Below are 57,671 nucleotides of genomic sequence, written 5' to 3' on the forward strand. Positions count from 1 at the left end.
AAATAAAACATCTTATTTTTCGTAAATTTGCAAAAATACTTAAATATTAATGGATAATAAAAAAGCAACATTAGAACTAGGGACGAAGCCTATAGGAAAGCTTCTCCTCCAATATGCGTTGCCTGCTATTATTGCGATGATAGCTGCTTCTTTATATAACATCATAGATCGTGTTTTTATAGGTCAATATGTTGGGCCAATGGCAATATCTGGCTTAGCCATAACCTTTCCTTTCATGAATCTTGGAGCTGCCTTTGGCGCAGCAATTGGTGTAGGTGCCTCTACTACTATTAGTGTTAAGCTGGGGCAAAGAGATTATGATACCGCAGAAAATCTTTTAGGTAATACTATAATACTTAATCTTATCGTAGGTTTAAGTTTTGGCATTATTTCTTTAATATTCCTTAATCCTATCTTACATTTCTTCGGAGCCAGCCACACAACATTACCTTATGCTAAAAGCTTCATGCAAATAATATTAGCAGGAAATGTTGTTTCACACATGTATTTAGGTATGAATGCGGTACTACGCGCTTCATCTAAGCCTCGTCATGCTATGTTAGCTACCATTTTTACTGTAGTTATGAATATTATCTTAGATGCCATATTTATCTGTTGGTTAGGTTGGGGCATAGAGGGAGCAGCTATAGCTACTATTATATCTCAAGCTCTTGCTTTATGTTGGCAAATGTCTTTATTTGCAGATAAATCACAAATACTACATTTTAAGAAAGGCATTTATCGCTTAAAGAAGCAATTGGTAAATAATATTATTAGCGTAGGAATATCCCCTTTCTTTATAAACCTTTGTGCGTGTATTATTGTTATATTTATGAATAATCAGCTTGTGAGATATGGTGGTGATATGGCTGTAGGAGCTTATGGTATAGCAAACAGTATTGCTACTATCTTTATAATGTTCGTCATAGGGCTAAATCAGGGCATGCAACCTATTGCTGGGTACAACTATGGAGCTCAAAACATAAGCCGCTTGCTCCATGTCTTAAAACTTACTATCATTGCAGCAACTATAGTAATGACTATAGGGTGGCTATTAAGCATATTCGCACCTTATTATTGTGCTCGGCTCTTCACCACAGATGCTGAGCTTATTAAGCTTTCCATTAAGGCCATTCGTATAAATATGATGATGTATTTGTTCATTGGCTCACAAATGGTTACTACTTTTTTCTTTCTATGTGTAGGAAAAGTAAAAACAAGTATATTTCTATCGCTATCAAGACAACTATTAGTATTGCTTCCTGCGCTTTATATTTTACCACAATTTTTCCATGTTAATGGTGTTTGGTATTCACTTCCTGTAAGCGATTTTACCGCATGGGTTATAGCTATAAGCATACTTGTTTGGTATATAAAAAAGATAAAAACTAATCAGAATAATACAACAAACCAACTCTAAGAACTAATAAAAATCTTATGGACAACGAATTGATTATAAATGTAGGCAGACAATTAGGAAGTGGCGGAAGAGCTATTGCAGAAATGCTTGCTAAACGTTTCAATTGCCAATTCTATGACAAAGAGATCCTAAACATAGCTGCTAAAGAGAGCGGATTCTCAGAAAAATTCTTCGAACAAAACGATGAACAAAAAGGTTTCTTTAAATCTTTATATAATTTTCGCTTACCTATGATGAGCGAAGACCACTTCTATAATAATACTTTTTCTCAAGAAAGCTTATATCAGCTACAAAGTGAGGCTATTATGGAAGCAGCTAACAAATCTTCACGATGTGTCTTTGTGGGAAGAACTGCAGATTATATTCTTCGCGAAAAAAAGAATATTTTAAATATTTTTATTACTGCTCCTATAAATAAACGCATAGAAAACATTATACAGCGCACTGCTTGCACGAAAGAAAAAGCAAGAAACATCATAGAGAAAGGTGATGAAATTAGATCAAAATACTACAATTACTATACAGGTAAGGAATGGGGACATGCCACAAGTTATGATCTATGCATTGATGCTAGTGTTTTAGGTATAGAAGAATCTGCTAACATCATCGCTATTCTTATAAAAAAACGATTTCAGTTACAATAGCTTTTTTACATATACCACTACTATAAAATATATTCAACAATATAAAACTATAAAAATATGAAAACTTATTTAGTAACAGGAGCTGCAGGTTTTATAGGAGCTAACTTCGTAAAATACCTGCTTTACAAAAAATATAAAGACGAAAACATAAAACTTATAATTCTTGATGCACTGACATATGCAGGAAATTTAGGCACTATAAAAGATGATATTGATAACAAACGCTGCTTTTTTATAAAAGGAGATATTCGTGATAGGAAATTACTAAATAATATTTTTTCACAACACGATATCGATTATGTTGTCAATTTTGCTGCAGAAAGTCATGTCGACCGCTCTATTGAAGACCCTCAACTATTTCTCTCTGTAAACATTTTAGGAACACAGTGCTTAATGGACGCAGCTAAGCATGCATGGGTTACAGGAAAAGACGCACAAGGATACCCTACATGGAAAGAAGGAAAGCGTTATCATCAAGTATCAACAGATGAAGTATATGGCTCATTAGGAAATGAAGGATTTTTCACAGAAACATCTCCCCTATGCCCTCATAGCCCTTATTCTGCCTCTAAAACAAGTGCCGATCATATAGTAAAGGCTTATCATGATACTTATCATATGCCCGTAACCATTACACGATGCTCAAACAACTATGGTCCTTATCACTTCCCAGAGAAGTTAATACCACTTATTATCAATAATATTCTAAAAGGGAAATCTCTCCCTGTATATGGAAAAGGGCTTAACATACGCGACTGGCTTTTTGTAGAAGATCATTGTAAAGCTATTGACATGGTTATACGCAAAGGACGCAATGGCGAAGTTTACAACATTGGTGGACACAATGAAATGAAAAACATTGATATTGTTAAGCTAACTATTAAGTCTATTCATGATATGATGGAAAGCAACAAAAACTTACGCTCTATACTCAAAAAACAAGAGAAAGACGCAAATGGTAACATTTCCATTGACTGGATAAATGACGAACTCATAACATTTGTACCCGATCGTTTAGGGCATGATGCACGCTATGCAATAGATGCCACTAAAATAAAGAAAGAGCTTGGGTGGTATCCTGAAACCATGTTTGCTGAAGGTATTATAAAAACCATTAGATGGAATCTTGATAACCAACAATGGATAGAAGATGTTACCTCTGGAGATTACCAAAAATATTATGATATGATGTACACACAAAAAGGACGGTAATAAAAAGGATGTATCAATAAATATTACCTTTTATCTTTAGATATAAAAATAAAAAGAGAAATAGATTTTTTTACGCCATAATATAAATTTGTTTTTATAATGACAAAAATCTTATTACTTGGCTCTGGCGAGTTAGGAAAAGAACTAACTATAGCTGCTAAGCGTGCAGGAGAGTATGTTATAGCTTGCGATAATTATAACAATGCTCCTGCTATGCAAGTAGCTGATGAGAGTGAAATAATAAATATGTTAGATAGCCATGAGCTTCAATCTGTTGTTGATAAACACCAGCCAAACATCATCTTTTGTGAGATAGAAGCTATCAGAACAGAAAAGCTTTTCGACTTTGAGGCACAAGGCATAAAAGTAGTACCATCAGCTAAAGCAGTAAACTATACTATGAACCGCCGTGCCATAAGAGATCTTGCTTCGCAAAAATTAGGCTTACGCACTGCAAAATATTGTTACGCCAGCACTTACGAAGAGTTTATTTCAGCAGTAAAAGAGATTGGCATACCCTGTGTAGTAAAGCCTTTAATGAGCTCAAGTGGGCACGGTCAAAGCTATATACACGATAAAAAAGATATAGACAGTGCCTTCTCTACAGCCATGGAGGGTGCAAGGGGTGATGTTAAAGAAATAATTGTTGAAGAATTTATACACTTTGATAGCGAGTTTACGCTACTTACTGTAACACAACAAAATGGTAAAACTCTTTTTTGTCCTCCTATAGGTCATGTACAAAAGAATGGTGATTATCGTGAAAGTTGGCTACCTTTTACTCTTCCCAATACAGCTCTACAAGAAGCACAAAATATTGCTGATAAAATAACAAAGACTCTAACAGGGAATGGAGTTTGGGGAGTAGAGTTTTTTTATACTACAGATGGCGAAGTTATATTCTCAGAACTATCTCCTCGCCCTCATGATACAGGAATGGTAACACTTGCTCATACCACTAATATTAACGAATTTGAGCTGCATTTCCGTGCAGCTATGGGCTTTCCTATTCCTTCTATACATACAGAACATGCAGGTTGCTCTGCTGTAATTCTATCTCCTATAAATAGCAACATACCTTTAAAATACAATCTTGAGGAAGCCTATAAAGAAGATAAAACCTATATACGCATATTTGGTAAGCCTACAGCTACTATAGGTAGGCGTATGGGAGTAGCTCTATGTTATGATGATGTTAGTGCTGATATTAATAATTTAAGGAAACGTACTAAGGCAGTAGCAAAAAAGGTTCTTGGCACTGATCCTTATATGGATAAATAAAATACCGCAAAATGCTTAGGACAGTATAGTTCTAAGCATTTTGCTTTTATAAAATACTTTTTATATATATGTTTTTATAAGCACAACTTACTTAAAAAAAAGTACTAATTCTCTACCTGCTAAAAGTGCTAAAAAGCCTAAAACAAAGCTAAGACATACATACATAAAAGCAAAGCTATAATTGTTATCCTTTATAATAGAAGCGTTTTCATAAATAAAAGTAGAAAAAGTAGTAAAACCTCCACAAAGACCAGTTGTGAGAAGAAGCTTTGTAGAAGCATTAATACCATGCCCTTCTGGTAATGAGGAGAAAAGACCTATAAGAAAACAGCCTAAAACATTTACAAAAAAAGTACCTAAAGGAAAACTTCCTAATATGGAAAATTTTAAAAACTGCGAAAAAAGATAACGCAATCCTCCTCCTAAAAAACTACCTATTCCTACTATTATAAAACCTTTTATCATCTACCTTTTTGCTACTTTTGTTTATCCTCTAAAGCCACATTCCTTAATAATGTATATTTACATAATTCTATATAAACAGAATATCTTACTTTCATTTTACAAATATTAATATTACACATACAAAGATAGTAATAAATATTTATTTCTGGCAAATATGACTATATAAAAAAGTCATTATACTTGTCATTATTTTTAGGTATTGCCGCTTCCAAGCTATTTATATATCTTTGCAAAAGATTTTTAGCGTTCGTTAAATAATTTAAAGCTGAACGCTTCCTTTTAGTATTAACAAATATAATTTAACATGACAAAAAAGAATTATTTGCTTCTTGGTATGGCTGCATTAGCATACACTAACAGCTATGCTAATGATGTTACCAAGGTCGATTCTACACTTCTTTTAAAAGAAGTAGTTATCAGTACAACACGCATTCCTGAAATAAAGTCTAATGCTGCTACAACTGTTACTATTATAGATCAAAAACAAATAGCACAAATGAGCAAAGCAGAATCTGATATATCTCATTTATTAGGTTTGCTTACTCCGGGTATGGCTTTAGCAAGCAACACAACAAGCTCACGAACTCAGACTCTTAGAGGTAGAAGTGCCCTTGTTTTAATAGATGGAATACCACAATCTACCCCTTTAAGATCTACCGATAGAGACATTCGCTCTTTAGATGTTTCTGCCATTGACCATATAGAAATAATAAAGGGTGCTACCTCTTTATACGGTAATGGTGCTATAGGTGGTGTAATAAACATCATTACAAAAAAGAACACAACAAAGAAAACATTTGCAGGTCAGTCGTCTTTATCTGGTTCTACATATAATTTCTACCATGGTAGCGATGGTATGGGCTATCGTTTTAACCAGCAGTTTTATGGTTCTATCAATAAGCTTAGCTATTTAGTTAGTGGGACTCTTTCTAAAACAGGTAGCAGCATAGATGGAGATGGAGAATATATATCGCCACGTTATGGGCTTGGAGATACTTATACATCAAATGCTCTTGTGAAATTAGGTTATGCCTTTTCACCTAAAAACAGTATAGAGTTTATGTATAATTTTTATAGAAGTTTGCAACATACTTCTTTAATTCAGCAAGCAGGAGAATATCTCAAAACTCCTGCAATAGGTGTTTTTGGCGATAAAGATCCTCAAGCATCTGATGAAGGTACACGATATAACCATAATGCATATTTAAAGTTTACCTCTCGAAAACTGTTTGCAAACACCGACTTTGAGGCTTCTCTTTACGGCACAAGTCTATACACTATATTCGATTTTAGAAAGCATAACCCTAAAAAACCACGCTGGGAAGAAACAAGCGGTCAGGCTACTATAAAGGATCAAAAGCTTGGGTTCCGTTCTCAATTTAGCACCTTACTAGCCTTCTCTGACAACTCCTTTACACATCTTGTATATGGATTTGATTATCTTTTAGATAAGACTTCACAACCTCTTGTTGATGGGCGTTACTGGGTACCTAACCTTACAAGTAATAACGAAGCAATATTCTTGCAAACAAAAACTACTCTTTCTAAAGATCTTAACATCAAGGTAGGTGCTCGTTATGATATTATAGATGTTAATGTTCCTAACTACGACATATTACGCACAAAGAAAAGTGCTCCAGAGGTACATGTAAAAGGCGGAAATCTCAAATATAACAACTTATCATTTAATGCTGGTATATCTTACAATAAATATCGTGCGTTCCAACCTTTCATAGCTTATTCTCAAGGTTTCTCTATTTTCGATTTAGGTCGTACACTACGTGCTGCTAAAGAAGATGTTTTATCTAAAATATCAACAGAGCCTGTAAAGACCGATAACTATGAAATTGGAGCTTACTCTGATATCAATCGTTGGCTACAGCTAAATGGTGCATTCTTCTACACATACTCAAAATTAGGTAGCGACCTTAAGATTAATAAAGCAGGTTTTTGGGAAGTAAACCGCACTCCTCAAAAGGTATATGGTATAGAACTAAACGCAGATGCACAGCTTCTTAATAACCTAAAAGCTGGGGCTAACTTTACATGGTTTGAAGGTAAGATAAAAGATACTTATGGTCAATGGAGAAGTTATATGTCTAATATTTCTATACCTGCTGCTAAATTCGCAATGTATATAGATTATTCTCCTGTGAAAAATGCTTATTTACAGCTACATTATATCCACTCAGGAAACCGCGACCGCTTTCAACCTATTGATGACGGAAAATATAACGAAGGTGAAGGTAAGATCAGCAGCTTTAATCTGCTCAACTTTACAGCAGGGTACAAGCTAAACTCTTGGGATATTAATTTGGGTATCTCTAACTTACTTAACAATACTTACTATACTACAACCTCTATGCTTATGGCAAGAGATGCAGAATACGCACATGCTGATGGACGCAAAATATCATTAACAGTAACATTTAAGTATTAAAAAACTTTTCATTAAACATAAAACAATTAATTGATTCAGTAAAGGGCTGAACCCGTTTATATATGGGGTTCAGCCTTTTTTTTATTGCTCCTTACTTTTATTTATAATACATAAAAAATATATATGCTAAAAGATAAAAGCAAAATACTTCATTTATCACATTAGAAGGATAAACACTTTTGATACTAAAATCTTATCTTTAAAACATATAAAAACAACAGTGGGGAAAGAAAAATAAATTATTTTTATTTTATTTTTAATCTATTTTTAGTATAAAAATAGATTAATTTTCTAATATTTACATCTGCTTTTTCACTACCAAACATTAGCATTACTTACTTAAAAAGTAATGCTCTTTTGCTATGTAAAGATACTTTTTATATGCTTTTCATAGCTATTCTTTTTCATATAATCACTCCTTTATGCTACAATAATATAATTGCTACACTTCATAATGTGTTAATAGTATGAATAATAATAAATAAAATATACTAACATTCTCCTAACATAGCAACATCTTCTAAAGACATTAAATAGAATAATCTGTAATGTCTAATAATCCTGCCCTTAAAGCATAGCGTGTAGCTTCATGGGCTGTATTTACACTAAGCTTACGAAAAATGTTTTTACGATGTGTGTTTATAGTATGAAAAGAAGAGTAACGCTTATTTGCTATTTCCTTAGTAGTAAGCCCTTGTGCTATATCTATAAGTATTTCTGTTTCAGTCTTAGTTAATCTTTTTTGCTCAACACACATAGAAGACTCTTTTTCTATAAGCATCTCTTTAGCCTGTTTACAAACAAACAGACTACCTTTGACGGCTTTTTTTATACATTCTTGTATTTCACTTTTTGTAGAATCTTTAAAAAGTATGCTCACCTTAATACCTACATTAACAACTTTCCTTAAAAGCCTAAGGCTAAGCTCTTCGCTCCAAAGTATAAAAATCACGTCAGCAAAACGCAGCCCCATAACATATAAATCGTTAAAACTCGGAATATCAAAAAGCGTGTAATCTATAATAACAATACTTTTAGGGCTGTCTTTAAGCATATTAATAAGCTCTGTTTTGTTTTGCACAATAACATTTTTTGTATATCCCATTTTAGAAAGAATATACATCATTCCTGCCTGTGTTATGTCCTGATTGTCTGCTAATATAATATTTACCATAGCCCAAAGTTATAAATTAAAAATAGCATATATGGCAAAAAAAAGAAAAATATAATAAAAATAAGAAGAACTATATTACACAAAAAAAAATAAGAAGCACACTTTTATAGGTGTGCTTCTTATGAGAGCCTCTTGTCGGATTCGAACCAACGACCCCGAGATTACAAATCACGTGCTCTGGCCAACTGAGCTAAAGAGGCGGGTGAGCAAGCTATTCTTATCGCACCGCTACAACCTCCTACCCTTGCTATGTTCCCATCCTGGGGGATTTAAAGGGAGCTGGTCGTAAGAGACTTGCTCATTTTTACAAAAAGCGTTTTAGCTTTTGCGAGTGCAAAGTTAAACATTTTCTTTGAATTAGCAAGGCATATATTTATACTTTTTTTCATTTTAACAAAAATGCTCATTTTAAATGAAGCAATACCTTCCAAGTATGACAATTAAATTGTAAATTTGCACACATGAAATTAGAAGATTATAAGATTTTAAACACCTATGCTTTATATGATGGTATATACTTAGGTGTAATATGGACAGGTGCCTTTGTGTGCTTCTTAGGTGCGGCATATTTTTCTTTCCTCGCACAATTTAACACAATGCTAATATTGTGTACCCCTTTCTTTGTAGCTTATCGTATGCGTTTGATGCGTGATAAAAGTTTGGAAGGTCTCATTAGTTTTAAGCAAGGTATGCTATATTGTTTTAGAGTATATTTCACTGGAGCACTAATATTAGGAATAATACAATACCTATATTTTAAGTTTTTAGATAATGGCAGAATGCTACAGAGCATGATAGCTGTAATACAATCTAAAGAAGGTGGTGAAATTATAAAAAGCTATGGCTACAAAATAGAAGAAGCTATAAGCATATTGCCACAGGTTTTTACGCCTCAAAACATTGTTTTTGGAAGTTTTATATATGAAATGATATTAGGTTTTTTCCTAAGCATTATCACTTGCTTAATCTTAAAACGCTCTATACCTAAGAATAAAGTTTAGAAAATAAAAAGATAAAAATATGGATATTTCAGTTGTTATTCCACTATATAACGAAGCCGAGAGCCTCTCTGAGCTGCACGCATGGATTAGTAAGGTAATGAAAGAACACAATTACTCTTACGAGATAATCTTTATCAATGATGGTTCTACTGATAATAGTTGGGACATTATAGAAAGTCTACGCCTTAAAGACAGCCATGTTAAAGGTATAAAGTTTAGAAGAAACTACGGAAAGAGTCCCGCTCTTTTTTGTGGTTTCAAAGCTGCTCAAGGCGATGTTGTTATTACAATGGACGCCGACTTGCAAGACTCTCCCGACGAGATTCCAGCCTTATACGATATGATAGTAAAAGACGGCAATGACCTCGTTAGTGGATATAAACAAAAGCGTTATGACCCTATAACAAAAACAGTGCCTACCAAGCTGTTCAATGCCACTGCACGAAAGATTAGCGGAGTGCATAATCTACATGATTTTAATTGTGGTTTAAAAGCATATCGCCTTGATGTTGTGAAAAATATAGAGGTATATGGCGAGATGCATCGTTACATTCCTTACCTTGCCAAAGAAGCCGGATTTACAAAAATAAAAGAAAAGATAGTACACCATCAGGCTCGTAAGTATGGCGTATCTAAGTTTGGTATAAACCGTTTCTTTAATGGTTACCTCGATTTGCTTACACTTTGGTTTTTAACTAACTTTGGTAAGAAGCCCATGCATGTCTTTGGGCTTATGGGGTCCTTTGTTTTCCTTATAGGCTTTATAGCTTTTCTTTGTCTTATCTTAGACAAATGTTATATGCTTATAAATGGAGAGTATGGCGACTTGCTCGTTAATCATGCTTCCTTTTTCATAGCTTTAATAGCTATGGTTATAGGTACACAACTGTTTTTAGCAGGTTTCATAGGCGACTTAATTAGTCGTAGTAACCCTCATCGTAACGATTACCAGATAGAAAAAGAATTAGGTTTATAAAAAAAAACATGTGGAAAAAGAAATTTACATTAGCAACATCTTCCTTTTTGCTTTTATCTTATATCATCTTAACATCTTGCTCGGAAGCAGATTGCTCTATGCTTGATGGGGTTAGAAGTAAATATGTAGCTAAAGGTGAACCTACTACCGACACTCTCACTGTGTTAGCCGTAAGAGAAGGTTTGGCAGATACCACAATATTATATAAGCTGCAAGACATTAAAACATTTTCTTTACCATTAAGCTATAATAATGAGCAGGATAAGCTGAAATTTGTTTTTAACACAAAATCGGGTAAGAAAATAACGGATATAGTGAAAATAACAAAGACTAATGTAAGCTATTTTGAAAACATAAGCTGCCCTGCTTATTTCTTACATAAGATTACTAAAGTAGAAAACACTACTAATCGTATAGACCACATTGATATTAATAATGCTAATGTAAATTTAGATGGAAAAGAGAACCTTTACATTTATTTTAAGTCTGATAATTAGTTTTCTCACACTTTTCACCTCTTCACTTTATGCACAGAGAAAGGTTGTTGTAACAAAAGACCAGCCTGATACAATACCTTTTTATAGAGGTATAGCATTGGGTACAGATATAGTAGGCCCTGCTATGATGTTTATAAGAGGTTATGGACAATATGAGGGTATAGCGAGGCTAAACTTAAAAGACAAATATTTCCCTGTTTTAGAGTTAGGCTTTGGAAAATCTAATAAAACAGATGAAACTACTAATATTCATTACATCACTAAAGCTCCATATTTTAGGGTAGGTATAGATCTTAACGTGTTAAAAAACAAGCATGATGATTATCGGGCTTTGGTGGGAGGACGATTAGCTTATACATCGTTTAAATATAGCTTTTATAGTAAAACTGCTATTGACCCTATATGGAAAAGCCAAAGTTTATGTTATGCTTCTGATGTTAGCAGCAAGCTGCTATGGGCAGAACTCGTGGCAGGATTAGACGCAAAAATATGGGGTCCTATAAGAATGGGTTGGACTATTAGATATAAAAAACAACTTCATAAAAAAACAGGAGAAAACGGCTCTGCATGGTATGTACCAGGATATGGAAATGGAGCAGAGTCGCTCATAAGTGCTACCTTTCAGATCTTAGCAGAGTTTTAAACAAAAAAAATAATAAAGATGAACAAGAAAAAACTATATTGGCAAATACCCTTCCTACTAATACTTATACTAGGTAGCATCTATATTATCATACAACAGAGGTCTGCCCCTTATCATCAAGACGAAGGCTTCATTTTTGGCACAGTGTACCATATCACTTATCAGAACGATAAAGACATACAAAACGAAATAGAAACAGAGCTTAACAAAGTAAACAAAACTTTCTCTACCTTTGATAGCACATCTGTAATATCTTTAATCAATCAGAATAAGCCTGTGAAAGTTAATGATATGTTTGCTGAAGTCTTCGACCTTTCTGAACAAGTATCAAAAGAGACCGATGGAGCTTTCGATATAACCGTAGCTCCTATAGTAAACCTATGGGGGTTTGGCTTTAAAAGCGAACAGAAACCTACAAAGGAAAAGATAAACCGTCTACGCCCACTCATAGGCTATAACAAGGTGGAACTTGATGGAGATGTAGTAAAGAAAAAAAATAAAAACATAATGCTCGACTGCTCTGGCATAGCAAAAGGATACGGAGTAGATGTCGTTGCACGTTATCTTCGTGAGCAGGGCATTAAAAACTTTATGATAGAAATAGGTGGAGAAATAGTTACAAGCGGAGTAAATGAAAACAGATTACCTTGGAAGATAGGAGTAACTAAACCTTTAAATAATAAAACAAGTGTCAATCAAGAAATAGAGGTAATATTAAACATTACTGATAAGGCACTTGCTACAAGTGGGAATTATCGTAACTTTTATTACAAAAACGGTAAAAAATACGCTCACACTATAGACCCTAAAACAGGCTATCCTGTGCAACATTCACTTTTATCATCTACTGTTATAACTAAAAAATGTGCCATAGCCGATGCCTACGCTACGTCTTTTATGGTAATGGGAATAGAAAAAGCTAAAGTTTTATTAGAAGAACACCCCGAGCTAATGGCATATTTTATATATTCTGATGAAAACGGAAAATTAAAAACATGGTATAGCCCTTCGTTAAAAGATAAAATAGTAAAATAAACATGCTAAATATATATGATAAACTTATCACATTACCTCTTTTTATAGGTATTGGCAACGAGGAGTTATCTCAAATTATAGCATATATAAGAATTGGATTTCATAAGATAGAAGCAGGAAAATATATATGCAAAGAAAATCATAAGTGTGACAAGCTCTTAATAGTAACTAACGGAACTTTTTCTGTTACTTCCTATTCTAATGATCATCATTATAGCATAGAAGAAGAAGTTAACACTCCTATGATACTACAACCTTCTCACCTTTTTGGCTTAACAGCTCATTATACAAAAGATTTTAAGACTATTACAAAATGTAACCTAATATCTTTAGATAAAGTAGAGGTGCTAAAGCTATTAGAAAAATCTTTAATCTTTCGCCTTAATTTTATTAATTTGATTTCTATAAAAGCGCAACATTCAGGTAAATTGCCTTGGGGACGTAAACCTGAAACGATAGAAAAAGCCTTTATACAGTTTGTGAGAAACCGTTGCATCATACAGTCAGGGCATAAGGTTATACACATTAAAATGACAGATTTAGCTTGTGAAATACACGAAAGCAGACTAAACATATCAAAAATGCTTAGTCGGCTTAAAGCAAAAGGCTTATTAAACAACACACGTGGCGTGATAAGTATACCTTTATTAGAAAAATTGCGTTAAAAACAAACCATTATATTAAGGTGTTTCTCTTTTTCTTTTTAACTTTGTAGAAATAATAATATAAAAAGAAGAGAATATGAATAATAATATAAAAGAGAAAGGAAAACACGTAAATCCTTTCTTTTTACCCTATGGTACTCCACACGAAACAGCACCTTTCGATAAAATAACAATTGACGACTATGAAGAAGCCATTATAGAAGGCATAAGAAGAGATAATGAGCAGATAGAAAAAATGCTTAATAACCCAGAAGAGCCTACCTTCTATAACACTATAGTGCATGAAGATGAAGACGAACAGCGCAAACACTATTACGACTTATTAGACAGAGTAACAAGTGTGTTTTTTAATCTTTTAAGCGCAGAAACCAATGACGAGATGGACGCTTTAGCACAAAAGATAAGTCCGATGCTTACTAAGCATTCTAACGATATTAGCCTTAATCCTAAAATATTTGAACGTATAAAATACGTTTACGACCATCATGGAACACTTACCTCTGAAGAACAGAGAGTATTAGAAAACAGCTATGACGGGCTTGTAAGAAGTGGTGCTTTGTTAAATGATAAAGACAAAGAAACCCTTCGTAAGCTAACAGAAAAAGCCAGTATGCTATCATTGCAGTTTTCACAAAACGTCTTAAAGGAAAACAAAGCTTACTCCTTGCATATTACAGATAAAAACAAGCTGCATGGACTTCCTGAAACAGCCTTAGAAACAGCCTTAGAAGCAGCTAAAGAGCGCAACCTTGATGGCTGGGTGTTTACCTTAGATATGCCAAGTTATAGCCCTTTTATAACATATTGCAAAGATAGAGAGCTTAGAAAAGAAATATACATGGCACGAAATACCATTTGTACTAAAGATAATAAAGAAAACAACTTTGACGTCTGCAAACAATTGGTAAACGTGCGTAGAGAGATGGCACAGCTTTTAGGTTATAAAACTTATGCTGACTATGTCATGAAGTATCGCATGGCAGCAAAAGTAGAAAACGTTTATAAAATGCTTAACGACTTAATAGAGGCTTATAAGCCTACGGCTATTAAAGAAGAAGCTGAAATTACAGCGCTTGCAAAAGAAAAAGAAGGGCAATCCTTTGAAATGCAGCCATGGGACGTTGCTTACTATTCTCATCAGCTACAGCTGAAAAAATACAACTTTGACCCTGAAGAGCTTAGACCATATTTCGAGATAAATAACGTTATCAAAGGAGTTTTTAATCTTGCTACTAAGCTTTACGGCATAACCTTTAAAGAAAACAAAGACATACCTGTTTATCACCCCGATGTTAAGCCATATGAAGTTTATGATGAAGATGGGTCTTATCTTGCCGTTCTTTATGTAGACTTCTTTCCTCGCAAAGGAAAACGCGATGGTGCTTGGATGACAGAATATCAAGGACAATGGATAGATAAAAACGGAAAAAATCATCGCCCACACGCCTCTTTGGTAATGAATCTTAGCAAACCTACTAAAGAAAAGCCTGCTCTTCTTCGCCTAAGTGAGGTGGAAACGTTCCTACACGAGTTTGGGCATTCGCTTCACGGAATGTTTGCTAATACTCGCTTTGAAAGCTTATCAGGCACTAATGTTTGGTGGGATTTTGTAGAATTGCCATCACAATTTATGGAAAACTTTGCTGTTGAAAAAGATTTTCTTCGCACTTTTGCCTTCCATTACCAAACGGGCGAACCTATACCTGACAGCTTAATAGAAAAGATAACAGCAAGCCGCAATTATAATGTTGCCTCTGCTTGCCTTAGACAAGTTAGCTTTGGACTTTTAGATATGGCTTACTACACCCAAGAAGAGCCTTTCTGCGAGGACATTATCCCATTTGAAAAGAAAGCTTGGGAAAAAGCTATTATCGGTAAACAGCTACCTGAAACTTGCATGACCGTACAGTTTTCTCATATCATGGCTGGTGGTTATTCTGCTGGATATTATAGCTATAAGTGGGCAGAGGTATTAGATGCTGATGCTTTTAGTATGTTTAAAGAACATGGGATATTTAATAAAGATATAGCAAAAAGCTTTAGAGATAATATTCTCTCAAAAGGAGGAACAGAACACCCCATGACTCTTTATAAAAGATTTCGTGGACAAGAGCCTACTATAAAAGCTCTTCTAAAGCGCAATGGCATTAAGATAAATAATGCATAACTAAAATATTATTTACACTTCTTATAAAAGCTATATCACAAAAAATATGGATAAAAAACAACATAGTCTTGACTGCAGATATTTACGCATGGCTCGCATTTGGGCAGAAAACTCGTATTGTCAACGTCGCAAAGTAGGTACGTTAGTAGTTAAAAACAAGATGATTATCAGCGATGGATACAATGGCACACCAAGTGGGTTTGAAAACGTATGTGAGGATAGCAACAATGTTACAAAACCTTATGTGTTACACGCTGAAGCTAATGCTATTACAAAGTTAGCACGAAGTGGTAATAACAGCGAAGGAGCTACTATTTATGTTACAGATGCCCCATGCATAGAGTGTGCTAAGCTCATTATTCAGGCAGGAATAAAACGAATAGTGTACGCTGAAAAATATCGTCTTACTGACGGTATAGACCTCTTACAACGCGCAAATATAGAGGTAGTAAAAATAGATTTTGAGAAAAATAAAGAAGAATAACAACATTATATATATCATTAGTATTAGTTATGGGGCAACACAAAAACAACCGATTTATGCCACTTTGGCTGGCACTTTGTGTAGTAATAGGAATACTTATTGGAACTTTTTACACAAATCACTTTGCTGGTAATCGTCTTAATATAATAAATAGTGGTAGCAATCGATTGAACAACCTACTACATATTATAGACGATCAGTATGTAGACTCTGTAAATATAAATGACCTTGTGGACAAGGCTATACCACAAATACTTGCAGAGCTTGACCCTCATTCCGTATACATAAGTGCAAAAGACGTACAAACGGCTACCGACGACTTAAAAGGATCGTTTTCAGGCGTAGGTATAGAGTTTACTATTCGACAAGATACCATTCGTGTTCAAAATGTAATAAAAGATGGTCCTGCTGACAAAGCAGGTGTTCTCTCCGGCGATAAAATAGTTAATATCGACGGAAAAAGTTTTGTGGGAAAAGTTGTTACCAATGAAGAAGCTATGCACCGCTTAAAGGGTCCTAAAAACTCTAAAGTGAGATTAGGAATAAAGCGTTATGGTAGTAATAATATAAAATATATTACCGTAACACGTGGAGATATTTCAGTGAAAAGCGTTTCTTCCTTTTATATGCTTAACGACTCTATAGGTTATCTTCGTATAAAAAGCTTTGGCGAACGCACTTACGCTGAAATGCTTGCAGCATTACAAAACTTATATATTATGGGCGCAAAAAACATTGTTATAGATCTGCGCGATAATGGTGGAGGCTTGTTAGAAACTGCTGTACAAATGGCAAATGAGTTTCTACCTAAAAACCGCTTAATAGTATATACACAAGGTAGGAAAAGCCCACGACAGGAATATAGAAGTAATGGTAAGGGAGCATATCAAAAAACGCCAATGGTTGTGCTTATTAACGAAGGTACAGCCTCTGCTGCAGAAATTTTTGCCGGAGCTATGCAAGATAATGACCGCGCAACAATCGTGGGACGTCGCTCGTTTGGAAAAGGCTTAGTACAACAACAAATCCAATTCCCTGATGGAAGCATGATTCGTCTGACCATAGCTCGATACTATTCACCATCTGGAAGATGCATTCAAAAGCCATTTAAGCCGGGAGATAATGCCGATTACCAGCAGGATATACTTTCACGTTACCTACATGGAGAGTTCTTCTCACAAGATAGCATAAAGCATGTTGGGCCAGTATATCACACTTTCCTTGGCAGAAAAGTGTATGGAGGTGGAGGAATAACACCCGATATTTTTGTGCCTGAAGATACTCTTAATTTTACATCTTATTATAAAGAGGCTGCTACAAGCGGATTAATACTTCAGTATACTTTCAAATATACAGATAAATATCGCCCTATACTGGCTAAATATAATAATATGCATTCACTCGCTAACTATCTTAACAAACAAAACTTAGTAGAGGATTTTGCTTCATACGCTAACAAGAATGGGTTAAAGCGTAGAAATCGTATGATAAAAAAATCGCATTCGCTATTAGAAAACTATATCAATAGTCGCATAATATATAATATGTTAGACGAAACAGCGTGGATACAGTTTATCAACTTAAATGATCCTACTATAAAAAGATCGTTAGAAGTTTTTAAAAAAGGACATCTATTTCCAACAAAAAAATACATGCAAAAACCTAAATGAGATATATAAAACATCTCTATAACATTTTTGCATAAGTTTTATTATATATAAAAAGAAAAGAAAAGTGTCAAACTTGAGAATAACAAACAAGCTTGACACTTCTCTTTTACTACTTATTAAGCTTTTTTCTTAAACTAATATTCATAATTTTTTGCTAACCCTCCTGTACTTGTTTCTTTATATAAAGATGGTATATCATGACCTGTCTGCTTCATAACCTCTATTACACGATCGTATGACACATGATGCATTCCATCACTAAAGGTAGCATATAGCTGAGCATCTAAAGCACGACAAGCTGCAAAGGCATTACGCTCTATACAAGGTATCTGCACCAATCCACACACAGGGTCGCAGGTCATTCCTAAATGATGTTCTAACCCCATTTCTGCTGCATACTCTATCTGTGCCGGACTTCCTCCAAAAAGCTGACACGATGCTGCCGATGCCATGGCACAAGCTACACCTACCTCGCCTTGACAACCCACCTCTGCACCTGAGATAGAAGCATTATATTTGGCAACATTACCAAATATTCCCGCAGTGGCTAAAGCATGTAATATCTTAGTTTCTGTAAAATTATGACCATTTGATAAATGGTACAATACTGCAGGAAGCACACCTGAAGCACCACAAGTGGGAGCTGTAACTATAGTGCCTCCACTCGCATTTTCCTCACTGACAGCTAATGCATAAGAATACACCAATCCCCTACTCTGCAATGATGCTTTATAAGAGCGAGCTTTAACATAATAAGTAGATGCTTTACGTGCTAATTTTAATGGACCGGGTAAAGCTCCTTCTGTATCCAATCCCCTTTCCACAGAATCTTTCATAGCTGCCCAAACCTCACGTAAATAATCCCAAAAGCCTTCATCCTCACATTGGTCTACATATTCCCAATATCCTCTACCGGTAGATTCACACCATCGCTGAATTTCCTTTATAGTGTTGAGCTTGTAAACAGGACTGTTTTTAAACATATCATTCTCGCCCTTACCTTCCGAAAGAGCTCCTCCCCCTACACTATACACCGTCCATTCATCGGTAATATTATCGTTCTCGTCATATGAACGAAATAAAAGACCATTAGGGTGATAAGGTAAAAATGTCTTAGGAAGCCATTTAAGGTCTACAGGAGCTATAACCTCTAAAGGCTTTATAATCGCAATATCCGTCATATGCCCTTTACCTGTTGCAGCCAAACTCCCATATAATGTTACTTCAAAACGATGTGCATCAGTATGTTTTTTACTAAAAATCTTAGCAGCACGTCTTGGCCCCATCGTGTGACTACTTGATGGACCAATACCTATTCTAAAAATTCTTCTTAATGAATCCACTCTTTTTATATATATTAAGCCTTCTAAAAAATATTTATCCCAAACGAAAATCTATGAATGCAAAATTACGCTATTTTTTTTAAATATAGCACTTTTATAGTTTTAAAACTAAAGCCGTAGATTCAACCGTCAGTCGTAAGTTCAATTAAGAAATGCAACTTTTGGAAATAAACAAAAGGAGAGAAAAATTAAACTTTTCTACACCTAAGTGCTAATTCTTTAAACACATTTTGTAATTTTACCTTGCTTACTGATTTCGCACTATATATCTCAGATTCTTTTTATTTGTATAATCGGGAAAGCTTTTGTATTTTTGCATGAAGTAAAGATTATTTTAAACTTTTAATTAAGGTATATTTATGGATAAAGTAGCTCTCATAGCTGGTATAACAGGACAAGATGGATCATATTTAGCTGAATTGTTATTATCTAAAGGTTATGATGTTCATGGCACAATTCGCAGATCGTCTGTCGATTTTCGAGAAAGAATCGCCCATTTAGAAGGTAAACCTCATTTTCATCTACATTATGCAGACCTTAGCGACTCAATGAGTATATTAATGGTTATTGGTAAAGTTAAGCCTACAGAAATATATAATTTGGCAGCCCAAAGTCATGTCCAGGTTAGTTTTGATTCACCAGAGTTTACCGCAGATGTGGATGCTGTTGGCGTTTTAAGAATATTAGAAGCTGTTCGTCAATTAGGACTTACACAACGATGTAAAATTTATCAAGCTTCTACGTCTGAGCTTTATGGTAAAGTTGAGGAAATACCACAAAATGAAAATACTCCATTTCATCCTTATAGCCCATATGCAGTAGCTAAGTTGTATGGTTTTTGGATAGTAAGAGAATATCGTGAAGCTTATAATATGTATTGCTGTTCTGGTATTTTATTTAATCATGAAAGTGAACGTAGAGGTGAAACTTTTGTAACAAGAAAGATAACACTTGCTGCAGCTAGAATAAAACAAGGCAAACAAGATAAGCTGCTTTTAGGGAATCTTAGTTCTCTTCGCGATTGGGGATATGCTAGAGATTATGTTGAGTGTATGTGGCTAATATTACAACAAAAGCAGCCAGAAGACTTTGTTATAGCAACGGGTGTTCAGCATAGTGTACGAGAGTTTTGTTATTATGCTTTTAAACGTGTTGGCATAGAATTAAAATTTGAAGGTAAAGGTTTAGAAGAGAAAGGAATAGATAAAAATACGGGTAAAGTATTAGTAGAAGTTAGTCCAGATTTTTATCGTCCTACAGACGTTGTTAATCTTTTAGGAGATCCAACTAAAGCAAAAAACAGATTGGGTTGGAATCCTAATAGTACTTCTTTTGAGGAGCTTGTAAATATTATGGTAGATAGCGATATGGCAAAAGTAGCTTCAGAAGGAGTAGCAGAAAGAGTGCGTACGAATTTAGAGGAATATTTGGAAAAGGGAATTGTAAAGTAAGATATAATAAATGTCAGAGTTGGATAAAAGTGCAAAAATCTATATTGCTGGGCACAAAGGCTTAGTAGGATCAGCAATATGGAAAAATCTCAAAGCACGTGGATATAATAATCTTATAGGGCGAAGTCATAAAGAGCTTGATCTAACAAATCAATCAGCAGTAGCTCAATTTTTTGAAAAAGAAAAGCCTGATGCTGTAGTTCTTGCTGCAGCTTTTGTTGGAGGTATTATAGCAAATTCATTGTATAGAGCTGATTTCATCATGCAAAACATGAAGATACAATGTAATGTTATAGAAAGTTCCTATATTAACAAAGTTAAGAAATTATTATTTCTAGGTAGCACATGTATATATCCTAAAAATGCTCCACAGCCTATTAAAGAGGAAAGTCTGCTTACTTCTCCATTAGAATATACTAATGAAGAATATGCTATTGCTAAAATAGCAGGACTAAAAATGTGTGAAAGCTATAATTTGCAATATGGAACTAATTATATAGCAGTAATGCCAACTAATTTATATGGTCCTAATGACAATTTTCATCTTGAAAATTCACATGTCATTCCAGGAATTATACGTAAAATATATTTAGCAAAATTACTTTATGATAATAACTGGGAAGCCATTCGTAAAGATATGGATAAACGTCCTATCACACCTGTTAATAGCTTAGAAAATATTATAGGTAAAGAAAATATAGATGGAAATAATTCTGAAGAGCGTATAATAAAAGCATTATCTTTTTATGGTATAGAAAATAATAAAGTAACACTTTGGGGAGATGGCAGTCCGCTGCGTGAATTTCTTTGGAGCGAGGATATGGCAGATGCCAGTGTACATATATTATTAAATGTAGATTTTAAAGATATTATAGGAATAGAAAAATATTCAAGTACTTTTTATGGAACAAAAACAAATGGAGCTATAGATAGAAACAATAGTTCTAATCGTGGAGGAGCTATTCTTTCTCTTGGTGAAATTAGAAATTGCCATATAAATGTAGGTACAGGTAAAGAAATATCTATTAAGTCTTTAGCTTATCTTATTAAAAAGGTTATTAAGTTTGAAGGAGATATAGTTTGGGATATAAAAAAGCCAAATGGGACTCCACGAAAACTTATAGATGTAACGAAATTGCATAGTTTGGGGTGGACTCATAAAATAGAAATAGAACAAGGCATAAATAATATTTTTAAATGGTATAAAGAAAGTATATTATGAAAAAACAAATAATCATAGGTATGATATCATTAATATCACCTACTTTTCTTATGGCTCAGAAGATTAATTATCCTACACCTCCATCTGATAAAACTATGGATAAATATTTTGGCATCGAAGTATTAGATCCTTATAGACCATTAGAGAATGATACTGCTAAAGCTACTATTAATTGGGTAAAGGCTGAAAATAGTATAACTTCAAGATACATGTCCAAGATACCATTTCGTGGGAAAATATTAAAAAGAATGAAGGAACTTGCTAATTATGAGAAATATTCCTTTCCATGGTATAATAAACATACAAAAAAATGGTACTTTTATCTTAATAATGGGCTACAAAATCAAAGCGTATTATACGTTATGGATAAGTTAGATGATGAAAAAAATGCTCAAGTATTTATTGATCCAAATAAATTTTCTACAGATGGTACTGTTGCTTTAAAAAGTGTAAACTTTTCCAATAATGGAAAATATGTTGCATATGCTATTTCTCGTAATGGCAGTGATTGGCAAGAATTCTATGTTATAGATGCTAATACAGGTAAACTTCTTAAGGATCATATAAAGTGGGCTAAGTTTTCTAATGCTTCATGGCTTGGTGATGGGTTTTATTATTCTGCTTATGATAGTCCAAAACAAGGTAATGGTTTAAGCAATATAAATTCTGTTCAAAAGATTTTTTATCACAAAATAGGTACTCCACAGTCTGATGATGTTTTGTTTTATCAAAATCCAGAGCATCCAATGCGTTTTTATACAGTAAGTATTAATGAAGATGAAACGATGATGTTTTTAACAGAGAGTGGTGCTGGACAGGGAAATGGGCTCTATGTACGTAATCTTAAACAAAAAGATAGTCAATTTATTCAGATTAATGCTAATTTAGATGTGCAATGTAATCCTATTAAAACAATTGGAGATAATATATATATACTAACAGATGAAAAAGCTCCAACTAACAAATTGGTTGTTACTGATATTCATCATCTTAGTAAAACGGAATGGAAAACTATTATCCCTGCAAGTAAGAATGTTTTAGAAGATGTTACTTTTGCAGATAAACAATTAATTATCACATATATACAAGATGCCTGTAGTCATTCTTATTTATATTCAATCGATGGAAAGCTGCTTAGAGAAATAAAATTTCCTAGTTTAGGAAGTGTTAGTTTTAGTGGCGATTTTTATCGACCAGAGATATTTTATTCGTTTACATCTTTTACAGAGCCTACAAGTATTTACAAATACGATATTAATAAAAATACAAGCAAAATATATACTGCACCTAATATAAAGTTTAATAAGAATAAATTTATTACAGAACAAATATATATTACAAGTAAGGATGGGACAAAAGTACCCGTTTTTTTAACTTATAAAAAAGGATTAAAACGCAATGCTAAAAACCCTCTTCTTCTTTATGCATATGGTGGTTTTGGCATTTCTTTGACTCCTTCATTTTCTTTTGTTCGACTACCTTTTATTGAGAATGGGGGGATATATGCTATGGCATGTTTACGTGGTGGAAATGAATTTGGCGAAGCATGGCATCTTGCAGGCACAAAGATGAATAAACAAAATGTCTTTAATGATTTTATATCTGCAGCAGAATATCTTATTAAAGCTAAATATACTAATAAGAATTTACTTGCTATTCAAGGAGGCTCTAATGGCGGATTACTCATAGGTGCTTGTATGACACAACGTCCAGAGCTTTATAAAGTATGTATCCCGCAAGTAGGTGTAATGGATATGCTTAGATATCATAAATTTACTATAGGTTGGAATTGGGCTTCCGATTATGGAACAAGTGCAGACTCCAAAGAAATGTTTTTATACCTAAAATCATACTCTCCTCTTCATAATATTAAAAAAGGTATATCATATCCAGCTACTCTTATAACTACAGCTGATCATGACGATCGTGTTGTACCAGCTCATTCTTTCAAGTTTGCTGCAGCTTTACAGGCTGCAAATGCTGGTAGAACCCCTACTCTTATACGTATAGATACAAATGCAGGCCATGGCGGAGGTAAACCTTTGTCAAAACAATTAGAAGAACAAGCAGATATTTATAGCTTTATACTTTATAATATGGGACTAAAATACTGATAATTTTATGCAAATACTATTAGCTTCAGCTAAAATTATGAAGAGTGAAACATCTTTAGCCGCTTCAATAAATTCTATTCCTATATTTTTAAAGGAGGCTCAAACTTTTGCTAGAGAATTAAGTGAATATACTATAGAAGAATTAACAAATTTATTAAAATGTAGTGTAAATATAGCTTTAGAAAATAAATTGCGTTATCAAGACTTTATGAACCAATATGCATGTCTCCCAGCAATTTTTGCTTATTATGGACAGGTATATAAATGTCTTAAGGTTGACTCTCTAACTACAGATAACTTGATATACGCACAGAAGCACTTATTTATATTAAGCTTTTTGTATGGTATACTACGCCCTTTAGATAATATTCATCCTTATCGTTTAGAGGGTAATGTTGTTTTAAAATCAACTAATTTTTCTAATATTTTTGCATATTGGAAGCCTTTACTTACAGACTTTTTAATAGACAAAGTAAAAAAAGATGATGGCATTCTCTTACATCTAGCTACAGAAGAATTCCAACATCTTTTTGATTGGAAACGAATATTAAGCGAAGTGCATGTAATTAAGCCTTTATTTATGATAAATAAAGGCTCTAAACTTAAAATAATAAGTATGTATGCTAAAAGTTGTCGTGGTGCTATGGCTAATTATATTATTAAAAATAAAATAAATACAATCTCTCAACTTTTAAAATTCGAATACAATGGATTTGTTTATGAAAGACATTATGGTGACAAAGATAATCCACATTTTATCTTAGATTCACCAATTAAAACGTATATATGATATATAAAAAGTTGAGAAACATAATTTTATTACTTAAATAAAGATAAACAATTTATACTTCTCTCTAATAAGATCTCTTTTACATAAATGAAATAGTTATTATTAATCTATTATTAAATATATTGTATAATAGCTATTTTATTTCAAAAGAGAAATTATTATTTTTCATTTTTAGCGCGCAAAAATAATTCTTTCTGATGTTCTGTAAGATTTTCAGGCAACTTAATGTGGTAAGTTATAATAAAATCTCCTATAATTCCATTACCTATATTTTTTCCTTTTCCACGTAGTCGTACTTTAGTCCCATTCTGTGTACCTTCTTTTATCTTTAGCTTAGCCTTCCTACCATTTGGTAATCTGATAATAACATCACCTCCTAAAAGAGCAGTAAATAAATCAATGTTAACTTGCTGTTCTATATTTCCATTTATTGGTTTTGCCATATTTTCACTAAACATAGAAGAGCTATAGTTCTCTTGCTTAATTCGTCCACTGCCAAATAGATCTTGAAAGAAGCTACTAAAGCCCCCTCCCCTACTAGTGTTAAAGGTGCTAAAATCAAAGTTAGCAAAAGGATTACTATAATCTTTGCTAGACTCATTAAATCCAGAATCTTTACTGTTTGAAAATCCGCCTACATCTTTCCATTGTTCTCCATATTTATCGTATTGTGCTCTTTTTTGTGGATCTCCAATTACTTCATATGCCTCGTTTAAGGCTTGAAATTTAGCTTTAGCCTTGGCATCGTTGGGGTGCAAATCAGGATGAAATTGTTTAGCACGTTTACGATAAGCTGCTCTAACATCTTTTTGTGGTATATTTTTGTCTACACCAAGTATTTTGTAATAATCTATAAATGCCATAATAATCTATATTTGTATATTAATATTCTCATATCATATTATAGCAAAAGATATGCCATTAATCCATTCTGTCTCTATAATCTTCATAGCTATATGTACGAAGTATTTCTAAATCTTTATTACTATGAAGTAAGGCTATTGCTGGGTGTGAAATTCCATTAAATGTATTTGTTTTTACAGTAGTATAATGAAGCATATCCTCAAAAATAATATTTTCTCCGATTTGTAGTTTATGATCAAATTTCCAATTACCCATCCAATCGCCACTAAGGCAGCTATTTCCACCTAATCTATAAGTAAAAGGATCTGTTGTTTTTCCGCTATTAGGTTGCGTTTCTGCACCACGCACAATAGGATTATAAGGCATTTCTAAGCAATCAGGCATATGGGCAGTAAAACTAACATTAAGAATTGCTGTACGATATCCTCTATCTTCTATAATATCTACTACTTGCGATACAAGTGTACCTACTTGCCAACCAAAAGCACTACCAGGTTCTAAAATCACTTTTAACCATGGATAACGATTATGAAAGCCTTGTAATATGTTTATCAGCTTATCTATATTGTAATTTGCGTGTGTCATAAGATGTCCACCTCCAAAATTTATCCATTTTAATTGTGAAAACCAAACAGCAAATTTTTCTTCTATGTGTGCTAATGTTCGTTCAAAAACATCACTTCCATTTTCACAATGACAATGAATGTGAAATCCTTCTATATCTGAAGGCAATTTTTCAGGAATATTTTTTGCTAATATTCCAAATCTTGTACCAGGAGCGCAAGGGTTATATAATAATGTCTTTATTTCAGAATATTCAGGATTAACTCGAATCCCGAGACTGATTTTTTTATTATAAGCTCTTGCTTTTAAATGATAGCGTTCATACTGCTGTAAAGAATTAAAAGTAAGATGAGAGGAGCATTTTACAATATCTTTTATCTCATAATCTGTGTACGCAGGAGAAAAAGTATGACAAGGGGTTCCAAATTCTTCTAAACCTAAACGAGCCTCGTTTAAAGATGAAGCTGTAGTAGCATTAATATATTCTCTGAAAATAGGAAAAGTTTTCCATAAAGCGTATGCTTTAAAAGCTAAAATAATTTCCACAGATGCTTTATTTGCAATATTTGCAATAAGTGATAAATTCTTGCGTAATTTATCTTCTTCGAGCACATACATAGGTTTAGTAAGCTCTTTAAAAGTAGTTGAGTTTATCTTCATGATTGCAAAAATACTCATTTATTTGTAATTTCAGGAAAATATATTTACCTTTGCATTATAAAAATAGTTTTTAGTAAATATATATTGCTATTGTTTATATTTTTAGTATAATAAATTATCAAGGTATGAAGCTAGTCGTAATGACTATATCCACATATTGCATTGAGAAAAAATTGGGAATTATTTTTCCTTTGAGGAGATTTATGAATATATTCTTTTCTCAAAAACATATCATTCCTTTTCTTTATATTATTATATTTTTTGTTTGACTTTTTATGAGTATATAAAGAAATTGCATATAGAACAAATCTTTTACATTTATATAATATAAATAAAATGAGTAAAAATAACTCTTTTTTGGTTTTCTCTGGTACAAAAACGAGATATCTCGCAGAGAAAATATGCACAAGTTTAGGTTGTCCATTAGGAAACTTAGTTATGACTCGCTTCTCTGATGGTGAGTTTGTTGTTTCGTATGAGCAAAGTATTCGTGGTAAGGATGTTTTTTTAGTACAAAGCACTTTTCCGAATTCTGATAATCTTATGGAACTCTTGTTAATGATAGATGCAGCTAAGCGTGCTTCTGCCCGCCAGATTATAGCAGTAGTACCTTATTTTGGTTGGGCTCGTCAAGATAGGAAGGATAAGCCACGTGTAAGTATTGGTGCAAAGTTAATAGCTGATCTTCTAAGTGTTTCAGGTATTGATCGTTTAATAACTATGGATCTTCATGCAGATCAAATTCAAGGTTTCTTTAACGTTCCTGTAGATCATCTCTATGCTAGTGGAGTATTATTACCTTATGTACAAAGTTTAAAGCTTGATAATTTGGTTATAGCAAGCCCTGACGTGGGGGGGTCTAAACGTGCTAATACTTACGCTAAATATTTAGGTTGCCCATTAGTATTATGCAACAAAACACGAGCACGAGCAAATGTTATTGCTACTATGCAAATAATTGGTGATGTTAAGGATAAAAATGTAGTTATCGTTGATGATATGGTAGATACTGCTGGTACCATTACTAAAGCTGCAGATATAATGAAAGAAGCTGGTGCTACGAGCGTTCGTGCTCTTGCCTCTCATTGTGTAATGTCAGGACCTGCTACCGAGCGTGTAGAAGCATCTTCTCTAGACGAAATAGTTTTTACAGATTCTATACCTTATACTGATCGCTGTTCCAAGGTAAAGCAGATTTCTGTTGCAGATATGTTTGCTGAGACAATACGCCGTGTAGTAAATAATGAAAGTATTTCAAATCAATATCTTATATAAAATATATTATCATATATAATTTTGGCTTAAGTGGTATTGGGATAAGTATTTTAAGTTCTACTTTTATTTTTATTACCTTTATTTTAAGTTAAGCTAAGGTCTTTACTATTTTATAAGAAATAGAACTGTATTCTTAATATATAAGAATATGGTTCTTTTTTTAATTTATTCTATATTCCAGAAAAAACTATATATGGAAGGTACATATTAATAAAGAATGCTATTTTTTATAGTTCTGATTAAATTTTCATTTATTTTTTATACTTTTGTAAGTATTATGAAATGTAAAGTAAAATGCTCAACATGTGGCAATATATTTGCTGCAGAAACCCAAAAATATGGTAAAAATAAATTTCGATGTCCATATTGTGGGGCTATCTTAGAATGTAGTTTCGACAAGCCTGCTCCTTTTTATACAACAGCAAGAGAGGTCGTTCCATTGGTAAATATTACTAAAATAGAATCTCAAAAAGAAAACATCCCAGAAGTAAAAAGCAAATTACTTGCTATAGCTTCAAAAGATTTATCACAAACTAAGCAAGATAAATCAATTTACATTTCTAAACAAATATCCAATACATCTTCTCAAGCTAGTTTGATAATAAAAGATGCAGCTAAGACTACATCAAAAATTGTAGCTAGATCCTCTTTCTTTTTAATTAAGATACAAGAAAAATATAAGAATGGAGATTTGTGGATTTTTTTTATTTTTAGTTTTATATTTATTATTTTGACTATAGCTTTCCTTTTAATTTTTGCTGAACTTACAAATTTTTTAGCAAAAGGTCACTCATGGATCTTTAAGCATTATATAGAATTAAGAAATATGATTTGAGCATATTGTATATATAGTTTAATGAACTTTTATTTAAATATTTTGAATACTTCTTACGAATATAGTAGTAATATTTATAATAATAAAATTATATCACAAAAAAGTTGTCTTTGAACAGTTATATTCTTAATTCTATTTCTAAGAAAAATCATGAAATATTATTTATGTTATCAATGATTTTAATAAAATTTATCTATCTTTGCATTATAAATAATTATAATATATAGCATGGAATTTTCTGCAAAACAAATAGCACAGTTTATTCAAGGACAGGTTGAAGGAGATGAAAATGTTATCATCAATGATTTCTGCAAAATAGAAGAAGGTAAAAAAGGAAGTATTTCTTTTTTATCTAATCCAAAATATACTCATTATCTTTATACAACAAAGGCATCTGTAGTTTTAATAGATAAATCTATTGAAATAAATAGGCCATTTGATGTTACATTAATAAAAGTAGATAATGCCCGTGATTGCATAGCAAAGCTTTTACAACTATATGATAAGATGAAGCCTAAAAAGAAAGGTATTGATCCTTTGGCATTTGTATCTCCTACAGCAAAAGTTGGTGAAAATGTATACATAGGTGCTTTTGCTTATATTGGTGATAATGTTGTATTAGGGGATAATACAATGATATATCCACATGTAACAATAATGGATGAAACATCTTTGGGTGATAATTGTATTATATATCCTAATGTTACTATTTACAATAATTGTAAATTAAGTAATAATATTATTATTCATTCTGGGAGCGTTATAGGAGCTGATGGGTTTGGTTTTGCTCCTAATTTTGATAATAATTGCTATGATAAGATACCACAAATAGGTATAGTAACTATTGAAGATAATGTAGAAATAGGTGCAAATACTTGTATAGATAGAGCAACCATGGGAAGTACGTATATTCATAAAGGTGTAAAGCTTGATAATCTTATACAAATAGCTCATAATAATGATATAGGTGCAAATACTGTAATGAGTGCGCAGGTAGGTATTGCTGGTTCTACAAAAGTAGGAGAATGGTGTATGTTTGGTGGACAGGTAGGTATCTCTGGACATATAACTATAGGAAATAAAGTCTTTTTAGGAGCACAATCAGGAGTACCTGGCAAATTAAAAGATAATCAACAATTAATAGGCACTCCACCTATGCCACAACGTAATTACTTTAAGTCTCAAGCTATTTTTAAACAGTTACCTGAAATGTATAAGCAATTAAGTGCTTTACAAAAGGAAATAGAAAAATTAAAAAAACAGAAATAACACACTTATAAATGGAAACAGTAAAGCAGAAAACTCTTAAAGGTAGTTTTTCCTTATTTGGAAAGGGGCTTCACACAGGTTTAAATCTTACAGTAACTTTCAATCCTGCTCCTGAAAATACTGGATATAAAATACAACGTATTGATTTAGAAGGTCACCCTATTATTAATGCAGTCGCAGAATATGTAGAAGAAACTCAACGTGGTACTGTTCTAGTTAAAGGAAATATGCGTATTAGTACAATAGAACATGCTATGGCTGCTATATATGCAATGGGTGTTGATAACTGCTTAATACAAGTTAATGGTCCTGAGTTTCCTATACTTGATGGTTCTGCGGCTATGTATGTTCAGAAAATTAAGGAAGTTGGCTTAAGTGAACAAAATGCAGCAAAAGACTATTATATTATTCGTAAGAAAATAGAGATAAAAGATGGTGATTCTATTATCACTATTCTTCCAGACAACGACTTCTCTATAACAACAATGTGTTCATTTAAATCGAAATTTATTAGTAGCCAATTTGCTACACTGGATAGTATTTCCCAGTTTGAAGAAGAAATATCATCGGCTCGTACTTTTGTATTTGTACGTGATATTTTACCTTTACTTCAAGCTAATCTAATAAAAGGAGGAGATTTAGATAATGCTATTGTTATATACGAACAACATTTGGAACAGGAAAAATTGGACCAGTTAGCTGATTTGCTTCATGTTCCTCATATCGATGCTAATAATATTGGTTATATTCAACATAAACCTTTAAAATGGGATAATGAATGTACTCGTCATAAATTACTTGATATAATAGGAGATTTGGCTTTAATAGGCAAACCACTTAAAGGTAGGATAATAGCAACGCGTCCAGGTCATACTGTAAACAATAAGTTTGCTCGTCTCATGCGTAAAGAGCTTAGAAAGCATGATATTCAAGCCCCTGATTATGACCAAACTAAAGAGCCGTTAATGGATAATATACGTATAAAAGAGTTACTGCCTCATAGATATCCAATGCAGCTTATAGATAAAATCATTTCAATGGGGTCCACTACTATTGTTGGATTAAAGAATATATCAAGTGATGAACCTTTCTTTCAAGGTCATTTCCCAAGTGAACCTGTTATGCCTGGAGTTTTACAGGTCGAAGCTATGGCGCAATGTGGTGGACTATTGGTTCTTTCACAATTAGAAGAGCCTGAACGTTGGTCTACATATTTCTTAAGAATAAATGATGTTAAATTCCGTCAAAAAGTAGTTCCTGGAGATACTTTACTTTTTAAAGTTGAACTTTTAGCACCAGTTAGGCATGGTATAAGTTCTATGAAAGGATATGCCTTTGTTGGAGATAATGTCGTAACAGAGGCATCTTTTACAGCTCAAATTATAAAAAACAAGTAATTAAATTTTATATACTTACTATGAATAAAATTAGTCCATTAGCTTTTATACACCCAGATGCAAAACTTGGTGATAACAATATAATTGGTCCGTTTTGTTATATTGATAGTAATACAATAATTGGTAATAATAACAATTTACAAAACAGTGTAACTATTAATTATGGAGCACGTATAGGCAATGGTAATGAAATACTTGCCGGAGCAAGTATTTCTACTAAACCACAAGATTTAAAGTTTAATGGTGAAGACACCATTTGTGAAATAGGGGATAATAATTCTATACGCGAAAATGTAACTATTTCAAGAGGAACAGCTTCTAAAGGAACTACAATTGTTGGTAGTAATAATCTTTTAATGGAAAATATGCATATTGCCCATGATTGTCAGATAGGATCTAATTGTATAATAGGAAATTCCACTAAATTTGCAGGAGAAGTTACTATTGATGATGGTGCAATAATTTCGGCTGCTGTTCTTTGTCATCAATTTTGTCATATTGGTGGAGGGGTAATGGTGCAAGGAGGTAGCCGTTTTTCTCAAGATATTCCCCCTTTTATTATTGCAGGTAAAGACCCCGTAAGATATTGTGGTATCAATCTCGTAGGGTTACGTCGTAGGGGGTATAGTAATGATGAAATAACAGCCATTCATAATGCTTATCGCTTAATATATAGTACTGGTACCAAAGATGAAAATATTCAAAAAATAAAGGATACGATGGATATAACAGATGAGATACAGTATATTATCGATTTTGTAATTAATTCAGAACGTGGAATAATTCGGCAATAGAAACTTGAAAAAAAAGACATTAATAGTAATTACTGGTCCCACAGGAGTTGGTAAAACAGAAACAACTATTCAGATAGCAGAATATTTTAAAGCTATCATTCTTAATGCTGATTCTCGTCAACTATTTTCCGAAATACCAATAGGTACAGCGGCTCCTACTCCTATTCAGCAAGCAAGAGTTAAACATCTCTTTGTAGGAAACTTAAAACTAACAGATTATTATTCTGCAAGTAAATATGAACATGATGTTATTCAATATATGAAGCAAACATTAGACCCTATTACTATTTTATCAGGAGGGTCTATGATGTATATAGATGCTGTATGTAAAGGAATAGATGAAATCCCTACAGTATTACCACAAATACGTAAATCTTTAATTGTTCGTTTAGCTCAAGAAGGACTAGATAATCTTTGTAAAGAATTATATTATTTGGATCCTGAATATTATTCTATTGTTGATAAAAAAAATCAACGTCGCGTACTTCATGCTTTAGAAATATGTTTTCAAACTGGAAAAACTTATTCTTCATTTCGTACAAATGTTATAAAAAAAAGATCTTTTAATATTATTAAGATAGGATTAAATAGAGAGCGTGAAGAGCTTTACAACCGTATTAATCAACGTGTTTTAAAGATGATAGATGATGGATTAGAAAAAGAAGTATTAAGAGTTTATCCTTATCGATATTTAAATTCGCTCAATACTGTTGGATATAAAGAAATGTTTCAATATGTAGATGGATTAACAACACTTGATGAAACTATATTTAAAATACAAAGTAATAGTCGGCGATATGCACGAAAACAACTAACATGGCTTAATAAAGATAATGAAATACAATGGTTTACTCCATATAATATTGAAGGAATCTTAAATTATATTACCCAAAAACTAAATACACTAAGATAATAATTACCTTTGTAATTAATAAACTTATAGTGTTACACTTTATAATATGAAGAGATTTTTTATTTTTATAAAAAAAACTATCAGAGGATTTTTGATCTTTTTTTCATGGTATGTACACCTATATAAAGATAGGGCTTGGTATACAAAAATTGCATTAGTTTTTATGTCATTAATTGTCTCCATTTTCTTATTTTTAGGAATGGTAGATATAAATTTCTTAGGTTTATTTGGAAAATCTCCGGGTTTTTTTGAAATAAGAACTCCACCTACATATGCTGCTTCAGAAATATATAGTTCCGACTCTGTACTAATAGGTAAATATTTTAAAGAAAACAGAACCCCTGTTAAATATAAAGATGTTAATCCTATTTTTTGGAAAGCACTTATAAGTACTGAAGATGAACGTTTTTATAGCCATCATGGTATTGATTTTATGGGTATTGGTGGTGCTTTAAAAGATGCCATTACTCGTAGTGATGCACGTGGTGCTTCTACCATTACGCAACAATTAGCTAAGAATATGTTTCGCGTACGTACACAATATTCTACAGGATTTTTAGGACATATACCTGGTATTCGTATGCTCATAATGAAGAGCAAGGAGTGGATAATAGCGATTAAGCTTGAAATGATATATTCCAAGAAAGAGATTCTTACAATGTACGCTAATACTGTTGATTTTGGTAATAATGCTTATGGTATCAAAACTGCTGCACGCACTTATTATGATACTAATCCTGCTAATCTTACTACAGACCAAGTGGCTACATTAGTAGGAATGCTAAAGGCTACTACATATTATAGCCCACTACTCCATCCTAAAAAATCATTAAAGCGACGCAACACTGTTTTATATAACATGGTTACACATAATGTTTTGAGTCGCGATAAATATGCCGCACTTATAAAACTTCCTATAAAACTTAACATACATGTAGAAGAAAATTATGCTGGAAAAGCACAGTATTTTAGAGGATATGTAGCCCATTATCTCGAAAATTGGTGTAAAGATAATGGTTATGATCTATATAGTAGTGGGTTAAAAATATATACAACTATTGATACGCGTATGCAAAAAATGGCAGAAGATGCTGTTCGTAAGCAGATGAAACGTATTCAAAAAGAGTTTGAACAGCATTGGGGAAATCAAGATCCATGGAGAGATGAGAAAGGAAATGTCATTCCAGGGTTTATAGAAAGTATTGCAGAGCGACAGCCTTTTTATAAACATCTTGTTCAAAAATATCCTAACAATAGGGATAGTGTCTTATATTACCTCAATAAGCCTCATAATGTAAAATTATTTGATTATGATAAAGGTATAATAGAAAAACGAATGTCTTCAATGGATTCTATCAGATATATGGTTCGTTTTATGCATTGTTCTATGGTAGCAATGGAACCAGATACAAGAGCTGTTCGGGCATGGGTTGGTGATGTTGACTTTAATACATGGAAGTATGATAAAGTGATAGCAGAGCGACAACCTGGTTCTACTTTTAAATTATTTGTTTATTCTGAAGCTATGAACCAAGGATTAACTCCTTGTGATAAACGTCGAGATGAATATATATCAATGCAAGTAATAGATAAGAAAACAGGGTTGATGCAAACGTGGAGGCCTTCAAATGCTAATGGACGTTTTTCGGGTGATTCAATACCGCTTCATCTTGCTTTTGCTAAAAGCATTAATTCCATAGCTGTTCGTCTTGGACAAGAAATGGGTATAAAGAATATTATTCATACTGCTCAGGATATGGGTATTAAGAGTCCTTTAGATGACGAGCCTTCATTAGCTTTAGGAGCAAGTGATGTTAACTTATTAGAGATGACAGATGCTTATAGTACTGTAGCTAATTATGGTGAACATAGAGATCCTATTGTCATTACACGTATTTTAGATAAAGATGGTAATGAAGTTTATGTGGCTCCGCGCAATCATACTCAGGCTATTCCATATAAAAGTGCCTATTTAATGCAATTAATGCTTAAGGCTACTTTAACTGATCCTAATGGAACAAGTCGGACGCTTAAGAATTATATTTTTAATGATACAGACTGGGGAGGTAAAACTGGAACAACTAATAATCACTCTGATGCCTGGTATATGGCAGTAAGTCCGAAACTCGTAATAGGTGCTTGGGTAGGAGGAGAATATCGTAGTATACATTTCCGCACAGGTGCACTTGGACAAGGATCAAAAACAGCATTACCTATTTGTGGAGAATTTATTTATAGCCTTATGCGTGATAGACGTTTCATAAAGTATCATACAAAATGGCACCTTGATCCTGATGAGGGAATTGATTCTACCGCATATTTTTGTACCCGTTATATTCCAAAGCGTAAAAAAGTAGATTATGATAGTCTTAGAACTACTCGTTTGCAACGGCAAAATCAAGACGAAGAAGATGAGGATAATATAGATAAAATAGAAGATAATCCTAATACTTCAGAGTCGCCCACTTCTTCTAAAGGTGAACAACATAACTCATCACCAGAAAGGCAAAATTCATCAACAATAGAAGAATCGAATATAAAACAACTTAAAAAACCAAAAGTAGAGAAACTTTAAATTTGGATAGTAACAATATATATATTATTATAATCTTTGTTTTAAAAGTCAATTTATCTACTGCAAACAATTAACAAATATTATATGAGTTGGGAAAATAAATGGTAAGACGATAAAAAGAAATATATCTGTTTATTTTACTTTTTCTTTATGGCCTAATAATTATATAAAAAGAAAATGGGTAAAGAACATTTAAAAAGCAAAACAATATTGGATATTGATTTGGATAATCCTGAATTGCAAAATGCTCTTCAAATTATTCAATTCACGCATAACTCTTTATTTTTAACAGGAAGAGCAGGTACTGGTAAATCCACATTCTTACGCTATATTGCTCAAACTACTAAAAAAAAATGTATTATACTTGCGCCTACAGGCATTGCGGCTATAAATGTTGGTGGGAGTACTTTACATAGCTTTTTTAAATTACCTTTTCACCCTCTTCTTCCTAACGATCAGCGTTATTCTGTTAGTCAGCTGCGTAATACTTTAAAATATAATAGTGATAAAGTAAAACTTCTGCGTGAGATAGAACTTATTATTATTGATGAAATAAGTATGGTTCGTGCAGATATAATAGATTTTATTGATAAAGTGCTTCGTGTATATACACATAATATGCGTGAACCTTTTGGGGGTAAGCAACTTCTTCTAGTGGGTGATATTTATCAACTTGAGCCTGTTGTTAAAGAAGAAGATCGTCGCCTTTTGCAATCTTATTACTCGAATAATTTCTTTTTCAACGCTAAGATTTTTCGTGAATATCCTCTAATAAGTATCGAACTTAATAAGGTGTATCGTCAATCAGATCCGAAGTTTATATCCATTCTTGATCATTTTCGAACAAATAATGCCACAGAAAACGATTTTAAAATAATTAATTCAAGAGTTAAAACTTTTTCGTTTTCACATTCTTCTAAAGATAAATCTTCTTTTACCATCACTCTTTCTTCTAAAAGAGATACAGTAGATTGGATTAACAAAGAGGAATTAAATAAGCTTTCTGGTTCACCTACAAGTTTTATTGGTGAAATAAAAGGAGAGTTTCCTGATAATAGTCTTCCAACTCCTATAGAACTTAATATTAAAGAGGGAGCTCATATTATGTTTATAAAAAATGATATAGATCATCAATGGGTTAATGGTACATTAGGCATAATAAGTGGCATTAATGAGGAAGAAGGGTTAATATATGTTATAGTTGAAGAAGGAAAGGAAGTACAAGTTCAACGTGAGCTATGGGAAAATGTACATTATACGTTTAATGAGAAAGAGAGAAAAATAGAAGAAGAGCAAATAGGCACTTATAAACAGTTCCCTATTAAACTGGCTTGGGCTATAACTATTCATAAAAGTCAAGGACTCACCTTTAATAACGTTAATATTGATTTTAGTGATGGAGTATTTGCTGGCGGACAAGCATATGTTGCCCTTTCACGTTGTACTTCTTTAGAAGGCATCACTCTTAAAACGCCACTTAGTCGTAATGAAGTTTTTGTATGTAACGAAGTTTCCAATTTTGCAAGTCATTTCAATAATAACAAAATTATATCACAGGTTTTAAAGCAAAGTAAAGCTGATCGTGAATATGTTGATGCTATAAAAGATTTTAACAAAAGGGATTTTGATAGCTTTCTTAAAAATTTTTTTAAGGCCATTCATAGTAGATATGATATAGAGCGTCCTAATATCCAAAGATATATACGAAGAAAATTAAATATAATAAACCTTTTGCACAATGAGCTTGAATTGTTAAAGAAAGAGCGTCAGAATAAGGAAATACTGCTTAAAAAGCTTTCTATGGAATATGTACTTATGGGGAAAGATTGTGAGTATGAGGGTGTTAAAGAAGCTGCTATAAACAATTATAAAAAAGCACTTGAATTATATCCAGATAACCCTGAGGCGAAAAGAAAACTTTATGAATTAACTAAAAAAACTTAGATAAAAATATCTATTTTATCTATCATTAAATATTTCAAATATACAATTATGACATGAAGAAAAAATCTATAAGTTCATCACTACTTATTTTAGTTATTTTTATATTACTGATTATTATATTTAATCGTAAAAAAATAACTTCATCTATACCTCTGTCTGATACCGTAGAAGCTTCAAAATTTATTCCTATTAAAACGAAAAATCATATTAATATAAATTTAAAAAATATTACTTCATTGGATTTTCCCAAATATAGTATTACTAAAGAGAATGTTTTTATACCTGATACTCTAAGTCTTGCTGAAGATGAAGAAAATATTGCTAGTGGTAATTATACAGCAATACTTACTCTTGATACTATACTAAATAAAAAATTTATAGCTCAAATACAAAAAAATGCACTAAAAGATACTTGTTGGAAAATAAAAGATGCTTATATCTCATATATTCACAAAGATAAAAAAGGAGGAAAATATAACATTAGTTTTTCTACTAAAGGTAGGCAGATTACAGTAACTCATATAGAATGAAAGTATAATATCTTACAATCATATGATACAATTCTTAGAAACAATACGTCTTGTTAATGGGGTTTTACAACATATAGATTTACATCAACAACGTGTAAATAATACTTTAAGAGCATATTATAATGAAAAAATAGATCTTTCTTCTATAAAAATACCATATCCTTATAAAGAAGGTGTATTCAAATGCAGGATAGTATATGATAAAAAGATACAAGAAATTAAATTCATACCATATACTATTAAGATTCGCAAAACTGTAAAATTAATTATTAATAATAATATAAATTACCAATATAAGTATGCTAATCGTACAGAACTGGATTCATTATTGCACAATGCAAATACTGATGATATTATTATAATAAAGAATGGGTTTCTTACAGATAGTGCTTATGCTAATATAATATTGCAAAACAGTAATGGACTTTTTACACCAGCTCATCCGCTTTTATATGGCACAATGCGTCAATATCTACTTAATAATAATTTTATTATTAGTAAAGATATTCATATAAATAGTCTATCATATTTTCAATATATTTATTTTATAAATGCTATGCAGCCTTTTGGAAGCCAACCGCCTATATACGTTAAAGATATTATACTATAGAATGAAAATATGATTTTATATTAATTAAAATATTGATCTTCTTGTTTATTCAGCTAAATTATTGTAATTTTGCAGAGCTATTACGGGCTAATAGCATTAAAAATTCAAACCTTTAAAATAAAAATTAAATGGCAACAAAAATCAGATTGCAACGTGGCGGTCGTAAAAGCTATGCTTTTTATAGTATTGTTATCGCTGACGTTCGTGCACCACGTGATGGTAAATTTACTGAAAAGATTGGTACTTATAATCCTAACACCAATCCTGCTACTGTAGATTTGAATTTCGAACGGGCTCTTTATTGGGTAGAAACAGGTGCTCAGCCTACAGACACTGTTCGTAACATTCTCAAAGGAGAAGGTGTTTATTTAATGAAACATTTGCGCGGTGGAGTAAAGAAAGGTGCTTTTGATGAAGCTACTGCTGAAAAGAAGTTTGATGCTTGGAAGCAAGCTAAGACTAATGCTACTGAAGCTGCAGAAAAGAAAGCAGCTGAAGAGAAAAAGGCTGCTGCAGCAAAGAACCTTGAAGAAGAAAAGAAAGTCAAAGAAGCAATTGCTAAAAAGGTAGCAGAGAAAAAGGCTCAAGCTGCACAAGCTGCAGCTGAAGAGTCAGCTCCCACAGAGGAGCAAGCTGCTGAATAAAAAGCATAAAGCTTAGGCTTACTATTAAAAGTAGGAGGTAAACACTAATAATAGATGTTTACCTCCTTTTTTTTTACATACTTATTATACCAACTCCCTTAGAAATAGTACAATTAGTAAAATATATAACAAAATAGGCTGGTAAAATAGCCAGCCTATCAATTTGTCTATTATAAATATTTGGAGCTTTTTCTGCTTACCAAATTATCCATTACACTTAAACAAGTTAAAATTAATATTTAATACTCTCCCCATGCTTTTATATCTATATCTTCAAGTTTTACAGTGCAAAAAGCTTGAATAAATGCACTTGCAAGACGACTATTTGTTATAAGTGGAACATTAAGATCAATAGCTGCACGTCGTATTTTATATCCATTTGTAAGTTCTCGAGGAGTTAGATCCTTGGGGATATTAACTACCATATCTATTTTCTTTTCATGCAAAAGGTCTAGAGCTTGCGGATATGCTCCCTTATCAGAAGGCCAATACACAAGGGTGTTAGGTATATTATTTTCTGTAAGATACTTGGAAGTACCACTGGTAGCATATAATTTATACCCATTTTGAATTAAAATTTTCGCAGCATCAAGCATTTCAGCTTTTTGTTTAGCTCCACCTGTAGATAACAATACAGTCTTTTTAGGTATACGATGACCTACGGAAAGCATACTCTTAAGAAGAGCTGTAGATGTATCTTCTCCAATGCAGCCAACCTCTCCTGTAGAGCTCATATCAACGCCTAATACAGGATCTGCCTTTTGAAGTCTGTTAAACGAAAATTGTGAGGCTTTGATACCTACGTAATCGAGATCGAAAAGATTTTTATTTGGTTTCTCAACCGGAACTCCAAGCATTACTTTTGTAGCAAGATCTATGAGATTTATTTTTAACACTTTACTTACAAAAGGAAAAGAACGACTTGCTCGCAAGTTACATTCAATAACTAATATATCATTATCACGTGCCATAAACTGAATGTTAAAAGGACCATTGATATGTAAAGCTTTAGCTATTTGCTTACTTACGCGCTTTATGCGTCGCACTGTTTCTACATATAGTTTCTGAGGAGGGAATTGTATAGTAGCATCACCAGAGTGAACTCCAGCAAATTCTATATGTTCTGAAATAGCATAGGCTAAAATTTCACCATCTTTAGCCACAGCATCCATTTCTATTTCTTTTGCATTTTCTATAAACTTGCTAACCACCACTGGGTGATCTTCACTAACATTCGCTGCTAATTGTAAAAAGCGTACAAGTTCATCATTATTTGAACATATATTCATAGCCGCACCCGATAACACATACGATGGACGAACAAGTACAGGAAAACCTACACGATCTACAAACTTCTGAATATCATCCATACTGTTAAGTGCACTCCATTCTGGCTGATTTATACCATAGTTAGTAAGCATAGATGAGAACTTTGCACGATCTTCTGCATTATCAATGTCATGAGCAGAGGTTCCAAGAATAGGGACATTTTCCTCATCTAAATACATTGCAAGATTATTAGGTATCTGTCCACCAGTCGATACTATAATACCATAAGGCATTTCCATGTCTATGATATCCATAACACGTTCAAATGTTAGCTCATCGAAATAAAGACGATCGCACATATCATAATCAGTAGATACTGTTTCTGGATTATAATTGATCATTATAGAGCGATAGTTTTGTTTACGAATAGTATTTAGAGCTTGTACTCCACACCAATCAAATTCTACAGAACTACCTATACGATAAGCCCCAGAACCAAGTACAATGATACTTTTACGTTTATCGTCAAAAGTTATATCAGAAGCTACGCCAGAATAAGTTACATAAAGATAATTGGTTTGAGCAGGATATTCTGCAGCTAAAGTATCAATTTGTTTTACTACAGGTATTATTCCAAGAGCTTTTCTATGACGACGTACTATCATCATAGCTTTATGCATATTTGGACTATCATTCTCTAAACCAATAGCTCGGGCTATTTGAAAATCGGTAAATCCATTTATTTTTGCCTCTAAAAGTAGTTCTTTGTCAATAGTATTGATATTACTCTTTTTAAGTTTTTCATCAATATCTATAATATGCTTTAATTTGTAAAGAAACCATTTATCTATTTTAGTAAGATCATGTATTTTATCTACAGTATACCCCTTATGAAAGGCTTTTGATATAACAAATATACGTTTATCTGTAGGTTCATGAAGAGCTGCAGCTATATCATCTATCTGTAATTCTTTATTTTCTACAAAGCCATGCATGCCCTGCCCTATCATACGAAGACCTTTTTGAATAGCTTCTTCAAAGTTGCGACCTATAGACATAACTTCACCTACAGACTTCATACTCGAGCCTAATTCCTTATCTACTCCTCGAAATTTACTTAAATCCCATCGTGGTATTTTACATACTACATAGTCAAGTGCTGGTTCAAAGAAAGCTGATGTTGTCTTAGTAACAGAGTTTTTAAGTTCGAACAAACCATATCCTAAACCTAATTTTGCTGCTACAAAAGCTAACGGATAACCTGTAGCTTTACTAGCAAGGGCTGATGAACGAGAAAGACGTGCGTTAACCTCGATAACTCTGTAATCTTCACTTTCCGGATCAAAAGCATATTGAACATTACACTCTCCCACTATACCTATATGACGAACTATCTTAATAGATAAGGCACGAAGTTTATGATATTCTGTATTGGTAAGAGTTTGCGAAGGAGCTACAACAATAGATTCTCCTGTATGAATACCAAGCGGATCAAAATTTTCCATATTGCAAACAGTAATACAGTTATCATAGCGATCTCGTACCACTTCATATTCTATCTCTTTCCAGCCTTTTAAGCTTTTTTCTACCAAAACCTGAGGAGAAAAAGAAAAAGCCTTTTCGCATAATTTATTGAGTTCTTGCTCATTATCAGCAAAACCACTACCTAAGCCTCCTAAGGCATATGCTGCACGCACTATAACAGGATAACCTAATATCGTAGCAGCATGACGCGCCTGATTGATATTTTCGCAAGCTTCACTTTTAATAGTTTTTACTTCTATCTCATAAAGTCGTTCTACAAAAAGTTCACGATCTTCTGTGTTCATTATTGCACCTACAGGTGTACCTAAGACACGTACATTATGTTTTTTAAGAATGCCAGAACGCTCTAATTCTACACCACAATTCAGAGCTGTTTGCCCTCCGAATGACAAAAGTATCCCATCAGGCTTTTCCTTTTCTATTACACGCTCTACAAAATAAGGCTGAACAGGTAGATAATAAATCTGGTCGGCAACACCTTCTGATGTTTGCACTGTTGCTATATTAGGATTTATAAGCACTGTAGAAATACCTTCTTCACGCAATGCTTTTAATGCTTGTGAGCCAGAATAGTCAAACTCTCCAGCCTCACCTATCTTTAATGCGCCTGAGCCAAGTAGCAGGACTTTTTTTATTGATTCGTCTTTCATTACTTCAAAGTTTCTACAAATTTATCAAACATAAAATAAGTATCTACAGGGCCAGAACAAGCCTCTGGGTGAAATTGTGCTGTGAACCATGGGTTTTTAGTATGACGTATACCTTCATTACTACCATCATTCATATTTACAAATAGTTCTTCCCATTCTTTATCAAGAGTAGATGCATCTACAGCATAACCATGATTTTGAGAAGTTATATAACACTTGTTTGTACCAACCATTCTTACAGGTTGGTTATGACCACGATGCCCATATTTTAATTTATAAATAGTTGCTCCTGCAGCCTTAGAAAGTAGCTGGTTACCCATACAGATGCCACAAATAGGTTTTGTACTATTATTAATATGCTTGCGAATTATATTCACTGCATCATTACACATGTCAGGATCCCCAGGACCATTACCTAAGAAAAGGCCATCATATTCCATATTACTATAATCATAATTCCAAGGTACTCGTATAACCTCTACTCCACGATTAATAAGACTTCTAATAATATTTGCTTTTACGCCACAATCTACTAAAACAACTTTCTTACCAGCTCCTTCATTATAATGGATTATCTTTTTAGTAGACACACGATCTACAAAATTTACTCCTTCATAATCGGCTTCTGGAATATTATTAGGTTCGTCGTCAAACAAAATTTTTCCCATCATAACTCCATGCTCACGCAATACTTTTGTAAGTTCACGAGTATCTATTCCTGTTATACCTGGCACTTTCTCACGCTTTAACCAATCTGAAAGACTTTCAGATGAATTCCAGTGTGATGGCTGCTCACTATAATTAGAAACTATAATAGCGGATACATATATTTTATTACTTTCCATAAAAGTGGGTAAACCATTTTTTTCAAAAGTAAAAGCAGGTACACCATAATTACCTACAAGTGGGAACGTCATAGTTAATAACTGTCCTGCATAAGATGGATCTGTCAAACTTTCAGGATACCCCATCATAGCTGTATTGAAAACAACCTCACCAGCTACAGGAGCTTCATAACCAAAAGACTCTCCGTGAAATTTAGAGCCATCACTTAAAACTAAAGTTACTTTCCTCATTATTTATTATAGTATAATTTTTTATAGTTTTATAACAACTTGTTGTCTTCTTTACTTATAGAATAATTATTCTCATAAAATTTAATAAAAGAATGGTTTACTAACCGCATTCCACCTGATGTAGGATAATTACCAGTAAAATACCAATCACCTTTATGGTTAGGTATTGCTTTATGTAATCCCTCTATACTTTGAAAAATAAGTTCTACAGGAGTTGTCATACCTTCAGGTCGAAGCATTTCCACAAGTTTTTGATTAATCTCTTCTACTGTAAAAGGAGCATAGATAGCACGAACAGGGTTTTGTATTTCGTCAGTAAGTTCTTTTTTTACTTCTACTTTACAAGCCTCATATACTTCTTTTAATATATGCTCCATTTTTTGCTCTTTTATAAGTTTTATTGTTGCCTGAAACACACAAAACTCTTCCAAATGTGGCATATCTATACCATAATAGTCAGGGTATCGTATCTGTGGAGCACTCGATACTATTACTATCTTCTTTGGATGAATACGATCTAACATCCTAAGAATGCTTTCTTTAAGAGTAGTGCCTCGCACAATAGAATCGTCTATTACTACTAAGTTGTCAATATATGGTACTATACACGAATAGGTAACATCATAAACATGAGAAGCAAGATCTTTACGAGAATTACCTTCTGTAATAAAGGTGCGCAACTTAATATCTTTCCAAGCTACTTTTTCGGTACGTATATCTTGATTTACTATTTTTATATAATCTTCTAATGGTGCATAAGGCTTCATGTTAGCTAATTGCTTTACTTTTTCCTTATTTAACCATTGCTTACAGCCATGTAATAAGCCATAGAAAGCTACTTCTGCAGTATTAGGAATATATGAAAGAACTGCATGCTCATAATCATAATCTACTTTTTCTAACACTTTAGGAGCTAATTGCTGACCTAATTTTTCACGTTCATTATAAATATCTCTATCTGATCCACGAGAAAAATATATGCGTTCAAAAGAACATGCTGAAATATTCTTTGATTCAATAATTTGTTGTAAAGAACACTCTCCTACCCTATTTACTATTAAAGCTTGTCCGGGCATTAATTCTTTTATATTCTCACATTCTAAGTCGAAGGTTGTTTGGAGCACAGGACGCTCACTTGCAAGTACTACTATCTCGTCGTTTTTATAATAGAAGGCAGGTCGTATTCCCCACGGATCGCGCATAGAGAACATCTCACCAGAACCTGTCATACCGCAAATAACATAACCTCCATCAAAATGTTTCATTGTAGTTTTAAGGACATTGCTTACATCTAAGTTGTCTTCTATATAATTAGTAATATCCTGTCCTTCTAAACCGTTCTCTTTAGCTATAACAAAATTTCGCTCTACTTCCCTGTCTAATCTATGCCCCATCAGCTCTAAAAGAATATAAGTATCGCTATAAATGCGTGGACATTGTCCCTGAGCTGTAAGTTTTTGAAAAACCTCTTCAATATTGGTCATATTGAAATTGCCACACATACTTAAATTCTTTGCTTTCCAATTATTTCTACGCAAAAAAGGATGAACATAAGAAAGCCCACTCTTACCTGTAGTAGAATATCTAAGATGACCCATATACAATTCACCTGCAAAGGGAATATTCTTTTCAACAAAAGGAATATCATTTAGTTCATCATGAGAATAGTCCTTATAAAGATTATGTAAATTCTTAAAAATATTGCTTACAGCGTTTTTCCCCTCTGCCCTCTCTCTAAACATATATTCACTACCCGGAAGAGATGAAAGCTTTACAGAAGCAATACCTGCTCCTTCTTGTCCACGATTATGCTGCTTTTCCATCATAAGGTAAAGCTTGTTAAGCGCATACATCCATGTACCATATTTCTTTTGATAGTACTTTAGAGGTTTAAGCAGCCGTATTACCGCAACACCACAGTCTTCATGAATGTTTTTGTCCATCTAAAAAAATAATATTCTTTATTTATAATTATATATAAAATAAAAGTCAGTAAACCGTTATTCAACGGTAACCGACTTTGCTAAGTTTCTTGGCTGATCTACATCCTTTCCTTTACAGACTGCTATGTGATAAGCTAACAACTGTAAGGGTATTGTTGCTACTAAAGGCTCTAAACACTCTAAAGTATCAGGAAGCTCTATAACAGCGTCAGCTATCTTAGATATAGTAGTATCTCCTTTAGAGACCAAAGCTATAACATAACCCTGCCGCGCTTTTATTTCTTGGATATTGCTGCGAACTTTTTCATACATTACATTATGAGTAGCAATGGTAACTACAGGCATGTCAGAATCTATTAAAGCTATAGGGCCATGTTTCATTTCTGCAGCAGGATACCCCTCTGCATGAATGTATGAAATTTCCTTCAACTTCAAAGCTCCTTCTAAGGCTACAGGATAAGTAAAACCTCGCCCAAGGTAAAGAAAATTTCTTGCATAAGTGAAGATGCGTGCTAAATCAGCCACCTGATCATTTACTTTTAATACTTCTTCTATTTTTGAAGGTATATTAGATAGCTCTTCAACTATCTTTACATATTCAGTACATTTCATAGACCCTTTTATATAAGCCAATGATAGTGCAAACATTGTTAACACTGTTACCTGCCCTGTAAAAGCCTTTGTAGAGGCTACCCCTATCTCAGGGCCTACATGTATATAAGTACCGGTATCAGTTGCACGCGCTATACTTGAACCTATAGCATTACAAATGCCATATATAAAAGCTCCTTTCGACTTTGCTAATTCTACAGCTGCTAACGTATCAGCTGTTTCTCCACTTTGTGAAAGGGCTATGACAACATCATCAGAAGTAACAACAGGATTACGATAACGAAACTCACTTGCATATTCCACATCAACAGGAATTCTGCAAAATGTTTCTATAGTTTGTTTACCTATCAGACCTGCGTGCCAACTTGTACCACAAGCTACTATTATTATCCTTTTTGCACTGAGCAACTGCTCTCGATGATCTATCAAAGCACTTAAAGTAACATTATTATGCTCAATATTTATGCGACCACGCATACAGTTAGTCAAGCATGCAGGTTGCTCAAAAATCTCTTTAAGCATAAAGTGGGAATAGCCACCCTTTTCTATTTGACCTAACTCTATATCTACTGTCTTTATCTCTGGTGAAAGCTTTTCGTTAAGAATACTTACTACTTTTAAAGGTTCACCAAGCTTCATCACTGCTATGTTCTCATCATCAAGGTAGACAACCTTGTCGGTATACTCTATTATAGGACTGGCATCAGAACCTAAAAAGAACTCGTCTTCACCCATTCCTATTACTAAAGGACTTTGTTTGCGAGCAGCTATAATAACATCTGGATGCGATTTGTCTATAATAGCTATAGCATATGCGCCTATTACCTGACGTAAAGCTATTTGTACTGAAGTAAGAAGATCTAACTTCTTTTTTATCTGAATGTACTCTATAAGCTGTATAAGCACTTCCGTATCAGTATCTGAGCGAAACTTTACACCTTTATCTTGAAGATTGTGCTTTATCTCTGCATAATTTTCAATGATTCCATTATGAATAATAGCCAAATTTTTCGATTGGGAATAATGTGGGTGTGCATTTGTAGAAGACGGCTCGCCATGAGTAGCCCAACGAGTATGAGCAATACCTATAGAACCTGAAATATCCTTATCCTCACAAAACGCTTCAAGATCAGATACCTTTCCTTTTGTTTTAAAAACATTAAGAGCATCATGATTGTTTATCAAAGCTACACCTGCACTATCATATCCTCTATATTCTAACCTTTTTAAACCCTTTATAAGGATAGGATATGCCTCGCGTTTTTTTCCTAAGTATCCTACAATACCACACATAAAATTATTCTAAATATAATTATTTATTTTAGTAAAGCTATAACCGTTGTTAGCAGACCTAAACCAAAACCGGTATATGTCATCCATTCCTTTGATGTAGGACCTTGGTTAGACCCCTTAGCCTTAGCCTTATTTGGCTCTACATAAACAATATCATTTTGCTGAAGATAATAATAAGGAGAGTTTATTATATTAGCATCATTCAAATTTAAACGTACTACATGCTTTTCACCAGCAGCATCTTCACGAATAAGCATAATATTATCGCGCTTGCCATATAATGTTAAATCGCCAGCTTGAGCCAATGCTTCCATTATATTTATCTTTTCTGTTGCAACAGGAATAACACCCGGACTACCAACTTCTCCTGTTACTGTAACATGATAGCTTGCCATCATTACCGTAACTACAGGATTCTCTGTACGAGCTAAATAAGGCTGTATCTTGCTTTTAAGAAGATCCTCACACTCCGTCTTGGTGAGCCCTGAAACATGTACTTTACCTATAATAGGAAAATTAATAAAGCCTTCATTACTTACCAAATAAGAACCCTTATTAGAAGAAGAGCCTAAACTACCCGTACCCTGCTGTCCACTTATATTAAAAGGAGCTGAAGCCGCAGGATTTATAGTAAATACTCCTATAGATAATAAGTCTTTTGGCATTATCTTTGCATCATAAAGACCTCTTGATGGTGCCAAACTTATAGAATCTATATTAGTTAAATATGTTACACCTTTACTCGATCCGCAACTATACATAATTGCAATAACAGCAACAATTACTAAAGTATAAATAAATTTTTTCATATTAATAGTAGTACAAAATCTAATATCAAATCATAATTCGTTGCAAAAATACTATTAATTTTCCATAACCACAAGCTAACAAAGTACTTTTATACTTCTCATCATGTTATTATAGAATAAATTATTACTTTTGCAGAAACAAACTATAAGATTATGCAAAGGACAAATAAAGTATTACTAATCTACACTGGTGGAACGATAGGAATGGGAATGAACCCAAAAACTGGAGCTTTAGAGCCACTCGACTTTAACCATCTGGTAGAAAACTTACCTGAATTTGAGCAAATATCTACTGACATTGATACCTATCAATTTGTCCCCGTCATAGACTCTTCTGATATGAATCCTGCTTTTTGGGGGAAATTGGTAAGTATTATTGCTACAAAATATGAAATGTATGATGGCTTTGTTATCTTGCATGGTACAGATACAATGTCATACACAGCATCTGCACTTTCATATATGTTTGAAAATCTTACCAAACCTATCATTCTAACAGGCTCACAATTGCCTATAGGACAATTAAGAACTGATGGAAAAGAAAACCTCATGACAAGTATAGAGCTTGCATCTTCTTATTATCCTAATGGCAGACCTATAGTGCCAGAGGTAGCTATATACTTTAGTGGGCATCTTCTTCGTGGCAACAGATCTACCAAGCAAAATGCTGAAGAATTTAATGCTTTCAATTCTTTTAATTATCCACACCTATGTGAAGCAGGAGTAAAATTTAAATTCAACACACATAATATTCTTACCCCTGATTACGACCTACCTATGTCGCCACATACCACATTAGATAATAATGTTATTATTCTGTCTTTATTTCCTGGTATAAAAGAAGGTATTTTCGATCATATTCTTGACTTACCTTGCCTTCATGGTATAGTAATGAGATCTTATGGAAGTGGTAATGCTCCACAACAGCCATGGTTAATAAAACTTTTTAAAAAAGCTACAGCAAGAGGTGTTACTATAGTTAATATCAGTCAATGTATTAGCGGGCAGGTAGAGATGAGTCGTTATGATACTGGCTATCAGCTAAAAGATGCAGGCGTAATAAGTGGTTATGATAGTACTGTGGAAGCAGCTTTGACAAAACTAATGTTTTTATATGCAACATGTACCGATACAGAAACAATAAGAGCATATATGAACAAGTCGATAGCAGGAGAAATTACAATACCTTCACTTTAAGAATAAAATATTCTTTTCCATTTTTATATAAGGGTTGGATTACCATTAAAAGAATCCAACCCTTTTTATAATTATTTTTTAAGTTATAATATTAATGATATTTGTCTTATTCTTCCGACTCTTCTTTTGCATGAGCTGAAATTAAACGTTCCTGAATGTCATTAGGAACAAGCTCGTAACTGGAGAATTTTGTAATAAAACTTGCACGCCCTCCTGTAATAGAACTTAACGTGGTGCTATAAGAAGACAACTCCTTTAAAGGTATCTTTGCTTGCAATTTCTGATAGCCAGCCTCCGAATCCATTCCCATAATGAGAGCACGGCGACTTTGAAGATCGCTCATAACATCACCAAGATAATCGTCAGGAACAAACACTTCTAAATCGTTTATAGGCTCTAAGATCTTAGGTCCTGCACATTTAAAGGCATCTGAAAAGGCATGTTTAGCAGCTAATGTAAATGAAAGCTCATTAGAATCAACAGGGTGCATCTTGCCATCATATACTACAACGCGAACATCGCGCGCATAGCTACCTGTTAAAGGACCTTTTTCCATACAGTCCATAACACCTTTTAATATCGCAGGCATAAAGCGAGTATCAATAGCACCACCTACAACAGAATTGATAAAGACAAGTTTTCCTCCCCAAGGTAAAGTCTTTTCTTCTTTACTTTTTATATTAAGCTTAAACTCTTGCCCGTCAAACTTATAACCCGTTGGCTCTGGCATACCTTCAGCATAAGGCTCTATTATTAAATGAACCTCACCAAACTGCCCTGCTCCACCACTTTGCTTCTTGTGCCTATATTCAGCCTTAGCCTGCTTAGTTATCGTTTCACGATAAGGAATGCGTGGCTCCTTATAATCGACATGCAGCTTCTCATTATTTTCTAATCGCCACTTTAACGTGCGTAGATGAAATTCTCCTTGCCCATGTACTATAACCTGTCGCAGCTCCTTGCTCTGCTCTACTACCCATGTAGGATCTTCTTGATGCATCTTTACCAAAGCTGCCATAAGCTTCTCTGTGTCGGAAGAGTTTTTAGCTTCTATGGCACGAGAGTATTTAGAGTTAGGATACTTAATAAAATCGAAACGATAATCACAGCCCTTACCATTTAAGGTGTTACCTGTCTTAACATCTTTCAGCTTTACAGTACAACCTATATCTCCAGCATTTAGCTTATCTACCGCAACACGATTAGCTCCAGCACAAACATATATCTGACCTAAACGCTCTTTAGAACCACGATCAGCATTTATTAAATCGTCGCCAGCTTTAACACTTCCACTCATAACTTTAAAATAAGACACCTCGCCAATATGAGGTTCCATACCTGTTTTAAAGAAATAAATAGAGGTGGCATTAGCCGAATTAGGCTGCACTTCCTCGCCTCGTGTGTTGTGAATCTTAGGCATCTCATCTACAAAAGGTACCACGTTGCCTAAAAACTCCATAAGTCTTCTTACACCCATATCCTTACCTGCACATACACAAAAAACAGGGAAGATAGAACGTGTTACCAGCCCCTTGCGAATACCTGTGCGAAGATCGTCCTCTGAAAGCTGTTCTTCTTCAAAGAATTTTTCCATTAAATGTTCATCATTCTCTGCAGCTGCTTCTACTAAGATCTTGTGCAGTTCTAATGCCTTGTCCAGCTCCTCTTTAGGAATATCATCTATAGTAGGTTCGCCACCTTCAGCCTTCCAAGTATATCTCTTCATAGTAAGCACATCAATAAGACTATTAAAATTATCTCCAGTCTCTATTGGATACTGTATTTGTACACACTTTGAGCCATAAATATCACGCATAGTAGTAATAATATTATCAAAGTTGCACTTATCAGAATCTAAGTGATTAATCAAAAATATTACGGGCTTTTTTAGCTTCTCTGTATAACGGAAGATATTTTGCGTACCCACCTCAGGGCCATACTGCCCATTAATGAGAATAACAGCTTCGTCGGTTACGTTTAAAGCTGTTATAGCACCACCAATAAAATCGTCGCTACCCGGACAGTCTATTATATTTAGTTTCTTATTATTCCATTCCGCATGAAGTATCGTAGGAAACACAGAGTATCCATACTCTTGCTCTACAGGAAAATAATCGCTAACAGTATTTTTGCCCTCTATTGTGCCACGCCGCTTAATAACAGAAGCCTCAAATAACATACTCTCGGCAAGTGTAGTCTTGCCGCTACCCGCACTGCCAACAAGAGCAATGTTTTTAATTTCGTTTGTTTGATAAATACGCATAAAAGATTGGTTTAAGTAGTTAGTAAAATGTTAAATTATCAGGTTTTATATATAAAATCTACATATTGTAAATCTAAAATATACCCGCCGTCTAAATTATACATTTTACATGAAAGAACCAAAAAATAAAAGAAATAAATAATAAAAATTTAATGCAATTTAGTAAATTTGCAAAAACACTTACTTTATTACATACTATATATAGAAAAGAAATAAATGACAGGGCTTTATATCCATATACCTTTTTGTGAGAGCAGATGTATATATTGTGGCTTCTATTCCTCACTTACACAGAATGTCAACAAGATAGAACATGGTAAAACAATAAGGCAAAGATATATTAATGCTGTATGTAAAGAAATGAGTAAGCACAAGGCAATACTAAATACTATTTATTTAGGTGGTGGCACACCATCGCAACTATCACCTGAAGAGCTTAATCAGATATTTAACCAAATAAATAAAACTTTCTTACAACAACCAGAAGTACGCCCCTCGCTGCCAAAAGAAATTACCATAGAATGTAATCCTGAAGATGTTACCCCGAATTTTGTACAGGCTCTTAGCACCTTGCCTGTAAACAGAATATCTATGGGAGTGCAAACTTTTAATGATGAAAGATTAAAATTTATTCACCGAAGGCATAGTTCTAACAAAATATTAGAAGCTGTCAGGTTGTTAAGAAATATAGGAATAAATAATATCTCTATAGATCTTATGTTTGGATTTCCTAAGCAAACGCAAGAAGAATGGATAGATGATATCAAGAAAGCTATATCTCTTAACGTAGAACATATATCTGCTTATAGCTTGATGTACGAAGAAGGTACACCGCTTTATGCTATGCTGAAACACCATAAGATAACACAAATAGGAGAAGAACAATATAGAAATATGTACGAAGAGCTTATAGACAGGTTAGAAATAGCTGGGTACGAGCAATATGAAATAAGCAACTTTGCAAAACATGGTTTTCGCTCTCTACACAATAGCTCTTATTGGCATAATGTACCATATATTGGTGTTGGAGCTGCTGCCCATTCATATAACCTTAGATGCCGGCGCTGGAACTATGCCGACATTAATAAATATGTTAATGCCATAGAGCATGACTATCATGCTTATGAAGAGGAAATTATAGATGATAATACTCATTATAACGACTCTATCGTAACTGCTTTACGTACTAAAGAGGGGCTAAATATAGATGGCTTTGATGAAAAATATAAAACATATTTCTTAACAAACGCTGCCCCATATATAGAAAATGGTAATATGGGAAAACATGATAATAACTATTTTATAACTCGAAAAGGATTATATATAAGTGATGCTATAATGACTGACCTTATTATGGTATGAGATAAGAGAATACTACCTTTAAAAAATAAAGATAATGACAAGAGAAGAATTTGAAAAGCTTTGGGAAGAAAACAAAGAGCATATACGCCTAAATAGTGAAGAGTATCAGGCTGTTAAGAAGTCTTATTATAGCTGGGGTTTAATAGATTACGCCTTGCTTATTGGAGGTTTTGTAATATGCGAAACACTATTTAATAAAATAATAAAATCCATTATATTACAATATCTGCTTGCTGTAATAGGAATGATAATTATCTGGGTATTATGGAGGTTTTTAAAATCGAGATTTACTAATAGCAAAACATTAGAAGATATAGACGCTGAACTAAAAGAAAGATATAAAAAAACTTTGCATTATAGCGATTGATATAAACAGATATAATAATATTATTATCAGTATGTTAATAATTAAAAATAAGTAAAGATTTAAGTCTTTAAGTACACTTTTCTACTAATTAATGTAAAAATATTGCAGAGAACTAAACTTTATATATACTTTTGTATCATATTAAGAAGTAAAAGAGAGAAGTTTTATCAATCTATTAAGAAAGGAAAATAGAAATGAAGAAAATTGTCCTTATGATGCTATTTGCTGTCTTAGGTATCTCCGCAGCTATGGCACAACAAAATCAAGCTGAAATAAAGTTTGAAGAGCTTTCACATAACTTTGGAACTTTTGCTACAAGTGTTCCTATTCATAAAACCACTTTTAGGTTTACTAACGTAGGTACAGCTCCTTTAGTTATTAATCAGGTTGTTGCAAGCTGTGGTTGCACTATACCTAAATATGACAAACGCCCTATAGCTCCAGGTCAGAAAGGTACTATAGATGTTATTTATAATGGTAAAGACAGGTTCCCGGGTAAGTTTAAAAAGAGTATTACTGTACGTACCAATGGTAAAACTGAAATGGTTCGCCTTTATATAGAAGGCGTTATGAGAGACTAATATTTAAAGATTTGTTTAAGAATTACATTTTTAGGGCATAGCTTTTTTTAGCTATGTCCTTTTTTTTGTAGCCAAGAAAGTATAGCTTTAATAACCTTTTCAAAAAAGATGCACACTAAAAAAGCCAACCTGCGCTATTTTTTTAAGAAGCTATATGTTATTTTTATGTTTATAAAAGGCTGCTCTTTATATGTAAAAAGATTAGGCAACAGGAGGAAAAATAAATTATTTTTGTTTTATTTTTAATTTATTTTTATGAGTAAAATAAATTAAAAATGTTTTTCGTTCCATGTTTTTTATTTATTAAGAAGTAAGGTATTAATCTTTAAAGCGTGTTGTTTTATATGCAAAAGCTCATTTTTACTCGAGCTTTAACTATCTAATGCTAAAGAGCAAGTTTGCATAAGATGAATATACTTTTATTTATTCTATACGCTCTATATATAAATAGGTAGAAGTATATGTTAGAGATTAAAAAACATTTATTTTTGTTATATTTTGAGTTTTCTTTTTAATATCATTTCTACAAACAAAAAATATGTATTAAATTTGCCACTGAAATAATAACTAAAAATCTCCCATAAGAAGGAGGCTTAATTACTAAGATGGTATCAGAGGGCTGTCTTAATGAAAAAAGTAAAACGGCCTGAAATATCATAACGTAAATAATTCTATTAATAAAATTTTTATACTAATGCAAAAAGGTAAGATCCTTCCAGTTAGTGTGTTTCTATCATGTTGTAGCTTAACAGCGTTTGCAAGTAATGTTGTGGGTGTATCCAGCGTTGCTAAAGCAAATTATGTTAGTACGGTTATAAATGGTAGAGGTTCACATGTTTCAGAAAGCCTAAAGGCTCTTGGTGTTAACACTAAAGTAAAAGTTGCTGGTAGTGTAGTTGATGAGAAAGGCGATCCTATTATAGGCGCCTCTATCCGCGTGAAAGGTACTCAGACAGGTACTCAAACCGACATTGACGGTAAGTATGTTCTCCACATTCCAGCCAATTCTACGCTGATAGTTAGCTATATTGGGTATAAGACTCAGGAGATAGCTGTTAATGGTGCTACTACGCTTAACATAAAGCTTGCTCCTGAAGCAACAGCTATAGATGAGGTAGTAGTAACTGCTCTTGGTATTAAGCGTTCGGAAAAAGCTCTTTCGTACAATGTGCAGAAAGTGGGTGGTGATAAGGTTACCAATGTAAAGAGTACTAACTTTATGAACTCTCTTTCAGGAAAGGTAGCAGGTGTTAATATCAATGCTTCTTCTGCTGGTATGGGTGGTGCTACTCGTGTGGTAATGCGTGGTCCTAAGAGTATTACTAAAAGCAATCAGGCTTTATATGTAATAGATGGTGTGCCTGTTACTAACACAAGCAATGGTGCTATAGATGGTGGTTTCTATGCTTCACAGCCTGGTAGCGAGGGTATAGCAGACATCAACCCTGAAGATATCGAATCGATAAGCGTTCTTTCTGGCCCTGCTGCTGCTGCTCTATATGGTTCTGCTGCTGCTCAAGGTGTTATCATGATTACTACTAAAAAAGGTAAGAAAGGAAAGGTTAAGGTTACTATAAGTAACAGCTCTCAGTTTGCTAATCCTTTCGTAATGCCAGAGTTCCAAAACAAGTATATCAATGCTCCTGAAGATAACAGGTCATGGGGTGCTGCTACAGGTTCTCCTTATGGCAATTACGAGCCTAAAAAGTTTTTTAATACAGGTGCTAATATCCAGAACAACGTTTCTTTAACGGCTGGTACTGAAAAGAATCAGACATACCTTTCTCTTGGTACAACAAATGCTAAAGGTATAATCCCTAACAACAAGTACGACCGTTATAACTTTACATTCCGTAATACTACTTCTATGCTGAATGATAAGTTGACCGTTGATTTCAATTTTAATTATGTTCGTGAGGTAGACCGCAACTTAATGGCTCAAGGTCAGTATTTCAACCCTCTAACCTCTGTTTATCTTTTCCCACGAGGTGAGAGCTTTGATGCTATTCGCACATTTGAGCTTTACGATCCTTCGCGTGGTATACACGTTCAGAACTGGGGTTATGGTGATGCTTTAAGCATGCAGAACCCTTATTGGGTGGCTAACAGAATGGTTAGACAGAACAAGCGCAATCGTTATATGGTAAGCGGTAACGTTAAATATAAGATAACAAACTATTTAGATGTTACTGGCCGTTTACGTTGGGACGATGCTAAGACTTTCCAAGATGATAAGCGTTATGCTTCTACCACTACTTTGTTTGCTCATTCTAAATATGGCTACTATGGCTATGATAACGTAGATGACAACTCTATCTATGGAGACTTAATGCTCAACATTAACAAAACATTGGGCAATTATAGCATTGGTGCTAACATTGGTACTTCTTTCTCTCGTACAGCTTACTCTGTATCAGGATTTCAAGGAGGACTAAAGGCACCTTCTAATATCTTTACTCCTCATGCTATAGATTATGGCAAACCTACAAACGACAACCGCCCTATATATTATGGTAACAAGCATCGTATCAACTCTATATTTGCTAACGTTGAGCTTGGCTGGAAGAGTATGCTATATATGACGCTTACAGGTAGAAACGATTGGGACTCTGCTTTAGACAATACAGACAATCCTTCTTTCTTCTACCCTTCTGTAGGTATGCCGGCAGTAATATCACAAATGGCTAAAATGCCAGAATTTATTAACTATATGAAGGTACGTGCTTCATGGGCATCAGTAGGTTCGGCTATTTCGCCTAATATCACATCTCCTTGGCGATATGGCTATAATCCAGCTTCACAGTCGTATGCTACTGTAACTTATAAGTTCCCAAACAACTTTAAGCCAGAGCGAACAAACTCTTGGGAGGCAGGTCTTACAGCCCGATTCTTTAATAACAACCTTACATTAGACTTAACCTTATACCAGTCTAACACAATGAATCAAACCTTCTTGCGTCCTATTACAGGTGGTGAAGGTTATACTAACGAGTATGTGCAGACAGGTAATGTGCGCAATCGTGGTATAGAGCTTTCTTTAGGCTATAACCATAAGTGGGGCAACTTTACATGGAACTCTAATGTTACTTACAGTGCTAACCAAAACAAGATTATCGACTTGCTTGAAGATCCTAAA

General features: G+C 33.4%; 45 protein-coding genes, 1 tRNA gene and 1 other RNA gene (1 of these 47 only partly in view). 34 read left to right on the plus strand and 13 right to left on the minus strand.

Annotated features, from left to right (window positions below; genetic code table 11):
• Positions 1-49: 49 nt before the first annotated feature.
• From HMPREF9018_RS04465 to purT, 4 genes are all read left to right on the plus strand, one after another.
• Positions 50-1,420, plus strand: coding sequence for an MATE family efflux transporter (locus HMPREF9018_RS04465; protein WP_008448719.1), 1,371 nt, complete (start codon positions 50-52; stop codon positions 1,418-1,420).
• 17 nt (positions 1,421-1,437) lie between these two features.
• Complete coding sequence (locus tag HMPREF9018_RS04470; protein WP_008448725.1) at positions 1,438-2,064, plus strand: cytidylate kinase-like family protein; 627 nt, start codon at positions 1,438-1,440, stop codon at positions 2,062-2,064.
• A 57-nt stretch (positions 2,065-2,121) separates the two neighbouring features.
• On the plus strand, positions 2,122-3,276 hold the full coding sequence (rfbB, locus tag HMPREF9018_RS04475) for a dTDP-glucose 4,6-dehydratase (protein ID WP_008448700.1): 1,155 nt from the start codon (positions 2,122-2,124) through the stop codon (positions 3,274-3,276).
• A gap of 99 nt (positions 3,277-3,375) precedes the next feature.
• Complete coding sequence (purT, locus tag HMPREF9018_RS04480; RefSeq protein ID WP_008448661.1) at positions 3,376-4,557, plus strand: formate-dependent phosphoribosylglycinamide formyltransferase; 1,182 nt, start codon at positions 3,376-3,378, stop codon at positions 4,555-4,557.
• Between the two features lie 87 nt (positions 4,558-4,644).
• Here the strand turns inward: purT and crcB are convergent, their stop codons facing one another.
• Positions 4,645-5,022 (minus strand): fluoride efflux transporter CrcB, encoded by a 378-nt coding sequence (gene crcB, locus HMPREF9018_RS04485; protein ID WP_008448767.1) that lies wholly within the window; start codon positions 5,020-5,022, stop codon positions 4,645-4,647.
• Positions 5,023-5,326: 304 nt separating this feature from the next.
• On the opposite strand from crcB, the gene HMPREF9018_RS04490 reads away from it, so the two are divergent.
• On the plus strand, positions 5,327-7,462 hold the full coding sequence (locus tag HMPREF9018_RS04490) for a TonB-dependent receptor (protein ID WP_008448777.1): 2,136 nt from the start codon (positions 5,327-5,329) through the stop codon (positions 7,460-7,462).
• A gap of 529 nt (positions 7,463-7,991) precedes the next feature.
• On the opposite strand, the gene HMPREF9018_RS04495 is transcribed toward HMPREF9018_RS04490, so the two are convergent.
• The 3 genes from HMPREF9018_RS04495 to ffs all read right to left on the minus strand — a co-directional run bounded on the left by HMPREF9018_RS04495 (position 7,992) and on the right by ffs (position 8,936).
• On the minus strand, positions 7,992-8,636 hold the full coding sequence (locus HMPREF9018_RS04495; protein ID WP_008448624.1) for a response regulator transcription factor: 645 nt from the start codon (positions 8,634-8,636) through the stop codon (positions 7,992-7,994).
• Between the two features lie 126 nt (positions 8,637-8,762).
• Positions 8,763-8,836: transfer RNA gene (locus tag HMPREF9018_RS04500), tRNA-Thr, on the minus strand.
• A gap of 2 nt (positions 8,837-8,838) precedes the next feature.
• An RNA gene (ffs, locus tag HMPREF9018_RS10480) (signal recognition particle sRNA small type) lies at positions 8,839-8,936 on the minus strand.
• 161 nt (positions 8,937-9,097) lie between these two features.
• Here ffs and HMPREF9018_RS04505 point away from each other — a divergent pair.
• The 9 genes from HMPREF9018_RS04505 (at position 9,098) to HMPREF9018_RS04545 (ending at position 17,774) form a co-directional block, all read left to right on the plus strand.
• On the plus strand, positions 9,098-9,637 hold the full coding sequence (locus HMPREF9018_RS04505; RefSeq protein WP_008448779.1) for a DUF4199 domain-containing protein: 540 nt from the start codon (positions 9,098-9,100) through the stop codon (positions 9,635-9,637).
• A gap of 19 nt (positions 9,638-9,656) precedes the next feature.
• Positions 9,657-10,613, plus strand: coding sequence for a glycosyltransferase family 2 protein (locus HMPREF9018_RS04510; RefSeq protein ID WP_008448721.1), 957 nt, complete (start codon positions 9,657-9,659; stop codon positions 10,611-10,613).
• A gap of 8 nt (positions 10,614-10,621) precedes the next feature.
• A complete protein-coding gene (locus HMPREF9018_RS04515) occupies positions 10,622-11,110 on the plus strand; it encodes a DUF6452 family protein (protein ID WP_008448605.1) in 489 nt (162 codons plus the stop codon).
• Complete coding sequence (locus HMPREF9018_RS04520) at positions 11,067-11,753, plus strand: DUF6048 family protein (protein ID WP_008448823.1); 687 nt, start codon at positions 11,067-11,069, stop codon at positions 11,751-11,753. The genes HMPREF9018_RS04515 and HMPREF9018_RS04520 overlap by 44 nt, the downstream gene beginning before the upstream one ends.
• Positions 11,754-11,771: 18 nt before the next feature.
• On the plus strand, positions 11,772-12,788 hold the full coding sequence (locus HMPREF9018_RS04525; protein WP_008448615.1) for an FAD:protein FMN transferase: 1,017 nt from the start codon (positions 11,772-11,774) through the stop codon (positions 12,786-12,788).
• 2 nt (positions 12,789-12,790) lie between these two features.
• Positions 12,791-13,453 (plus strand): Crp/Fnr family transcriptional regulator, encoded by a 663-nt coding sequence (locus tag HMPREF9018_RS04530; RefSeq protein WP_008448617.1) that lies wholly within the window; start codon positions 12,791-12,793, stop codon positions 13,451-13,453.
• 76 nt (positions 13,454-13,529) lie between these two features.
• A complete protein-coding gene (locus HMPREF9018_RS04535; RefSeq protein ID WP_008448806.1) occupies positions 13,530-15,620 on the plus strand; it encodes a M3 family metallopeptidase in 2,091 nt (696 codons plus the stop codon).
• Between the two features lie 46 nt (positions 15,621-15,666).
• The gene (locus tag HMPREF9018_RS04540; RefSeq protein WP_008448770.1) at positions 15,667-16,104 is read left to right on the plus strand and encodes a deoxycytidylate deaminase; all 438 of its coding nucleotides are present in this window, start codon (positions 15,667-15,669) and stop codon (positions 16,102-16,104) included.
• 29 nt (positions 16,105-16,133) lie between these two features.
• Entirely contained in the window at positions 16,134-17,774 is a 1,641-nt protein-coding gene (locus HMPREF9018_RS04545) for a S41 family peptidase (protein ID WP_024992709.1), read from the plus strand.
• A gap of 134 nt (positions 17,775-17,908) precedes the next feature.
• Here HMPREF9018_RS04545 and HMPREF9018_RS04550 read toward each other — a convergent pair whose 3' ends face one another.
• The gene (locus HMPREF9018_RS04550) at positions 17,909-19,117 is read right to left on the minus strand and encodes an L-serine ammonia-lyase, iron-sulfur-dependent, subunit alpha (protein WP_008448666.1); all 1,209 of its coding nucleotides are present in this window, start codon (positions 19,115-19,117) and stop codon (positions 17,909-17,911) included.
• Positions 19,118-19,476: 359 nt separating this feature from the next.
• Between HMPREF9018_RS04550 and gmd the strand changes: the two genes are divergently transcribed.
• The 4 genes from gmd to HMPREF9018_RS04570 are packed head-to-tail and all read left to right on the plus strand — an operon-like array spanning position 19,477 to position 24,694.
• Entirely contained in the window at positions 19,477-20,568 is a 1,092-nt protein-coding gene (gmd, locus tag HMPREF9018_RS04555; RefSeq protein ID WP_008448834.1) for a GDP-mannose 4,6-dehydratase, read from the plus strand.
• 10 nt (positions 20,569-20,578) lie between these two features.
• The gene (locus HMPREF9018_RS04560; protein WP_008448750.1) at positions 20,579-21,790 is read left to right on the plus strand and encodes a GDP-L-fucose synthase family protein; all 1,212 of its coding nucleotides are present in this window, start codon (positions 20,579-20,581) and stop codon (positions 21,788-21,790) included.
• Positions 21,787-23,904, plus strand: coding sequence for a prolyl oligopeptidase family serine peptidase (locus HMPREF9018_RS04565; protein WP_008448603.1), 2,118 nt, complete (start codon positions 21,787-21,789; stop codon positions 23,902-23,904). The genes HMPREF9018_RS04560 and HMPREF9018_RS04565 overlap by 4 nt, the downstream gene beginning before the upstream one ends.
• Before the next feature lie 7 nt (positions 23,905-23,911).
• Complete coding sequence (locus HMPREF9018_RS04570) at positions 23,912-24,694, plus strand: YaaA family protein (protein ID WP_008448876.1); 783 nt, start codon at positions 23,912-23,914, stop codon at positions 24,692-24,694.
• A 158-nt stretch (positions 24,695-24,852) separates the two neighbouring features.
• On the opposite strand, the gene HMPREF9018_RS04575 is transcribed toward HMPREF9018_RS04570, so the two are convergent.
• Positions 24,853-25,557, minus strand: coding sequence for a DnaJ domain-containing protein (locus tag HMPREF9018_RS04575; RefSeq protein ID WP_008448731.1), 705 nt, complete (start codon positions 25,555-25,557; stop codon positions 24,853-24,855).
• Between the two features lie 58 nt (positions 25,558-25,615).
• Positions 25,616-26,782 carry a carboxynorspermidine decarboxylase gene (gene nspC / locus HMPREF9018_RS04580; protein WP_036853984.1) on the minus strand — a complete coding sequence of 389 codons (1,167 nt, stop codon included), beginning with the start codon at positions 26,780-26,782 and terminating at the stop codon, positions 25,616-25,618.
• Between the two features lie 336 nt (positions 26,783-27,118).
• Between nspC and HMPREF9018_RS04585 the strand changes: the two genes are divergently transcribed.
• The 11 genes from HMPREF9018_RS04585 to HMPREF9018_RS04635 all read left to right on the plus strand — a co-directional run bounded on the left by HMPREF9018_RS04585 (position 27,119) and on the right by HMPREF9018_RS04635 (position 39,568).
• Positions 27,119-28,057 carry a ribose-phosphate pyrophosphokinase gene (locus HMPREF9018_RS04585; RefSeq protein ID WP_008448699.1) on the plus strand — a complete coding sequence of 313 codons (939 nt, stop codon included), beginning with the start codon at positions 27,119-27,121 and terminating at the stop codon, positions 28,055-28,057.
• Between the two features lie 277 nt (positions 28,058-28,334).
• A complete protein-coding gene (locus HMPREF9018_RS04590) occupies positions 28,335-28,892 on the plus strand; it encodes a hypothetical protein (RefSeq protein ID WP_039864392.1) in 558 nt (185 codons plus the stop codon).
• Between the two features lie 228 nt (positions 28,893-29,120).
• A complete protein-coding gene (gene lpxD, locus HMPREF9018_RS04595; RefSeq protein WP_008448864.1) occupies positions 29,121-30,161 on the plus strand; it encodes a UDP-3-O-(3-hydroxymyristoyl)glucosamine N-acyltransferase in 1,041 nt (346 codons plus the stop codon).
• Between the two features lie 11 nt (positions 30,162-30,172).
• Positions 30,173-31,558: a bifunctional UDP-3-O-[3-hydroxymyristoyl] N-acetylglucosamine deacetylase/3-hydroxyacyl-ACP dehydratase gene (locus HMPREF9018_RS04600; protein WP_008448831.1), complete on the plus strand. Its 1,386-nt coding sequence runs from the start codon at positions 30,173-30,175 to the stop codon at positions 31,556-31,558.
• 20 nt (positions 31,559-31,578) lie between these two features.
• Positions 31,579-32,352 (plus strand): acyl-ACP--UDP-N-acetylglucosamine O-acyltransferase, encoded by a 774-nt coding sequence (gene lpxA, locus HMPREF9018_RS04605; protein WP_008448619.1) that lies wholly within the window; start codon positions 31,579-31,581, stop codon positions 32,350-32,352.
• 4 nt (positions 32,353-32,356) lie between these two features.
• Positions 32,357-33,265, plus strand: coding sequence for a tRNA (adenosine(37)-N6)-dimethylallyltransferase MiaA (gene miaA, locus HMPREF9018_RS04610; protein ID WP_008448873.1), 909 nt, complete (start codon positions 32,357-32,359; stop codon positions 33,263-33,265).
• A 46-nt stretch (positions 33,266-33,311) separates the two neighbouring features.
• The gene (locus HMPREF9018_RS04615; protein ID WP_008448601.1) at positions 33,312-35,840 is read left to right on the plus strand and encodes a transglycosylase domain-containing protein; all 2,529 of its coding nucleotides are present in this window, start codon (positions 33,312-33,314) and stop codon (positions 35,838-35,840) included.
• 177 nt (positions 35,841-36,017) lie between these two features.
• Positions 36,018-37,784: an AAA family ATPase gene (locus tag HMPREF9018_RS04620; protein WP_008448583.1), complete on the plus strand. Its 1,767-nt coding sequence runs from the start codon at positions 36,018-36,020 to the stop codon at positions 37,782-37,784.
• A 53-nt stretch (positions 37,785-37,837) separates the two neighbouring features.
• Complete coding sequence (locus HMPREF9018_RS04625; protein WP_008448829.1) at positions 37,838-38,314, plus strand: hypothetical protein; 477 nt, start codon at positions 37,838-37,840, stop codon at positions 38,312-38,314.
• 22 nt (positions 38,315-38,336) lie between these two features.
• A complete protein-coding gene (locus tag HMPREF9018_RS04630; protein WP_008448671.1) occupies positions 38,337-38,924 on the plus strand; it encodes an aminotransferase class IV in 588 nt (195 codons plus the stop codon).
• A gap of 128 nt (positions 38,925-39,052) precedes the next feature.
• A complete protein-coding gene (locus tag HMPREF9018_RS04635; RefSeq protein WP_008448773.1) occupies positions 39,053-39,568 on the plus strand; it encodes a 30S ribosomal protein S16 in 516 nt (171 codons plus the stop codon).
• Positions 39,569-39,807: 239 nt separating this feature from the next.
• Here the strand turns inward: HMPREF9018_RS04635 and carB are convergent, their stop codons facing one another.
• From carB to HMPREF9018_RS04660, 5 genes are read right to left on the minus strand one after another with little or no spacing between them, the layout of a single operon-like run.
• On the minus strand, positions 39,808-43,032 hold the full coding sequence (carB, locus tag HMPREF9018_RS04640; RefSeq protein ID WP_008448853.1) for a carbamoyl-phosphate synthase (glutamine-hydrolyzing) large subunit: 3,225 nt from the start codon (positions 43,030-43,032) through the stop codon (positions 39,808-39,810).
• Positions 43,032-44,108 carry a glutamine-hydrolyzing carbamoyl-phosphate synthase small subunit gene (gene carA, locus HMPREF9018_RS04645; protein ID WP_008448807.1) on the minus strand — a complete coding sequence of 359 codons (1,077 nt, stop codon included), beginning with the start codon at positions 44,106-44,108 and terminating at the stop codon, positions 43,032-43,034. The genes carB and carA overlap by 1 nt, the downstream gene beginning before the upstream one ends.
• A 29-nt stretch (positions 44,109-44,137) precedes the next feature.
• On the minus strand, positions 44,138-46,051 hold the full coding sequence (locus HMPREF9018_RS04650) for an amidophosphoribosyltransferase (RefSeq protein ID WP_008448616.1): 1,914 nt from the start codon (positions 46,049-46,051) through the stop codon (positions 44,138-44,140).
• Positions 46,052-46,108: 57 nt separating this feature from the next.
• Positions 46,109-47,956: a glutamine--fructose-6-phosphate transaminase (isomerizing) gene (glmS, locus tag HMPREF9018_RS04655; RefSeq protein WP_008448836.1), complete on the minus strand. Its 1,848-nt coding sequence runs from the start codon at positions 47,954-47,956 to the stop codon at positions 46,109-46,111.
• 23 nt (positions 47,957-47,979) lie between these two features.
• Positions 47,980-48,765, minus strand: a complete 786-nt coding sequence (locus HMPREF9018_RS04660; RefSeq protein ID WP_008448825.1) for a polysaccharide biosynthesis/export family protein — start codon at positions 48,763-48,765, stop codon at positions 47,980-47,982.
• Between the two features lie 153 nt (positions 48,766-48,918).
• Between HMPREF9018_RS04660 and HMPREF9018_RS04665 the strand changes: the two genes are divergently transcribed.
• Positions 48,919-49,962, plus strand: coding sequence for an asparaginase (locus HMPREF9018_RS04665; RefSeq protein WP_008448768.1), 1,044 nt, complete (start codon positions 48,919-48,921; stop codon positions 49,960-49,962).
• 106 nt (positions 49,963-50,068) lie between these two features.
• On the opposite strand, the gene HMPREF9018_RS04670 is transcribed toward HMPREF9018_RS04665, so the two are convergent.
• Positions 50,069-52,225, minus strand: coding sequence for an elongation factor G (locus HMPREF9018_RS04670; RefSeq protein WP_008448772.1), 2,157 nt, complete (start codon positions 52,223-52,225; stop codon positions 50,069-50,071).
• Between the two features lie 216 nt (positions 52,226-52,441).
• On the opposite strand from HMPREF9018_RS04670, the gene hemW reads away from it, so the two are divergent.
• The 4 genes from hemW to HMPREF9018_RS04690 all read left to right on the plus strand — a co-directional run.
• Entirely contained in the window at positions 52,442-53,587 is a 1,146-nt protein-coding gene (gene hemW, locus HMPREF9018_RS04675; protein ID WP_008448715.1) for a radical SAM family heme chaperone HemW, read from the plus strand.
• A gap of 34 nt (positions 53,588-53,621) precedes the next feature.
• Positions 53,622-53,954, plus strand: a complete 333-nt coding sequence (locus HMPREF9018_RS04680) for a hypothetical protein (RefSeq protein WP_008448752.1) — start codon at positions 53,622-53,624, stop codon at positions 53,952-53,954.
• A 194-nt stretch (positions 53,955-54,148) separates the two neighbouring features.
• The gene (locus tag HMPREF9018_RS04685; RefSeq protein WP_008448698.1) at positions 54,149-54,535 is read left to right on the plus strand and encodes a DUF1573 domain-containing protein; all 387 of its coding nucleotides are present in this window, start codon (positions 54,149-54,151) and stop codon (positions 54,533-54,535) included.
• Between the two features lie 694 nt (positions 54,536-55,229).
• Positions 55,230-57,671, plus strand: partial view of a SusC/RagA family TonB-linked outer membrane protein gene (locus HMPREF9018_RS04690; RefSeq protein WP_008448812.1) — the 5' portion only. 669 nt of this gene lie beyond the right edge of the window; 2,442 of the gene's 3,111 nt are visible here — the first part of the coding sequence; it begins with the start codon at positions 55,230-55,232; its stop codon lies off the right edge, out of view.

Source organism: Prevotella amnii CRIS 21A-A, from assembly GCF_000177355.1.
GTDB classification, from domain to species: domain Bacteria; phylum Bacteroidota; class Bacteroidia; order Bacteroidales; family Bacteroidaceae; genus Prevotella; species Prevotella amnii.

Bases quoted from the DNA above. Each gene is read 5' to 3' on its own strand.
- HMPREF9018_RS04465 (WP_008448719.1), top strand. From the start codon at position 50: ATGGATAATAAAAAAGCAACATTAGAACTAGGGACGAAGCCTATAGGA.
- HMPREF9018_RS04470 (WP_008448725.1), top strand. From the start codon at position 1,438: ATGGACAACGAATTGATTATAAATGTAGGCAGACAATTAGGAAGTGGC.
- rfbB (WP_008448700.1), top strand. From the start codon at position 2,122: ATGAAAACTTATTTAGTAACAGGAGCTGCAGGTTTTATAGGAGCTAAC.
- purT (WP_008448661.1), top strand. From the start codon at position 3,376: ATGACAAAAATCTTATTACTTGGCTCTGGCGAGTTAGGAAAAGAACTA.
- crcB (WP_008448767.1), bottom strand. From the start codon at position 5,022: ATGATAAAAGGTTTTATAATAGTAGGAATAGGTAGTTTTTTAGGAGGA.
- HMPREF9018_RS04490 (WP_008448777.1), top strand. From the start codon at position 5,327: ATGACAAAAAAGAATTATTTGCTTCTTGGTATGGCTGCATTAGCATAC.
- HMPREF9018_RS04495 (WP_008448624.1), bottom strand. From the start codon at position 8,636: ATGGTAAATATTATATTAGCAGACAATCAGGACATAACACAGGCAGGA.
- HMPREF9018_RS04505 (WP_008448779.1), top strand. From the start codon at position 9,098: ATGAAATTAGAAGATTATAAGATTTTAAACACCTATGCTTTATATGAT.
- HMPREF9018_RS04510 (WP_008448721.1), top strand. From the start codon at position 9,657: ATGGATATTTCAGTTGTTATTCCACTATATAACGAAGCCGAGAGCCTC.
- HMPREF9018_RS04515 (WP_008448605.1), top strand. From the start codon at position 10,622: ATGTGGAAAAAGAAATTTACATTAGCAACATCTTCCTTTTTGCTTTTA.
- HMPREF9018_RS04520 (WP_008448823.1), top strand. From the start codon at position 11,067: ATGGAAAAGAGAACCTTTACATTTATTTTAAGTCTGATAATTAGTTTT.
- HMPREF9018_RS04525 (WP_008448615.1), top strand. From the start codon at position 11,772: ATGAACAAGAAAAAACTATATTGGCAAATACCCTTCCTACTAATACTT.
- HMPREF9018_RS04530 (WP_008448617.1), top strand. From the start codon at position 12,791: ATGCTAAATATATATGATAAACTTATCACATTACCTCTTTTTATAGGT.
- HMPREF9018_RS04535 (WP_008448806.1), top strand. From the start codon at position 13,530: ATGAATAATAATATAAAAGAGAAAGGAAAACACGTAAATCCTTTCTTT.
- HMPREF9018_RS04540 (WP_008448770.1), top strand. From the start codon at position 15,667: ATGGATAAAAAACAACATAGTCTTGACTGCAGATATTTACGCATGGCT.
- HMPREF9018_RS04545 (WP_024992709.1), top strand. From the start codon at position 16,134: ATGGGGCAACACAAAAACAACCGATTTATGCCACTTTGGCTGGCACTT.
- gmd (WP_008448834.1), top strand. From the start codon at position 19,477: ATGGATAAAGTAGCTCTCATAGCTGGTATAACAGGACAAGATGGATCA.
- HMPREF9018_RS04560 (WP_008448750.1), top strand. From the start codon at position 20,579: ATGTCAGAGTTGGATAAAAGTGCAAAAATCTATATTGCTGGGCACAAA.
- HMPREF9018_RS04565 (WP_008448603.1), top strand. From the start codon at position 21,787: ATGAAAAAACAAATAATCATAGGTATGATATCATTAATATCACCTACT.
- HMPREF9018_RS04570 (WP_008448876.1), top strand. From the start codon at position 23,912: ATGCAAATACTATTAGCTTCAGCTAAAATTATGAAGAGTGAAACATCT.
- HMPREF9018_RS04575 (WP_008448731.1), bottom strand. From the start codon at position 25,557: ATGGCATTTATAGATTATTACAAAATACTTGGTGTAGACAAAAATATA.
- nspC (WP_036853984.1), bottom strand. From the start codon at position 26,782: ATGAAGATAAACTCAACTACTTTTAAAGAGCTTACTAAACCTATGTAT.
- HMPREF9018_RS04585 (WP_008448699.1), top strand. From the start codon at position 27,119: ATGAGTAAAAATAACTCTTTTTTGGTTTTCTCTGGTACAAAAACGAGA.
- HMPREF9018_RS04590 (WP_039864392.1), top strand. From the start codon at position 28,335: ATGAAATGTAAAGTAAAATGCTCAACATGTGGCAATATATTTGCTGCA.
- lpxD (WP_008448864.1), top strand. From the start codon at position 29,121: ATGGAATTTTCTGCAAAACAAATAGCACAGTTTATTCAAGGACAGGTT.
- HMPREF9018_RS04600 (WP_008448831.1), top strand. From the start codon at position 30,173: ATGGAAACAGTAAAGCAGAAAACTCTTAAAGGTAGTTTTTCCTTATTT.
- lpxA (WP_008448619.1), top strand. From the start codon at position 31,579: ATGAATAAAATTAGTCCATTAGCTTTTATACACCCAGATGCAAAACTT.
- HMPREF9018_RS04615 (WP_008448601.1), top strand. From the start codon at position 33,312: ATGAAGAGATTTTTTATTTTTATAAAAAAAACTATCAGAGGATTTTTG.
- HMPREF9018_RS04620 (WP_008448583.1), top strand. From the start codon at position 36,018: ATGGGTAAAGAACATTTAAAAAGCAAAACAATATTGGATATTGATTTG.
- HMPREF9018_RS04625 (WP_008448829.1), top strand. From the start codon at position 37,838: ATGAAGAAAAAATCTATAAGTTCATCACTACTTATTTTAGTTATTTTT.
- HMPREF9018_RS04630 (WP_008448671.1), top strand. From the start codon at position 38,337: ATGATACAATTCTTAGAAACAATACGTCTTGTTAATGGGGTTTTACAA.
- HMPREF9018_RS04635 (WP_008448773.1), top strand. From the start codon at position 39,053: ATGGCAACAAAAATCAGATTGCAACGTGGCGGTCGTAAAAGCTATGCT.
- carB (WP_008448853.1), bottom strand. From the start codon at position 43,032: ATGAAAGACGAATCAATAAAAAAAGTCCTGCTACTTGGCTCAGGCGCA.
- carA (WP_008448807.1), bottom strand. From the start codon at position 44,108: ATGAGGAAAGTAACTTTAGTTTTAAGTGATGGCTCTAAATTTCACGGA.
- HMPREF9018_RS04650 (WP_008448616.1), bottom strand. From the start codon at position 46,051: ATGGACAAAAACATTCATGAAGACTGTGGTGTTGCGGTAATACGGCTG.
- glmS (WP_008448836.1), bottom strand. From the start codon at position 47,956: ATGTGTGGTATTGTAGGATACTTAGGAAAAAAACGCGAGGCATATCCT.
- HMPREF9018_RS04660 (WP_008448825.1), bottom strand. From the start codon at position 48,765: ATGAAAAAATTTATTTATACTTTAGTAATTGTTGCTGTTATTGCAATT.
- HMPREF9018_RS04665 (WP_008448768.1), top strand. From the start codon at position 48,919: ATGCAAAGGACAAATAAAGTATTACTAATCTACACTGGTGGAACGATA.
- HMPREF9018_RS04670 (WP_008448772.1), bottom strand. From the start codon at position 52,225: ATGCGTATTTATCAAACAAACGAAATTAAAAACATTGCTCTTGTTGGC.
- hemW (WP_008448715.1), top strand. From the start codon at position 52,442: ATGACAGGGCTTTATATCCATATACCTTTTTGTGAGAGCAGATGTATA.
- HMPREF9018_RS04680 (WP_008448752.1), top strand. From the start codon at position 53,622: ATGACAAGAGAAGAATTTGAAAAGCTTTGGGAAGAAAACAAAGAGCAT.
- HMPREF9018_RS04685 (WP_008448698.1), top strand. From the start codon at position 54,149: ATGAAGAAAATTGTCCTTATGATGCTATTTGCTGTCTTAGGTATCTCC.